We start from the raw sequence: 44,746 nt of genomic DNA, 5'->3' as shown, positions 1-44,746 counted from the left end.
GGCGATCACGGCGCCGGCGTGGCCCATGCGCCGCCGTGACGGGGCGGTAATCCCCGCGATGAAGCACACTAGCGGCTTGCCGAGATGTTCTTTCGCCCACGCGGCGGCCTCGATCTCCTGGCTGCCGCCGATCTCGCCGATCATCACCACGGCCTCGGTGTCCGGGTCGTCCTTGAAGGCGCGCATGACGGTCAGAAAATCCGTGCCGGTGACCGTATCGCCGCCGATGCCGACGCAGGTGGACTGCCCGAGCTTGTATTCGGCCATTTGCTCGACCGCTTCGTAATTGAGCGTGCCGGAGCGCGAGACCACGCCGATCTTTCCGGGTTTGTAGATATGCGCCGGCATGATACCGACCTTGCATTCATTGGGCGTGATCAGGCCCGGCGTGTTGGGGCCGACGATCACCACGTCGCGCCCGGCGGAATAACGCTTGACGCGCACCATGTCCTGCACCGGGATGCCGTCGGCAACGACGACAATCGTGCGGATGCCGGTGTCGATGGCTTCCATGATGGCGTCGGCGGCGAACGGCGGCGGCACGAAAATGCCGGCGATGTCGGCCCCGGTGCGCGCCACCGCCTCGTGCACGGTATCGAACAGGGGAATACCGAGATGCTTCGTGCCACCCTTGCCGGGCGTCACGCCGGCGACGACATTGGTGCCGATCTTGATGGATTCCTCAGCGTGGAAACTCCCGTGCTGGCCGGTCAGGCCCTGGATCACGACGCGCGAGGATTTATTAACAAAGATGCTCATGGGCGATAGCTCCGCTGGTGGCGCGCACGGCCATGGCCGCGGCATCGTCGAGATTGTTGGCAGTGAGAAATTTCAGACCGGACTGGGCCAGGACCGCGCGCCCCTGTTCCACGTTGGTGCCGGCGAGGCGCACGACCACCGGTACTTTGACGTTGAGTTCACGCATCGCGCGCACGATGCCTTCGGCCACCCAGTCGCAGCGGTTGATGCCGGCGAAGATGTTGACCAGCACCGCCTTGACGTTCTTGTCCAGCAGCACGATGCGAAAGGCGTTGGTGACTTTTTCCGGCGAGGCGCCGCCGCCGACGTCGAGAAAATTCGCCGGCCGCCCGCCGTGCAGGGCGATGGCGTCCATCGTGGCCATGGCGAGACCGGCGCCGTTGACGATGCAACCGACATTCCCCTCCAGCGCGATGTAGTTGAGGCCATGCGCGCCGGCTTCGACTTCCTTGGGGTCTTCCTCGTCGAAATCCCGCAGGTTGCTGATGTGCGGCCGACGGTAGATGGCGTTATCGTCGAACTGCATTTTGGCGTCCAACGCGAGCAGGCGGCCGTCCAGGGTGACGGCCAGCGGATTGACTTCAATCAGCACGGCATCGTTGTCGCGAAAGCAGCGGTACAGAGACTTCATCAGCTTCACCGCGGCGGGCAATTGCTTGCCGCCCAAGCTCAGATGCGCGGCGACCTTGCGGCACTGGAAGTCGAGCAATCCGACCGCGGGGTCCACCGCCTCACGCAGGATGCGCGCCGGCTCATTACGCGCGGTCTCTTCGATCTCGACGCCGCCACCATCGCAGGCGATGATCGTGATGCGCTGGCTGGCGCGATCGATGACCAGCCCGAAATAGGCTTCGCGGGCGATGTCGACAGCCTGCTCGATCAGCACGCGCTGCACGCGTTGCCCCTGCGGGGTGGTCTGGGCGGTGATAAGGGAACGGCCGATCATTTCATCGGTCGCCGCGCGCACTTCGTCAACGGTGTGCGCCAGCTTGACGCCGCCGGCCTTGCCGCGGCCACCGGCGTGGATCTGCGCCTTGATCACGAAGCGGTTGACGCCGAGTTCTTCGGCCACGGCCGCCGCCTGTTCCACGCTGTGCGCCACGCTGCCCGCGGGCACCGGCACGCCGTATTGACGCATCAAATCCTTCGCCTGGAACTCGTGAATATTCATGCTGGCTGCTCCTGACCCATTTTGATTCGTAGCATTTTCTCCATGACGACCTCGGCCTGGCGGATCGAGGCGGCATCGAGCATGCGGCCATCGAGCGTCACTGCCCCCAGGCCGCGTTTGGCGGCATCCGCCATCGCCGCCAGAATCCGCTCGGCGCGCGTGACCTCGGCATCGGTGGGCGTGAACACCTCGTTCGCGAGCGCGATCTGCGAGGGATGAATCGCCCACTTGCCTTCGATACCGAGCGCGGCCGCCGAACGCGCGGCGGAGCGATAACCCTCGGCATCCTGGATGTCGCTGAACGGCCCGTCGATCGGACGCAGGCCGTAGGCGCGGCAGGCGACCACGAGGCGCGCCTGCGCGTAGTGCCATTGATCATTCCAGTGACGTTCACGACCGCCGCCATCCGCGTGTGTGAGCACGGTATAATCCGCATTGGCTCCGCCCATGTGCGTGACACGCGCCTGGGTCGAGGCCGCGAAGTCGGCCACGCCGAAAACCAGCGCCTCCATTCTTTCGGGGCAGGTCGCGGCGATGTCCTCGATGTTGGCCATGCCGCGCGCGGTTTCGATCAGCGCATTGATGCCGATGGGTTTAAGTCCCTTGGATGCCTCGATCTGCGACAGCAAGGTGGCCACGAAGTAGATGTCCTCGGGGGTATTAACCTTGGGAACCAGCAGCGTGTCGAGATGTTTACCTGCCTGTTCCACGATATCCACGATGTCGCGGTAACAGTAGTGGGTATCGAGGGCGTTGATGCGCACGGAAACGGCGCAGCGCGACCAATCGTGATGCAGCAGGGCGTGGATAACGTTCTTGCGCGCCTGCTCCTTGTCGGCGGGTGCCACGGCGTCCTCGAGATCCATGAAAACGATATCGGCGCCGAGCGTGGGGGCCTTCTCCAGCATGCGCGGATTACTCCCGGGAACGGCAAGCTCACTTCGATGGAGACGGTCCTTGATGGGCATTAAGGTCCTTTCCTGGTGTCGGTAGTTATTCTGGTAAGACTTTCCTTGACACTACCTAAAAGCATTCAATCGTCAGGTTCGCTGGTTTGCCTAGCGAGATTTTTACGTGGTTATTTTGGGTCAGACTGAGCTAACAGGCGCGCGCCGCTTTATGATTTTTCTATGACGTCATCATGGCGTCAAGCAGCCCCACCGTCAATCTCATTCATGATACTGGTTTGATAGCGTGTCAAATTCGAGCCCTTGATCCGCTTCCGTGAGTGGTCAACGCCGTTTCAGGCTCATTTATCTAAATAAAACAGCGGTAACACAATGACCGCATAGATCAATGTATATACGAGCATAACTATACCGAGCATAAATATGCCGATGATCTGCGCCCATATTAGGGTTACGCTATTTTCCGACCCCGTTTCTTTCGTCCCTCGTTTGAAAATGTGTTTACGGGCCTTTAATCTTCTTATCGCCATGAAGAAACACCATATAGCGATGCAGAAAGAGAGAGCCGGCAGAATAAGATAGTATGCGTATGGATTCATCGCAGAGCCGTTTCACGAATCAGGACAATTAAAATTAGACGCCCTGTGGCACCTTTAATTACGCCATCGTGGCGGCATTCATACTGCGCCGTCAATCTAGTTTAAGGCACTGGCTTGGTAGCTGGCCAAATTTAAGAGGGAAGTTTGGCGCAAGCACTACCACCCGTGCACCTTGGTACTGCGACAGGAGGGGCTCATGAAAAACGGAAGTAATGAGAGCAGGGGGAATTTTGCTTGCAGGCCTTTTATTGTTTCTCCGCGACAACCCGGCCCTCGGCGTTTAAGAATACCCGGTAGCGGTTTCCGTCTTTACATGTCGCCATGTGATCGTTGTCACCTTTCGTGATAACGCTGACGACCTGACCGCAGGGCAGCCCCAGGAGCGCGATCACCGACGTCATGTCCTTGAGGAGCGCTGCGTCCTCCGCCGCCTGCAACGGTCCGGTGCAAAACGCCGCCAGCGCGATTATCAGGGTCCAAGCCTTCACATGTTTGTGCATCGGGTTTCTCCTGCTGTCAGATTAGAGAGTGGCAAACTTGGCCGGATCGGCCAGGATACCCCAGATCGCTTCGCGCGAGGCCACGATCGCGCGGGCCAGTTCCGGATCGCCGTCCTGGAGCAAAGCAAGCACCTTGAGGATTAGTGACTCGTATGGTTGCCGCAGCTCGGCGAGGGTGGTCTTGGTCCGCCCCTGGTAATACGCCCGGAATTGATTCAGCAGGTCATCGACCTGATTCTTGAGCGTGATCTTGGTGAACACGCCGATGGCCTTGGTTTCCTTGAGCCGGGTTTCCAGCGCCGTCAGGTCTAGCGGCGGCGATGTCACTTTCTTTTCAGGGCTGGGCGCGGTGCTCGGTTTCTTAACGGGTCGTTCCGTGGGTACCTTTGCCGGGGCCTTGGTTTCGGGCGGTTCGGCCTTGGCGACGCTCGGCTCGGTGGGCTGGGTCACGGACGGCTCGATTGCCGCCGCCGTCTCCGTCTCCGGCGCAGCGGTCGGCGGCGGCGCACGCTTCACGCTGGCGCATCCGGCAGTCAGAAGCAAAAGCAGGAGCCCGACCATGCGCATGGCGGACATCAACCGCTTTTCAGCACCGTTCTCCGCCGATCTGTCACTCATACGTCTTCCCTGTACGGAACCATTTAGTTCGCCATGATGGTGTCATTCATATCGTGGCGTCAATCTCGTTTAATACTGCGCCACACGCTCGCCAGCCACGGCTGCTGTGCGCGCGGCACACCGGCAGGGCGGTAATAGTGAGTCAGCTCAACGAAGCCGGCGGCGGACATATAACGGCGCCAGGTTTCCAGATCATGGTACGCGCAGTAACATCCACGGTTCCAGCCTTCCTGGTTCTGGCCGTGCGGGTTCGAGCTGAACAGCACGCCGCGCGGTTTCAGCGTGGCGTGCAATTCCCGCAACACGCGCGGCAACTCCTGGCTGGGGACATGAAACAGCGCGGCGTTGGCGAACACGCCATCGAAATGCTGATCCGGAAGATCGAGCCTGAGGAAATTCTGCTGCCACACCTCGCTGCCGCTGTGGGCGCGCGCCATGTCGGCAAAGCGCGCGGCGCCTTCCAAACCTACGGCGATGTGACCGAGTCCGGCAAACGTCTTGAGGTCGCGCCCCGGCCCGCAGCCGAAATCGAGTATCGTGAACGGCGGCTCAGCCTCGATGTATTGCAACAGCGCCGTGACGTTCTGGCTGACGTCGTGATCGTGCGTGCCTTTCCAGAAATCATCGGCGCGCTGGTCGTAATTTTCCAGGGTGAGACCGGCGATTTTCTCAAGGTCTTGCGGGTTCAGTTTCATGAAAACACTTCATTTACTCAAAAGCACGTTACCCCGTATCACACCTCCTGATCCACCGGACAAGACCAGGGTCGAGATACGGACGAAGCTCCATCGCGTGCCTATAAAAGCATGACTCACTTCAAGACCGAACGTACGGCGATCTCGCCTAGACTACACTTCCGAAACTTTTATCGGTTGACCCCGCTGGTGCCTTGAGTCCCGCAATCCGGCAACCCTGCGCCACCGGCCCGCCCGGATAAAGCTGATAGAGATACTTGATCCCGCCCTTACCGTGGAAGTGTTCATCGAGCGCATCGTGCAGTTCACGCATGCTGAGGGTGATCTCCTGATGCTTGGTGTAATACTCCTGCAGCGCGCGTACTGCTTCCCAGTGATCCGGGCCGAGCACCAGCTCTTCTTGCCGTGCGGTCTTAAGGGCCATCTCCTTCGTCCAGTCGGCCGGTGCATGAGGGAACTTGGGATCCTTATTCGATACGCTTCCAGCTGTCTTGATCGCATCTAATAAACTCATGGCTCGTCCCTCCTTTCTTCAATACCCAGAAGTACATGGTTTACATGCTTAGTTTTCCACCCTTTTAGGACATCAACTACATGATTTTGGATGGCATCAAACCCTGACTATTCCTGCCAATGAAACTTTCATAATCTCGTGAAAAATATTTCCGCACAGCCAGTGCCGCGAGTTATTTCAGTCCCTCATCACAGCATAACGAATAATTCTGGTCCGCCCCACGGCAGCATCGCCATGGCGACGGAGTAGCTATCGCTAATCCCAGCGGTCGTCGCGGATCTGGATCGCACCGTCCTGCACGCGCAGCGGAAATTTATACACCGGCTCATAGGCGGGTGGCGCCGTGACCGCGCCGCTTTTGATATTGAACCTGGCGCCATGGCGCGGGCAGACGATCTCTTCGCCTTCGACCGTACCACTGGCGAGTTCGCCGCCGTCGTGGGTACAGATGTCTTCGATCGCGTGGTATTCGCCACCAAGGTTGAATACCGCGACCTTGACGCCATCCAGATACACCAGCTTTGATCCGCCCGGTGGGATTTCACCGATCTTAGCGACATCCGCCCAGTCTGACATGGCACGGCTCCAGGTTTTGTGCTGTTCAGACCAAGCCGAGCTGAAGCTTGGCCGCTTCCGACAGGGTGTCCATGCTCCACGGCGGGTCCCACACCAACTCCACCTGCGCCTCTTTTACGCCAGGCACCTGTTTAATGGCGCATTCCACCGTGCACGGGAAAGTCTGCGCCACCGGGCAAGCGGGGCTCGTCAAGGTCATGCGGATATGCGCCTTGCCTTCGCGCTCATCCACGTCGAGAGCGTAAATCAGCCCGAGGTCGTAAATGTTGAGCGGGATCTCGGGGTCATGAATTTTGCGCAGCGCGTCGATAACCTGCTGCTTCAGACCGGTTTCGGTCCCGGCCTGTTCCCGCGCCAGCTTGATCAGATCGAGATTCATCGTTCATCACTCCGTGCTCACCGTGCCGCGCTCGTCATGCAGCGCCGCACGCAAGGTATGCCAGGGTAACGTGGCGCATTTGACGCGGGCGGGGTACTCATGCACGCCCGCCAGCACTTTGAGTTTGCCGACTTCACCGCTCTCGCCTTCTTGCGTCAGCAGGTTATGCACGTTCTTGAACAGCGTCTCCGCCTCCTGCACGGTCTTGCCTTGCAGCGCTTCGGTCATCAGCGACGCGGAAGCCGTGGAGATGGCGCAGCCGGCGCCTTCAAAACCCACGTCCTTGATAACGCCGTCCTCCACTTTGAGATGAACGGTGAAATCATCGCCGCACACCGGGTTATAGCCGTGCGCGTGATGGTTGCTGCCCGCAGGCCGCTTCTGAAAGTTCCGCGGACGGCGGTTATGGTCGAGAACCACTTCTTCGTACAAGGCGCGCAGATCCGACATCATTGAAACACCTCCTTGGCTTGGTGCAGCGCCGTCAACCTCAATTTGGCGGCAAGGTTGCGCTCCAGTTGCGACCGCACCGGCTCGAGACGCAGGCGGCTCAACACATCCCGTGCAAAGGCATAGGTCAGCAGGTCGCGCGCCGCGGCTTCATCCACGGCGCGTGACCGCAGGTAAAACAGCGCATCCGGGTCCAGTTGTCCGACCGTGGCGCCGTGGGCGCATTTCACATCGTCGGCGTAGATTTCGAGCTGCGGTTTGGTGTCGGCTTCGGCATCGCGCGACAGCAGCAGGTTGTTGTTCACCTGCTGGGCGTCGGTGTGCTGGGCATCGGGCCGCACCACGACGCGGCCGTGAAACACGGCGCGCGAGCGGCCATCGAGCACGCCCTTGTAGAATTCGCGGCTGGTGCCGCGCGGTTTGGCATGGTCGATGTGCGTGTGGTTGTCCACGTGCTGGCGGCCGCCGATCACGTACAGACCGTTCAGGTGGCATTCCGCGCCTTCGGCATCCAGCACGCTGCGCAGGTCGTTGCGCACCAGCCGCCCGCCGAGATCGATACCGTGCGCCGTGAACCGGCCGTCACGGTCGAGATGCGCGTGCATGCCGCCGATGTGGTACGCGCTGGCGCCCTCTTCCTGCAGCCGGTAGTGCTCAATCATGGCATGCGTACCGACCACCACTTCGGTCAATGCATTCGTGAAATAAGACGCCTCGCCGACGGCCACGTAGTTCTCGATCAGGACCGCCTGACTGTCCTCTTCGGCCACCACCAGGTTGCGCGGCTGGGAGAGCAGGGGGCCGCCCGCGCCGGTGGTGACGTACAACAGGTGTATCGGCTTCGCCAGACGCGCACCACGGCCGAGATGGATGTAAGCGCCGTCGGTGAACAAGGCCGTATTCAATGCGGCGAAACCGTGAATCTTTTCCGGGACGTAATGGCCGAGATAAGGCTCGAGCATGTGCGCCTGATCGTGCAGCGCTTCGGCCAGACCCATCATCGTGACACCCTTGGGCCACGCGCCCGGTGCCGACAATTTTTCGGAATAATGGCCATTCACGAAAACCAGACGATGCGACGGCAGATTTTCAAACCAGAATCCTTCAAGCTGTGCCGAGTCCACGCCATTCACGTCCCTGGCTGCCGGTTTAAAGCCGGTCTGGACAAGCGGCGTAACGTCGGTGTATTTCCACGCCTCATCCCGCGTCGTCGGAAATCCGACCTCCGCGAAACGCGAGGCACCGCCCCGGCGCAGGTCGCGCAGCCAGGACGGCGCTTTAGCGAGTCCTTTCTCCGCCGCACCCATGGCGTCGAGATAGGTTTCTTTGGGTGTGCTGTTCGGGTCCATAAAAACCTCGGTTTCAGGCGATCGCCGGCGCGACTTCCTGGGTGATCCACCCGTAGCCGTGTTTCTCGAGTTCGTAAGCCAGGGTCTTGTCGCCGGATTTGGCGATACGTCCGTCCACGAGCACATGCACCTGATCCGGCTCGATGTAGTTGAGCAGGCGCTGATAATGGGTAACCAGAATGATCGCGCGCTCCGGACTGCGCAGGACATTGACACCTCGCGCCACGACCTGCAGCGCATCGATATCGAGTCCCGAGTCGGTCTCGTCCAGAATGGCGAGTTTCGGCTCCAGCACCGCCATCTGCAGGATCTCGTTGCGTTTCTTCTCGCCGCCGGAAAAGCCTTCGTTGACCGAGCGGTACAATAATTCCTCCGGCATCTCCACAAGTTTCATACGGTCCTTGACCAGCGCGAGAAAATCCATGGCATCGAGTTCCGCCAGGCCCTGGGACTTGCGGATGGCGTTGAGCGCCGACTTGAGCAGGTAGATGTTGCTCACGCCGGGAATCTCCACCGGATACTGGAACGCGAGGAACATGCCCTGCCGTGCACGCTCCTCGGGCGGGAGTTCCAACAGGTTCCGACCTTGGTAAATCACCTCGCCCGCCGTCACCTCATAGTGTTCGTGCCCGGCCAGCACATTGGCGAGCGTGCTCTTGCCGGAGCCGTTCGGCCCCATGATGGCGTGCACTTCGCCGGCCTTCACCTCCAGGTTGACACCCTTGAGGATCGGTTTGCCGTCAACACTCGCATGCAGATTTTTGATGGATAACACGCAAAATTCCTCGCTCTAGTTTCCGGACTATCCTGCCGTCCCTGGCGCAGCTTTCTCGATCCACCTGACCCCAGCCCGCACGTCCGTGTGCGGGCGTTCGACGGCGCGGGTGAAGCGGAGAAGTCGTCGACACACTTAACGTGTGTCGACGCTGCTGAACGGGTGCAACGATTCTTGTTGCACCTTGGGCTGCAAACGTTAAGTGCATCCGCGACTTCCCCGCCTCACCCAATGGCGCCTTCCAGGCTCACGCCCAAAAGTTTCTGCGCCTCGACGGCGAACTCCATGGGCAGCTCCTTGAACACCGCCTTGCAGAAACCGTTCACGACCATGGACACGGCGTCCTCGGTGGACAGCCCCCGGCTCTGCAAGTAGAACAGCTGATCGTCGCTGATCTTGGACGTCGTTGCCTCATGCTCGACCCTGGCCGTGGGGTTTTTCACCTCGATGTACGGGAAGGTATGCGCGCTGCATTTGTCGCCCATGAGCAGCGAATCGCACTGTGTATAGTTGCGTGCGTTCTCCGCGCCCTTCAGGATTTTCACCAGCCCGCGATAGGCGTTGCTCCCGCGGCCCGCAGCAATGCCCTTAGAGATGATGGTGCTCTTCGTGTTCCTGCCGATGTGGATCATCTTGGTGCCGGTGTCGGCCTGCTGATAGTGATTGGTCACCGCCACCGAATAAAACTCGCCCACGCTGTTGTCGCCTTCGAGGATCACGCTCGGGTATTTCCAGGTGATGGCGGAGCCAGTCTCCACCTGCGTCCAGGAGATTCTGGCGTTCGGGCCGCGGCAGGCGCCGCGCTTGGTCACGAAGTTAAAAATGCCGCCGCGTCCCTGCTCATCGCCGGGATACCAATTCTGCACCGTGGAATATTTGATTCGCGCGTCCTTGAGCGCGACAAGCTCCACCACCGCCGCGTGCAGCTGGTTTTCGTCGCGCATGGGCGCGGTGCAACCTTCGAGGTAACTCACGTACGCGCCCTCGTCGGCGATGATCAGCGTGCGCTCGAACTGGCCGGTCTTGGAGGCGTTGATGCGAAAATACGTGGACAGCTCCATGGGGCAGCGCACGCCCTTGGGCACGTACACGAACGAGCCGTCGGTGAACACCGCCGAGTTCAACGTGGCGTAGAAATTATCGGTGTAGGGCACGACCGAACCGAGATATTTTTGCACCAGCTCCGGGTGGTTTTGCACCGCCTCGGAAAACGAACAGAATATGATTCCGAGACTCCCGAGCTTCTCCTTGAACGTGGTCGCCACGGACACGCTGTCGAACACCGCATCTACCGCGACGCCGGCGAGCAGTTCGCGCTCCTTGAGCGGGATGCCGAGCTTCTCGTAGGTGTCGAGCAGCTTGGGATCGACCTCTTCGAGACTCTTGGGCCCGTCCTTTCCGACCTTGGGCGCGGAGTAATAGACGATGGCCTGATAATCGATCGGAGGGTAATGCACATGGGCCCAGATCGGCGTGGCCATGGTCAGCCAGTGCCGGTAGGCCTTGAGCCGCCACTCGCGCATAAATTCCGGTTCGTTTTTCTTGGCCGAAATCAGGCGAATAATGTCCTCGCTGAGACCGGGCGGAACCGAATCCGCCTCGACGTCCGTGATGAAACCCGCCTTGTATTCCCGCTTGAGCAGGGTGTCGATCTGTTCCGTTGATCTGGACATCGTTACCTCCAAATGCCAAGCGGTAGCGCGGTCTGGAAATACCCGCGTCCCGGGTAAGGAATAACATACTAAAGTAGTCAGGTATTAAAATACTATTGTTGATTGTTTCAGTCAACTATCGACCCCTGGTAAAACAGGGGTTTACTCTTAACTAACTCAAATGGCAGTTGGGGTTCACCATAACGGTTTACTCAGATTCTCCGTGAACGAAGAGAACATGATATTGAAGCTGATGCTGATTCTCTCTTCCTCGCTCATGTTGGTGTCAACGGAGTGTTGCAGATAGGCGCGAAAAACAAGCAGGGTGCCGTTCTTCACTGTTACCACGACCTGGTCGGTATTTTCGACCGTGAGCTCCACGACCGGCGTTTCTTACATCATGCCCGAGGAGGTGCCGGCGCTCCCGCGCCTGCCCGAGCACAAGGCTTGGCACTACACGCCGCTATGCGCGGCGTCTTCGGCTCCGGAGCTGGTGCTCATGTGGATCGACGGACGGCAGGTGATGCTGATTCAGGAAGCCATGGGCAGCGCGCATTGGAAGTCCGGCAAGGGTTTGCGCACCACCGGACGGCCGGCCTGCGGTGCGCTGGCGCTCGCTTACCATCACGCCGAAGCGGTGTTGTCATTCGGCTGCGCCGGCATGCGTACCTTCACCGAGATACCCGACCATTACATGCTGCTGGTCGTGCCGGGCGAATCGGTGGAAGGGCTATGCCGTGGCCTCGAGCAGACCGCCCAATCCAATGCGGCGGTGCAGTGCGTGTACGATAAACAAAAGACCTCGTTCGCCTGAACAACGCTTTTCCAGGTTCGTGCAAGAGCAGCACGAACCCTGAAATGCAAGCGGACACTAAACGGAGCAAACGGGGAGAATGGTGGCCGGGGTCGGAATCGAACCAACGACACGCGGATTTTCAATCCGCTGCTCTACCAACTGAGCTACCCGGCCTTAAAAGAGCGCCGCATTATAGTGAACTTGACGGGGGTTGTACAAACCGCCGAATTCATGCGCTTGACTCGCCAAAAAAACCACCGTCGTTGCGCGCCAACAGCCATGATTTTTAACAGGTTGAACAATTCGTGGCCAGGATTTAAGGTCTGGCCTCGCCGCTACCCGCACTCGCTCGCATGAAAGTCGTCCTGATCAATCCCTACGAAATCGGCCGCCAGCCGTTCGGTCTGGCCGAACCGGCCGCCTGGCTCAGACGCGCCGGTTGCGAGGTGCATTGTCTCGATCTCACGCTGCAACGTCTAGAGCCCGAGGTGTTGCGCGATGCCCATGTCGTGGCGATCTATGTCGCCATGCACACCGCCACACGCATCGCGGTGGAAGCGATACCGCGCATCCAGACGCTCGCGCCCCGGGCGCATCTGTGCGTGTACGGCCTGTACGCGCCGATGAATGAAAAGCGGCTGCGCGAGCTGGGCGTTCACACCGTGCTGGGCGGCGAGGTCGAGCCGGCCCTTGTGTCGCTGGTGGAACGCCTGCGCGCCGGCGACGGCCAGGTGCAAACCGAGCCGGTGGTGAATCTTTCTAAAATTGAATTTCTCACGCCGGACCGACACGCGTTGCCGCCGCTGGCGCGTTACGCCCATTTGCAATTGCCGGATGGCGGCCGCAAGACCGTTGGCTTCGTCGAGGGCAGCCGCGGTTGCAAGCATCTGTGCCGCCATTGCCCGGTGGTGCCGGTGTATCACGGCATATTCCGAGTCATACCGGTGGATGTCGCGATGGCCGACTTGCGCCAGCAAGTGGCGGCCGGCGCGCAACATATTTCCTTCGGCGATCCGGATTTTCTGAACGGCCCGACGCATGCACTCAAGCTCGTGCAGGCCTTGCACGCCGAATTTCCGGATATTACCTATGATGCCACCATCAAGGTCCAGCATCTCATCGACCATGCCGAGCTGCTGCCGGTATTAACAGCCACCGGCTGTCTTTTCATCACCGCCGCGGTGGAATCGGTCGACGATCGCGTGCTCGAACTGCTCGCCAAGAACCATACGAATGAGGATTTCGCGCGCGCCGTGGCGCTGTGCCGCGCGTCCGGTATCGCGCTTGCGCCGACGTTCGTGGCGTTCACGCCCTGGACCACGTTGGGGGGTTATATCGAACTGCTCAAACGCCTGCTCGAACTCGATCTGGTCGAAAGCGTGCCACCGATTCAATTGGCGATCCGCCTGCTGATCCCGCAGGGGTCGTTGCTGTTAGCGCTGCCGGGTTTTCAGGCGGACATCGGCGAGTTCGACCCCAAACTCCTGGGCTTCCCCTGGAAAAATCCCGACACGCGCGTCGATCGCTTGCAGCGCTCGGTACAGGAACTGGTGGCGCAGGCCGAGGCCCGAGGCTTGAGCCGGCGTGAGATATTCGCGCGCATCTGGGGATTGGCGCATGTGGAGCTGGGCGTGGATGCTCCCGTGCTGGCGGATACCGGTATGGGCGCGCCTATCCCGCGCCTGTCCGAACCGTGGTATTGCTGCGCCGAACCGACCGACCAGCAGTTGCAGAGTTTTTAAAACAGAACGCGGAGCGCCGAGATCAAACTGCTGACAAGAGGTGTTACTTGCTGGCCGGCGGCACGTAACCGGCCGGCAACTGCGAGCCCTCGCCGAAAAAAAATTTTTCCATTTCACCCTCGAGCATCTTGCGCGCCTTGGGGTCCATGGGACTCAGGCGATACTCGTTCATCAGCATGGTCTGGTGGCCAAGCCACATCTTCCACGCCTCCTTCGAGACGCTCTCCCAGATACGCTTGCCGAGCTCACCGGGGTAGGTCGGGTAATCCAGTCCTTCGGCCTCTTTGCCGAGTTTGATGCACTTCACCATGCGGGCCATTAGTTCGACTCCATGCTTCTCAATTGTTCGAGCAGACGTTTTACCGGCGCGCTGAATCCGCGCTGATCCGGCCGGCGCACGTTATACCAGACTGTTTCGGCATTCTCCATCGCCTGGTCCGTTCCCCCCACCACATGCGCGGGTATCGGCGTGATGTCGAGATGAAAGTGGCTGAAGGAATGACGCAGCACCGGCCACGGTGCATCGGTCTGGATGTTCAAGCCGAGTTGCTGGCGGCACCAGCGTCGCGCGTTGCCGTCGGCGCATTCGGGAAACCCCCACAGGCCGCCCCACAGTCCCGCCGGCGGGCGCCGTTGCAGCAAAACGCGTCCGCGTTGGTCACGAATCATGAGCATGCGGGTGGCCTTGACCGGCGCGCTGCGTTTAGCCGCGCGTACTGGATAGTCCTGCGGTGCGCCGAGCCGACAGGCATGGCAGTCGGTACGCAGCGGACAGGCCGTGCATCGGGGTTTGGTGCGAGTACACACGGTCGCGCCCAGATCCATGATCGCCTGCGTGTAGTCGGCCACGCGCGTTCGTGGCGTGTGTTTTTCGGCCAGTTGCCACAGGCGGTCTTCCGTCTCGCGTTTGTTGAGCAGCGTATCAACGGCGTGATAGCGTGCCAGCACTCGTTTGACGTTGCCGTCGAGTATCGGATGTCGCTGGCCGAAGGCCAGCGCCAGAATCGCGCCGGCGGTGGAACGGCCGATGCCCGGCAAATCCGCCACCGCTTCGAAGCGGCGCGGGAATACACTGGCGTGCACCTCCACAATGTGCCGTGCCGCTTTGTGCAGGTTGCGTGCGCGGGCGTAGTACCCGAGACCGGTCCAGAGATGCAGCACCTCGTCCAGATTCGCGCGCGCGAGCGCCTTAATATCAGGAAACCGCGCAATGAAACGATTGAAATAAGGGATGACGGTGGTCACCTGCGTCTGCTGCAGCATGATTTCCGACACCCAAATGCGGTACGGATCGCGCCTGCGTTTCCACGGCAGGGTCTTGCGTCCGTGGCGGTCGTACCACGCGAGCAGCCGCCGGCTGAGGGAAGCGCTACTCATGACCGGCCAGAGCCTCTACCTGGATCGCGGTGGCCTGGATTTCCTTCTGCAGAAAAGATTTCATCAGCCACGGGCCGATCAGCGGCGGGATAAAAAAATCCGGCACCATTTCCGCCGAATAATATAGCCGCGTTTTCGCGCCCTCCGCGACGACTCGCCAGCGTTCAACCGAATAGCTGAAGTCGCTGAGGGCCGGGTCGCCGATCACAACAATGTCATTCCGCGGCCAGGCCTGGATGTCGACGACCTTTTTCATGGTTTTGCAGAAAATCAGGACACAGGCGTGTAAGGTGACGCCCACGCGATGCCGGTTCTCGTCCTCCTGCTTCAGAATACGGCTCTCGACAATGATCTTGGAGACCCGCGTCAGGCGATCGTAGTCGGTCATGATCCGCCAGACCTTGTCGCGAGTGGCGTCGAGAACTACTTCGAAGGACACTGTGTAACGGCCATCGTCATGTGCGGCTTCGGTGCGCAGAATGTTGGCGGGGGCCGCAAGGACCGGAAACAGCAGGCCGGTGGCCAGCAGGATCGCTGAGTGGCGCCGCGCGTTCGACATGCCCGTTAACGAAGTTTAAATTTGTCTTTCAACTTTTCCTGCAGTTTTTGTTTTATTTCCGATTTCCTTTCTTCCAGTTTTTCCTTGAGTATGGCGTTCCAGTCAGGTTTGAATCGGGGTTTCGAGAAGGTGCCGTCAATCAGAATCGGATATGAACCGAGTGTGACGGTATAGTCCAGGGTTTCTCTAGGCAGATTGGCTGAACCCTTGCCGCCGATGTTCAGCAGATTTGGGCTCTGGATTTTCAGGTCGTTGTTCTGAACGATTCCATTTTTGATCTGTGCCGTTCCGCCCAGCTGGGAAAAGCGGGTTTCATCGCCGGGCTGGGGCGAGAGCTCGGTCAGCTTCTGATAGGTTTTATCACGCTTGGCGGCCTCGATGGTGTCGGTCATTTTCTTCAGGTCAATGCCCTTGATGGCGCCGTTTTGCACGGCGAAGCTGGCCGCACCGTTGAGCGTTTCCTTGATCTGATTGGCATCCAGTCCCTGGGCCGTGACCTTGGCGCTTAAATTCGCCGTGCCGGTAAATTTGTCGAACTGCAGGGCGTCCTTGAGCATCGGCGCCAGCGCCACGCCGCTGACCGATTCATCGATGGCGAGCATCGGGGTCTTGCCGCGCACGTCGAGCGTGGTGCGGCCCGCGTATTTGCCGCTGTAGAGCTTGGCCTGATTGGGGCCGAGCGCGATCAGGCCGTTGTCCGCCGTAACCTGTATCAGCGCGTCGCTCGAATGCAGATTCATCGCCTTGAGTTGCAGGATGCGGAACTTGCCCTGCACGGCGAGCGCGCGCAGCGCCGACAACGGGACTTCCACCGGCGCTGCCGTTGCGGCCGTGCCCGGCTTGGAGGCGGACGTGGCGGTCGGTGCCGGCGGCGGGAGATAAGCATCCAGGTCGATCTGGTCGAGTGTGAGATCGAATTGATAGGAAGGTTTGGTGAAATGACGCACCGCCAGTGAGCCGTTCAAGCGGCTGTCATCAAGATTGATTGCCAGGTCTTTCAGCTCGACACTGTCGGCCGTCGCGGAAAACTTTGTTTTGAGCGAAAGCCTGGTGAGCGCCGTCTTGCCGGCCGTTTCGATTTTCACGCCCAGTTTGTCCATGAGCGCGCGCGGGTTGAAAGGACTGATTTCGAGCGCACCGGTGACAGCCGGCGCGTCGAAAATATGCGTACCTTTGAAACTGGTTTGCAGCGCGAGATCCCCCAACGCCAGCGTGAGGCTGTCGACGTTCAGTGTCTGGGCCTCGAGGTCGAGATTCATCCGGGACTTCAGATCCACGCGCGTACGCAGCGGCGGCTGGCCGCTTTCCAGATCGAACGAAAGCTGGACATCGACCGGCTGGCTCGTGACGATCTTGCCGGTCTTGAAGTCGAGGTTGTGCACGGCGTAATGCGCGCCGTTCTTCTGATCATTCCAGGCGATGTCCGCCTTGCGGATATCGATCTTGTTGACGCTGACGCCGCCGATGCCGGGCTCCTTGCCCGGGATGGATTTCTCGGGAGCTTGTTCCGCCGTGGACGGCTTGACCAAGTCGTCCCAGTTGGTTTTGCCCGCGGCGTCGCGCGCGAGATTGAGTTTCAGGCCGTCGAGAAAAACGGTGTCGACAACCACTTGCTTACGCAGCAGCGGCAGCAGTTCCACTTTGGCACCGGCGGCGTCGATGTGCGCCATGGGTTCGGCACCGAAGCCGGGTGCGTTGCCCAGTTCGAGCTTGCCGGTCTCGATTCCGATCCAGGGGAAAAACGACCAGCCGAGCTTTCCGTCGATACGCAGTTCCCGGCCGGTCTTGTCCTTGACCGCCTTGATGATTTCTCCCTTGTACTCGTTGGGGTCGAAAACCAGCGTCAAGATGACGGCGAGTATTGCCAGCAGGGCCAACAACCCACCCAGCAGGATAGCTAGGATTTTTAAGGGTTTTTTCATGGCTATACTCCGTGCGGATAGGGGGGGGTGGAGCGGGTGATGGGAATCGAACCCACGCTACTTGCTTGGGAAGCAAGAGTTCTACCATTGAACTACACCCGCGGTTGGCCCAGCTTATGCATATATAAAGCATCATACCAGCCGAATCGACTGGTAGGAGAGATTCTACCTTGACAGCCCGAGACATCAAGCCGTGCCCGCAAAACGACGCTGATCCGTTATTGATCAGCTATCTCGATGCGATTGTGGCATTGACATGCCAGCGCGAGGCGCTGGGATTGACCACGTCCCTGATCGATTCTTTGTGCCAGCACGTGCGCGCAGAGCGCTTCCGGCTGTTGGCGGTTTCAAACCTCGACAGAAATGACGAATTGGACGGAAGCAACCTCCAGGGCGCCGTCGTGCGCGACTGGCTCGAGCCTTTGTCCGTCCCGGTGCCCATACGGTATGACCAGGATCTGCTGGCCTGCGCGCGCACGAAGAATCGCATCAGCCGCAAGCTGCCAGGCATGAAGGGCCGTCGACTGATATTGCCCATCATGGGTGTGGGTCATGTCACGGCGATGCTGGTGATCGAAGGCATGCGGGCGGTGGGCGGTGAAGACGAGGTGCTCGCGCGACTTCTCCAGATTTTCAGCAACCAGCTGTACCTGCTCTCGCGCAACGAACTGGACGGACTGACCGGCCTGCATAACCGTCAATCTTTCGACGAACGCATCAAGCATTTGGTCCTCAGCGCCGGTCATCGGGACCGGCGCGCGCAATCGTATGTGGCTGCGCAGCAGAACTGCCTGGCGTTGTTTGATATTGATCACTTCAAAATGGTCAATGACAAGTTCGGTCATCTGTATGGCGACGAGGTGCTGGTGCAGTTCGCGCGACTCATGAGTCGCGCGTTTCGTCATCAGGACATGATGTTCCGTTATGGTGGCGAAGAGTTTGCCGTGGTGCTGATCGGCATCGCCCCCGAGGCTTCCGTGCCGGTGCTGGACTCTTTTCGGCGGTCATTGGAGGCTTACGAGTTTCCGCAGATAGGCTGCAAGACCGTGAGTATCGGTGTGGCGTGTATTACCCCCGGTGAGAGCGTGGACACGACCATCAACCGGGCCGACAAGGCGTTGTACCACGCCAAACTTAATGGCCGCAATCAGGTATGTTGCTACGAGGCGCTGGTGGCGGAAGGAAAGCTTGCCCCGGTGACGGTAGCCACGGGCGACATCGAGCTTTTTTGATCGCGCGCCGTGCCGGCGTGCGTTATTCCATAACCGGGATTACAATAACCGTGCCGACAGCACGGATATACCTGTTTTTCGAATGTTTATTCACAGTCATGAAGATCATGCTCAACGGACAGGAAAAGAGTTTCAAGACGCCGCTGACGGTTTCGGTGCTGTTGCAGGACATGGGACTTGGCGAACGGCGCGTGGCGGTTGAGGTCAACCGGGAAATCGTGCCGCGCAGCCAACATGAGGGTTTTCAGTTGCAGGACAATGACCGCGTTGAGGTGGTATTTGCAATCGGAGGCGGCGTATATGGCAGTAACCGCTGAAACAGTCCGTTCCAGAACGAGCGATCCGCTGGTGATCGCGGGCCGGACCTACACGTCGCGACTGCTGGTGGGTACCGGCAAGTACAAGGATCTCGAGGAAACCCGGCGCGCCGTGGAAGCGAGCGGTGCGCAGATCATCACCATCGCGGTGCGGCGCACCAATATCGGCCAGAATCCGAACGAGCCGAGTCTGCTCGATGTATTGCCGCCGTTGAAATATACCTATCTTCCGAATACCGCGGGTTGCTACAGCGCCGAAGACGCGGTGCGTACCTGCCGGCTCGCGCGTGAACTGCTCGACGGGCACGATCTTGTGAAGCTCGAGGTGCTGGGCAGTGAAAAAACCTTGTACCCGGATATTCCCCAGACCCTGGCCGCTGCCGAGACGCTGATCAAGGACGGTTTCAAAGTCATGGTGTACACCAATGACGATCCGATTGTGGCGCGGCGCTTTGCCGAGATGGGTTGTGTTGCGGTGATGCCGCTGGCGGCGCCGATCGGTTCGGGGCTGGGCATCCGCAATCCGTACAATATCCGTTTCATCGTCGAGGAGGCTACGGTGCCGGTCCTGGTGGACGCGGGTGTGGGCACGGCAAGCGATGCCGCCATTGCGATGGAGCTGGGTTGCGACGGCGTGCTCATGAACACCGCGATTGCCGCGGCGCAGAACCCGGTGCTCATGGCACAGGCGATGCGAAAGGCGATCGAAGCCGGGCGCGAGGCCTACCTCGCCGGGCGCATGCCGCGCAAGCAGTACGGTTCGCCATCCTCGCCGCTCGGCGGGACGTTTTTCTAAAAAGATTTCTCACCGCAAAGACGCGAAGTACGCAAAGAAAAAAGAATGGCGCTGCGCGCCAAAGAACCAAGGATTTTCTTATCTGATATTTTTGCCTTCGCGCCCTTTGTGTCTTTGCAGTGAACAGTCTTATGACCGAAGTTGTTAAACCGCACCGTTCCATCCGCAGTTTCGTGCGTCGCGAAGGACGCATCACGCCGGCGCAACAGCGTGCGCTTAAAGATTTGTGGCCGCGCTACGGTTTTGAGATGAGTGAAGCGCTGCTCGACTTCGCTGTTATTTTTGACCGCCACGCGCCGGTGATACTCGAGATCGGTTTTGGCAACGGCGATGCGCTGGTTGCCGAGGCAGCGGCGCATCCGGAACATAATTATATTGGTATTGAGGTACATCGCCCCGGTATCGGCAATCTGCTGCGCAAGATCGAGTCATCGGATTTAAACAACCTGCGGGTGATGCTCGCCGACGCCAAGGAAGTTCTGGTCGCGCAAATTCCGGAGGAATCGCTTTCCGGCGTGCGTCTTTTTTTCCCCGACCCCTGGCCGAAGCGGCGGCACCACAAGCGTCGCCTGGTACAGCCCGATTTTGCCGCGCTGGTGACGTGCAAGCTCGTAACGGGCGGCTATATCCATCTTGCCACTGATTGTAGGGATTACGCCGAACACATGGCGTCAGTCCTGTCGCGCACGCCGGGGTTGGTCGAGGTGAGCGGACGGGATCAATTCACGACGATGATTGCGTCACGGGGACAGACACGTTTTGAGCAGCGTGGACGCGAACTGGGTAACCAGATCTGGGATCTGGTGTTTCAGCGAGCAAGTTAGCGGAATTCGATCCCGGCGTGCTTACCGCCCGCGCTTGACGAGCTCCTCTTTTTCCTTGCGTGAGAGCAGTCGCAGCGAGCATTCGCGGATCAGCGCCTGGGATCGGCTGCCGCAGAGTTCCTGGTAGCGAAGAATGACCGGACGGCGGCTGCGGGTGTAGCGCGAGGCCGTACCGTCGTTGTGTTGATGCTGGCGGCGCTCGAGATTGTTGGTGGTGCCGGTGTAGAACGAGCCGTCGCGGCATTCCAGGATATAGACAAACCAGGGCGGTTCCGCAGCGGCAGCGCCATCCCGGGCAGGTTCGGGTCGGTCATCCATGAGGCGTGGCAATCAGTTTAGGTTGGCGACGATTTGCTTGAGTTCGGCGATGCGTCGATGCGCGTCGGGCGCATCGCCGGCGCCGGGTCGCAGCATGAGGTAGGATTGATAGTCCTCCAGCGCCGCGCGGAAGCATTCCAGGTGCTCGTAGATGCGGCCGCGATCGCGGATCTCGTCCGGTTGATCGGGCTGAATCAATAGAATCCGGTCGATGACAGTGAGTGCCTTTTCGTATCGCTCACGCCGCAAATACGCGCCTTTGAGGTTGCGCAGCATGCGCACCAGAATTTCTTTCTTGCCGGCCGCGGTGAGCAGACGCTCAAGCGGTGCGCTCGTACTGTCGGTCGATGCTCCGTAGGTTTCCTCGAGCATTTCCACCAGGTCTTCCTTACTCATCAGGCTGCCGCCGGAGAATGGGTCCAGCACCACCTCGCCTTCACGGGTGGAAAACTTGACCAGAAAATGTCCAGGGAAAGACACGCCCTTGAGCGGCAAGCCCAGGCGCCGGCCGACTTCCATGTAAATGATGGAGAGCGTGATCGGGATACCACGCTTGCGGTCAAGTACTTCGTTGAGAAAGCTGTTGCGCGGATCGTCGTAATCGTCGGTATCCCCGGAGAAGCCCTGTTCCACGAACAGGAACTGATTGAGGGTCACCAGGGTATCCTCGAGGCCGGCCTGCGCGGGCAGCCGCTGCTGCACGCTCGTGGCCAGTTCATCGATTTGCCGCAGGTAGGCGTCCACGTCCAGCCCGGGGTATTCATCCATGGCAATAAGCAGGGCTGCTTCCGCCAGGTTCATCTCCTGTTCGGAGGTTTTGGCGAGTTTGGCCAGACGTTCGTGCATTCGTGATTCCATTATCGGCCGTTCCGTGACGGCGTGATTGTTTTGACACTAATGCTAAGAGTAGCAGACACATGCAATAGTAAACGGCGCACTGGCCGGTGGTGAAACGCACAACCATTCATATAGTTGAATGTGTTTTCTGGAGTGAAACTGAAATAGCGGGGTGACGGAAACGTTTATCCGGGACGCGCCGGGACGATTGCAATTTCCGCGCTATTGTCTATCGAGGTTTCCGGCGCGGCGAACTGGCGATTGACGGTTACTCGTACCATGGGTTCCGTTAGCGCCGTTTCCCAGTTCCCCTCGCGTGTACGCAGCCAGGCGAGCAGCGCACGCACGTCAGTAACCGATGCGGGCAGGCTTACCTCCTCGGAGGAAGATCCGAGTTTGTCCACGAGATTAGCGAAGTAAAGAATTTTTGCCATGGAGATGTTTCAGGACCGCATCAGTTCAGCGTTTGTTGTGCCGCAATTTTGTCAGAATTTCCGCCAAATAGTGTCGCGATACGGCAATTTTTACCGGCAGTCCGCGGAATTTTTCAGCTTGAAACAAGGACCTGCGGTTTGGCACATAAAATGCACGCCTAATCAAGCAATTATAATCAAAAACTACCGGGACGGCGCCGAAATCTCTGACAAGACGGCGAATCCCGCGGCATGTTGTGGGGCACCTGGCGGCATTCAAGCGGCCGGGCGATTCGTTTTTCAATCAGGACAGGGAAGTTCCGAGGTAAGAATGAAGTGCACCCTGTTCTGATCATCGAGATGTCCGCGACGTTACAGCACGCCGTGCATCGGCTGCTGAAGGCGAGCGGGCATGCCGTCACCACGGCGAACACCTACGAAGAAGGCCTGGAGCAGCTGAAAGACCGGAATGCCGTGCGCCGGTACGCGGCGGTGATTTTCGGTCATTCTGTTGAACCCAACCGGCACGCCAACGAACTACTGATGCGCCTGCGTCTGCCGGATTGCCGCGATCTCCCCGTGCTCGTGCTGACACACGTCACCGATGCTTCCCTGCTCGACTGGACGACCCGACGCGCACGCACGGCGTTGCTGTTATGGGACGACCATGCCGATTGCGTCGATTGTCTGTCGAAGCTGCTGACTGCCTCCGCGAAGCGCGAGCAACTGGTATCCGATAAACAGCATATTCGTGTGCTGTTTGTAGATGACTCGCCCACGGTGCGGGCCTCATTCAAACGGCTGATGATGCAGCACGGTTATGAAGTCGACACGGCCGCGTCCGCCGCCGAGGCTATGGAGAAGGCGAAACAGCATCCGTACGATATTGCCATCGCCGATTACTCTCTGCCCGACAGGAAAGGTGACGACCTGTGCCGGCAATTGCGCGAGCATCCCCTGACGGCGGATATCACCATCGCCATTATCACCGGCAGTTATCGGGAGGAAGTGATTCGGGACTCGCTCGATGCTGGGGCCATGGAGTGCATGTTCAAGAACGAAGCCAGCGCCCTGTTTCTGGCGCGCCTTGCCGCCATGAGCCGGGCGGTGAGTGTGCGCAAGCGGATGGCGGCGGAACATCAGCGGCTGGCGGGCATCCTGGGTTCCGTGGGCGACGGGGTCTACGGCGTCAACCGCTCCGGGCAGGTTACTTTCATCAATCCCGCCGCACGCAACATTCTGGGCTATGGCGACCAAGACCATCTCATCGGTCGCTCGGCGCACAAGTTGTTTCATCACACACATGAAGACAGGACCGCCAATCCTCCGGAGGACTGTCTGCTGCAGCAGGCCTACAGTGCCGGTAATGAACTGCGCGCCTGGTCCACGGTGTTCTGGCACAAGTCCGGCATGCCGATCCCGGTGGAATGCACGGTGTATCCGATGCAGATCAAGGGGCAGCTCGAGGGTTCGGTAGTGGCGTTCCGCGATATCACCGAGCGACGCATCCTTGAGCGTGAGCTGCTGTGGCAAGCCAACCACGACCCGCTGACCAAGCTGTACAATCGCAGCTGTTTCGAGAAGCAGCTGGAAAGCGAGGTCAGCCGGTTGAAACGCAGCGAGGAGGTGAGCACGCTCGTCTATCTCGACCTCGACCGTTTTAAGTATATCAACGACACCGCCGGACACGCGGCCGGAGACCGGCTGCTCGTGGAGATCAGCCAGCAGCTGCAATCGCGCATACGCGATTGCGACATGCTTGCGCGCCTCGGTGGTGACGAGTTCGCCATCCTGATGCACAACGTGGACCGGGAAAGGATTTTTGCCACCGCGGAGAGCTTCCGCGAGATTCTCGACCAGTACACCTTCATGTACGGCAACCGCAACTACAAGGTCAATGGCAGCGTCGGGGTGGCGCTGATCGACAGGAACACACCCTCACCCGGTGATGCCCTGGCCAACGCCGACATCGCCTGTTACATCGCCAAGGGGAAGGGCCGAAACCAGACGCACCTGTACTGCGCGGAGAACGACCAGAAAGTAGCGATGAACCTCGAGCTCGGCTGGTCGGTGCGACTGCAGGAAGCCCTGCGTGACGACAACTTCGTCCTGCACTATCAGCCGATCCTGGCGCTTGCCGGTCTGGACAGGGGGGATGTCACGGACCAGACTGGCAATCTCTGGCGGCAGATGTCGCGGACTTCCCCGCATGCCGCGCCGCACTACGAAGTGCTGGTCCGGCTGGTGAACCCGCGCGGCGAGATCGTCTATCCGGGCGCGTTTTTGCCGACCGCGGAGCGGTTCGGTCTCATGCATCAGATCGACACCTGGGTGCTGACGCATGCCGTGAAAAAGCTTTCGGAACTGAACAAGCTCGGCGGCGGCGCGACCTTCACCATCAACATCTCCGGACATTCGCTGGACGCTGAAAACCTGGCACCGCTGTTGCGCAGCCTGCTCGAGAAGTATCAACTCGCGGCCGGTTCCCTGGTGTTCGAGATCACCGAGGCCAGCGCCATCGCCAACATCGACGCGGCCAAGAGATTGATCAATGAATTGCGCGGTTTCGGCTGCCGCTTCGCGCTCGACGATTTCGGCAGCGGATTCAGCTCCTTCTTCCACCTCAAGCACCTGCCGGTGGATTTCGTGAAGATCGACGGCCAGTTCGTGCAGGGCATGGGCACCAATCCCGCCGACCGCGCGATTGTCGCCTCGATCAACGATATCGCGCACTCTTTCGGCAAGCGCACCGTCGCTGAATTCGTCGAGAGCGCCGGCGTCTTGAAGATGTTGCAGGACTCCGGTGTTGATTACGTGCAGGGCTACTATATTTCACCGCCGTCGAGTGACTTGCCGACGATCGACCTGCGCCGTCCGGACGCCATCGGCCACGCCTGAAAACGCCTGGTTAGGGCGTGAAACAATCGAGATCGTTGGCGAACGCCACGGGCCCCATGTAGTGCTTTTTGATCGATTCCAGCGTTTCGGTTTCACGCCCCAGCGTGCGGCGCATGCGGTGCGACAGTACCAGCTGTTTTACGCCGGCATCATGGGCGATGCGACCGATGACTGACGGCGGCATATGCAGGCGGCGCTCGACGCCGCCGGCGCCCTCAGGCACCGCGTTGTGGGCAAGCAGAAGGTTGGCCTGCCGGGCGAGCTGTTGCAGATGATCGCCCTGGCCGTTCGTGTCACCACTGAAGACAATGCTTTTGCCACCGGCTTCGATGCGCCAGGCGAGCGCCGGTACCGATCCATGTTCCACGGCGGTGGCCGAGATCCGCAGACGGTCGTTGGAAAATACGGCCCAGATTTTTTCGCCCGTCTTGCGCGGCACGCGGATTTTATCGTGTAATTCGCCGACATCCTGGGGCTGCAGCTTGTAGGTGTTGCGGCTCATCGGGCTTAGGAAATCGCCCAAGTATCGGTAAGCGCCGCGCGTGCTGTCAAACAAGGTGCGTACAAACGCCACGGTTGAGGGCATGAACTTGTTGCCCGCGGGACCGTAGACCGGCAACGGCCTGGCGCGATCCTCGAAGAAAGACGCCTTGATCAGTGCCGGCAGGTCGGCGGTATGGTCGACATGCAGATGGGTGAGCAGGATCACGTCGAGATCGGAAACAGTGGCTCCGGATTCGCCGAAGCGCAGCGCCGCGCCGCCGCCGATGTCGACCAGCACGCGCGGTTTGCCGCCGATCCAGACGAGGTAGCTGCTCGAGGCGCGCTTGTCCGCCAGTTCCGGGCCGCCCGAGCCCAGCACCTGGACTGCGACCTCCACTGTGCCGCAATCGGCGACGGCGATGGCGGGCATCCACATGACGCTCAGCAGGACAATGACGAAGCGCGCGATCAAGCCGGCTCCATGCGCTGGATGTGGTCGAGGCGGATGGTTTGGGCTTCGCCCGATGCCGTGCGGCAGACGAGAAATTCTTCATGATTGACCGTTTTGAGATCGAGCGGCAATACCACCTGATCGTAGTGCACGTTGGCGTCGTGCCAGCGCAGGTGCAGTTTCTGCCGGTGCATAATGGCGGTCTCGTATTCCGAGTAGCGCGCGCAGGCGATGGGCGCGTATGGGTCTTGATCGCCGGGCTCAGTCATTGTCGCGTTGTGTCTCCAGGCCCGTCAGTTCGCCGTCCGCGCCGACCTCGATCCGGAACACGATCGGGCGGCAGCAGATATAGCAGTCCTCGATGTATTCCTGGCTGCCACCCGAGACATCGATTTCGGTCTCGAACGTCTCGCCGCAGTACGGGCATTGCACGCTTTGCTGATTGTTCACCGCACGAGTTTATCAGTGTTTGCCCGGCCCCCGGGCAGGTCCCCGCGCCCGCTTGCTTCGGGCCGGTGGAGGGCTTATGCTGGATGAGAACAAAATGAGAACATCTTATGACAGGACGAACGAAGTAGGGCTTCCTGTTATATGGCAAGACGAACGAGCACAAGCGAGTAGGGCTTTCTTTATGACGACCGACCGTTCCCGCCAGGTGTATGACTTCGTCCGCGCCTACACCGCGCGCCACGGCTATGCGCCCAAGCTGCGGGAGATCGCCGAGCATCTCGGCATCGCCTCGCGCGGCGTCGTGCACCGCCACCTGCGCGCGCTGGAGGATGAAGGGCTCATCCATATCGAGCCGGACCGCGCGCGCGGTATCCGTCTGTCCAAGGGCCGGACGGCCGTGATGCGGCCGTTGACGCTGCCCCTGCTCGGGCGCATTGCCGCCGGACGGCCGATCGAGGCCATTCCTGGCGAAGATGAAATCGATCTGTCCGAATTCTTCGTCAACCGCGACCGCTTCGTGTTGCGGGTGCAGGGCGATTCCATGATCGAGGACGGCATTCTCGACGGCGACATGGTGATCGTGGAAAAGCGCGAGACGGCGGAAAACGGCGAAATCGTCGTGGCGCTCATCGACGGTATCGAAGCCACGCTCAAGCGCCTGCAGAAGAACCGCGACGGCAGCGTGACCCTGCGACCGGCGAACGGCCAGATGCCGCCCATGCGTTACCCCGCGGCACGTGTGCGCATTCAAGGAATCGTAGTAGGTCAGTTTCGCTCTTACCGATGAACCATGGTTCCGTTTACCTGTTACTGGCCGCGGGCCATCCTTCACATCGACATGAATGCCTTCTTCGCGTCGGTCGAGCAGCGCGATTTTCCGGAACTGCGTGGCAAACCCATCGGCGTCACCAACGGCGAGGTCGGCACCACGTTGATTACCTGTTCGCATGAAGCGCGTGCCTGGGGCGTGAAAACCGGCATGCGCGTGTACGACGCGCGTCGGCTGTGCCCCGGCCTGATCCAGCGTCCGGCACGGCCGAAGGTTTATGCCGGGATTTCCACGCGCATCATGCACGCGCTCCAGGACATCAGCCCCGACGTGGAAGTGTTCAGCGTGGACGAGGCGTTCATCGACGTCACGCACTGTCAGCGCCTGCACGGCAGCCCCGAGCATATCGCGTATCTCACGCGACAACGTGTCCACGAGATCAGCGGCGGACTGCCCTGTTCCATCGGCGTGGCCGGAACCAAATCCACCGCCAAGATCGCCTCGGACATGAAGAAGCCCAACGGCCTGACCATGATTCCGCCGTGGGAGGCGCGTGAGCGTCTGGCCGAAGTCCCGATGAAAAAAGTATGTGGTCTCGGCCCGAACATCGCCGAATTTCTGTCGTTGTACGGCGCGCGCACCTGCGGCGACGTTGCGCGCCTGCCCATGACCGTGCTCGCGCGTCGTTACGGCGTGACCGGAAAATATCTGTGGCTGGCGTGTCAGGGGAAGGATACGGAGCCGGTGGCACCCGATGTCGCGCCACCCCAGTCTGTCGGCCACGGCAAGGTATTGCCGCCGCACACGGCCTCGGCGCGCGTCATCGAGATCTACCTGCGGCACATGTGCGAGAAAGTGGCCGCGCGCCTGCGTCGCTACGACATGCAGGCGGGCCGGTTGTATCTCGGCCTGCGGCTCGAGGCGCCGGGTGAGGATATTGCGCAACTATTTACCCTGCCGTACGGGCCACCCGATGGCCGGCACCTGTTCGAACTGACGCAGAAATTTCTCAGGCACCGCTGGCACGGCGCGGCCGTGACCCACGTCCAGGTGACGGCGCTGCATCTGCGTTCCACTTCCGGCCAACTCGAGCTTTTTTCCGACGCCGATACGCGCGCACTCAACCGTTTCAGCACCATCGACCGCATCAACGCGCGTTACGGCGAGTTCACCGTCGCCCCGGCCACTTTGCTCGAACGTTCCACCATGCCTAACGTCATCGCCCCCGCCTGGCGCCCGGATGGACACCGGCAGCACATCCCGGAATAAGTCCGCGAAGGGCCGCGGTGCCGTATCGAATCCCGAGGGCCGGTTCGAGCGGCTGAACCGTGATCCGTACGACGATGGTTGGACGACAGAAGAGGAGATCGCGCCGCTCCGGACCACGGTGCGTATCGAGCAGTGCCGCACGATCATCGCGCACAACGATTCGCCCGATATTCCCTTCGACCAGTCCATCAATCCCTATCGAGGCTGTGAACATGGCTGTGTCTACTGCTACGCCCGCCCCAGCCATGCCTACCTCGGGCTCTCGCCCGGGCTCGATTTTGAGGCCAAGTTGTTCGCCAAAACCAACGCCGCGGAACGGCTGCGCGCCGAGTTGGCCAGGCCCGGTTATGAGTGCCAAACCCTGGCGCTCGGCACCAATACCGATCCCTATCAGCCAATCGAACGGCGTTACCGCATCATGCGCCAGATCGTCGAAGTGTTGTCCGAATGCGAGCACCCGCTGTCCATCGTCACCAAGTCGGCGCTGATCGAGCGCGATCTTGACCTGCTGGCACCGATGGCGCACAAAGGTCTGGTGCATGCCTTCGTCTCCATCACCACGCTCGACCGGACGCTGGCACGCCGTCTGGAGCCGCGCGCCGCCGCGCCCGCGCGGCGGCTCGAAACCCTGCAGCGGCTGGCTGCGGCTGGAATCCCGGTCGGAGTGATGGTCGCGCCAGTCATACCGGCACTGAACGATAAAGACATCGAAAATATTCTGGAGCAGGCGCGCGCCGCCGGCGCCCTTTGGGCGGGGTATGTATTATTGCGCCTGCCGCACGAGGTCAAGGATTTGTTCCGCGAATGGCTGGCTCGGTATGAGCCGCTCAGGGCGGAACACGTCATGAGTCTGGTACGGGGAGCACGCGGCGGGCGTGACAACGATCCCCGCTTCGGCGCGCGCATGCGTGGCACGGGTGTTGTCGCCGATCTCATCGAAAATCGTTTTGCCGTGGCCTGTCGGCGTCTCGGCTTCAATCAAGATGAGTGTTCACTGGACCATGCGCGTTTTCGTCCACCCGCGAACAGCCCCCAGCTTGCGTTATTCTGACGTCAAAAAAGAGCCGGCATTTTGCCGGCTCTTTTTTTTGAAGCAGGAGCTATTATTTCTTGATATAGAAACGGTACACGCCGCGTGAATCTTCGGTCATGGCGAGCAGTTTGTGGCCCGTGGTCTTGATCCAGGTATTGACCTCGAGCGGCGCTGCCCGGCAGTCGCTGATCAGCTTGATATTCTGGCCGGCACGGATTTGGACCAGGGTCTTGCTCGCTTCCAGTACCGGCGTGGGGCAATGACTTCCAACAACGTCCACCGACCTTTCCACCGGCCAGAGGTCGCCTTTCAGAATAAAGAAGCCGAAGCCCTTGGGACGTGTCCGGTCGATGAACAGGAGCTGGTTGTTCGTCTGTTTTGCCCAGACGTGGAGATCGTTTTCAATGCCCGGGTAATCGCTAATGAGCAGGAGAACTTGTCCTTCCTCCACGGTGCGCAGTGCCCGGCGCAGCGACGGCAAGGGTCCGGGGGAGGCCAGCCCGTTCAGATCGAGCGTGGCCTGCGGCTTGATGTCGGGCATGGCGTGGATATTGGTGTTCGCGGTCATGGCTTTTTCCTCTGTAATGTCCTTGGAGACTTTCCCTGGTCGTTCATATCTGCAAGGTGCATGCCAGGGCCGTGAAAGCGTTTTTTTGAGGCATTTCCAGGGTTTCCTCGTACCGGGTCGGCAGGCTAATGGGACTTACGATGCCATTGGAGCGGACAGGACTGACAAAAATGGCCGTGTATACGGTTATTGCGATGACCAGGCTTCCGCACTGGCATGGAACTTGAAGCATCTGTACGCATAACAAGCCAACGGGGTGCCTGCATGAATCCGACTGTTCTCCTATTGGACGACAGCAAGGAGAATCTGGAAATACTGCAACGGATGCTCAAGGGATTGCCGGGGATGGAAACCATCGCCACGCTGTGTTTCAGCGCGGGTGAACAAGCGCTGGCCTGGTGCCGCGCCAACGAACCTGACATTTGCGTGGTGGATTACAACATGCCGGGCATGGACGGCATCGAGTTCCTCATGGAAGTTCGCAAGCTGCCCCGATTCAAGGGTATCCCCATGATCATGGTCACCGGTTCCAGCGAAAGCGACATCCGGCAACGCGCGTTGGCGAACGGGGCCAATGATTTTCTGACACGGCCGGTCGATCCGGAGGAGTTCCGCGCGCGCCTCGGCAATCTGCTGACGCTGCGCATGAGCCTCATCAGCCCGCTCGACCGGGTGGAGCGATTGGCGCACGACGTGGAACTTCTGGCGCGTCAGGCGCTCGAGCGCGAGCACGAACAGATCATCTACAAGCTCTCCCAGATCAGCACCTCGCGTGACGAGGAGACGGGCAACCACATGCATCGCGTGGCGCACATCTCGCGCCTGATCGCGCAGGAACTTGGCCACGACGCCCAGTTTTGCGACATGATTTACCTGGCGGCGCCCATGCACGACATCGGCAAGGTCGGGATACCTGACAAGGTCCTGCTCAAGCCCGGCAAGCTCACTCCCGAGGAATGGGAGGTCATGAAGACGCATACCACCATCGGTTACGATGTGCTCAAGGATTCGAGCTCATCGCTGCTGCGCATGGGCGCGGACATTGCCCACTCGCATCACGAGAAATACAACGGTCAGGGTTACCCTCTGGGACTGACGGGCGAGAAAATTCCGGTGGTGGGGCGGATCGTCGCCGTGGCGGACGAACTGGATGCCTTGCTATCCGTGCGTCCGTACAAGCAGGCGTGGAATTTCAAGGATGCCCTGGAACATCTGCGTCACGAGCGCGGCCGGCATTTCGATCCCGATTGCATCGACGTCATGCTGCGGCACATCGACACCATTCTGGACATCCAGAAGAAATTTGCCGACGAGCCCGCCGTGCCTGTTTCCGACATGCACCCGCTTCGCCGCGGGGCGGCCTAGAACTACCTTCGAAAGGCCTAATGTGCCGGTGCAGGCAAAGCACCCGCCGCCGGTTCCGGCTTGTCGTATTTTTGCCTGTACCACATTAGCCCCAGGCGTTCGCGCAGCGCGCTGCTGCTCAGCTGCAGGCCATGGGCGGAAGGGAAATATCCCAGCGTTTTGCGTTCTGCCTTGTTGAGAGTGGTGAATCCCATGGGTGCGGGAATGGTGTCGACGCCGAGGTTCTCGAATACCCATACCGCGCGCGGCATGTGTGCGGCATGGGTGACGAGATAGACGCGGTGTATTCCGGCCGCCACCAGGAGCGCTTTGGAATATTTGGCGTTTTCATAGGTGTTGGCCGATTTGTCTTCGACCCATCTGGTTTCCACCTGGAAATCGCGTGCCAGCGCTGTCTGCATGAGTACCGCTTCCGCGACATGTTCGCCGTAGGGTACGCCGCCGCTCACCAGAATCGGCAGCCCAGTGAGGCGGTGCAAGTGCGCGCCATAGCGCAGGCGCTCCAGCGTATGCCGGTTCACGCTGTCACCTTCGCCAAATTCCACGGCATCGGTGTAACGGCCGCCCCCCAGAATGACGATAGCCCCCGGCGGCGGTCCGGCGTCGGCGGCAGTGGTGAGCCGCAACGGCGGGAACCGCGTCTCGATACCTCGCATCAGCTCGTAGCCAGTGAGTGGCAGGCTCAGTATCAGCAGCGCCGTCAGGCTTAGCGCAACAATCAGGCTCCCCGCGAGCATCCAGCGTATCTGGATGAGAAATCCCAGCAGCGCCAAGACAATAATCACACCCGGAGGCAGTAGTAACAGCGCCTGGATTTTGGGGGCAATTTCTACCATGAACGACAAGACGCACGACGCTGGGTTACGTTTATCAATAACAAGTCGAAGGCAGCGAGGTTTCGGTCATGAATGACCGGACGAGCGATGCGGAGTAGGGCTTCATTTTCGTTCGTCAGGGGGAAAGACCGGCAGCCTGCTGTTCGGCGTGATAGGAAGATCGCACCATGGGACCGCTCGCGACATTGCGGAAACCCATTTCCCGGGCGGCGCGCGCGAACTGTTCGAATTCCTCCGGCGTCACGAAGCGCAGCACCGGCAGGTGGTGCCGGCTCGGCTGCAGGTACTGGCCGATGGTGAGCAGTTCGCAGCCGTGCGCGCGCAGGTCGCGCATGACTTCCGTGATTTCCTCGTTCGTTTCCCCGAGCCCGACCATCAGGCCGGACTTGGTCGGGACGCCGGGATGACGCTCGTTGAAGCTCCGCAGCAGTTTCAGTGAATGTTGATAATCGGCGCCCGGGCGCGCGGCCTGGTACAGGCGCGGCACGGTTTCGAGATTGTGATTGAAAATGTCGGGCAGTGCTTCGCCCAGTATTTCAAGCGCCGCGTCCAGGCGTCCACGAAAATCCGGCACCAGGATTTCCACCGAGGTGGCGGGCGTGTGCCGGCGCACCGCGCCGATGCAGGCCGTGAAATGCGCCGCGCCACCGTCGCGCAGGTCGTCGCGATCCACCGAGGTGATCACCACGAATTTCAGCTTCATGGCGGCAATGGCGCGCGCGAGATTTTCCGGCTCGTCGGCGTCGAGCGGCAACGGCCGGCCGTGCGCGACGTCACAGAACGGGCAGCGGCGCGTGCACAGCCGGCCCATGATCATGAACGTGGCGGTGCCGTGGCTGAAACACTCGCCGAGATTCGGGCACGAGGCCTCTTCGCATACCGTGTGCAGCGCATGCGCGCGCAGCAGATTTTTCAGCCGCCCGACTTCCGGGTGCGTCGGACTTTTCGCGCGAATCCACGACGGCTTGCGCGTTGGTGTCTGTTCGACGACCTTGATGGGTATGCGCGCCACCTTGGCCGCGCCCTTCTGGTCGATGGCGGCGGTCATGCGGGGTTTGTCGTCATTCATGTTGTTCAAAAATGTAGTCCTGCTTCGCTCGTCTGGTCAGAAATGTAGCCCTACTTCGCTTCGCTCCGTTCGGCTTGTCATTCTACTAGACCGGGGAGACGGCTTTCTGATGGGGTAATGAAGCCAGTATAACCCAGCTCGCTGAGCAGCTGCTCAAGCCAGTCCTGCCCGGCCAGGGCCATGTCCCGGCGGATGCCAAGGTCTATCAGACGTGTGACCGGCTGTGCCGGATAGCCACAGGGATCGATATAGGAGAAAGGCGTCAGGTCCAGGCCCAGGTTGAGCGCGATGCCGTGATAGCTCGCGCCCCGACGCACGCGCAAGCCCAGCGAGGCGATTTTGGCTCCGGCGACGTATACGCCGGGCGCTCCCGCGCGCCGCGCGGCCTGGATCTGCGAGGCTGCCAGCAGATTGATGACCGACTGTTCCATCGCGTTGACGAGACGTTTCGCGCCCCAGCCGCGGCGGCGCAGATCCATGAGGATGTAGGCCACGAGCTGACCCGGCCCGTGATAGGTCATGTCGCCGCCACGATCGCTGTAAACCACGGGAATGCCGTGTATGTGCGTGCGCGCGCCCCCGCGTCCCTTGAGCCCCATGGTGAAGACCGGTGGGTGTTCGAGCAGCCAGATTTCATCCGGCGTTTCCGGCGTGCGCGCATCGGTGAAATCCTGCATGCCGCGAAACGCCGTGGAATAATCCACGCGCCCGGGCCAGCGCAGCACCACTTCATCGCCCGGCGTGGTATCGGGCACCGGAGGCATCACTCCACCTTGCCCTGGATAAAGGCCTGTTTGTATTCCTTGTACAGGGCGAACATCCGCGCGTGCATCGATCCCGGTTTGCCCGTGCCCACCGGACGACCGTCAATGCGCGTGATCGGCAGGATCTCCTTGGTCGAGCTCGTCAGCCATACTTCGTCGGCGGAGGACAGCGTTTCAATTTTCACCGGCAGCTCATCGCAGGGGACGCCCTTGGTGCGCGCGATCTCGACCACCAGATCGCGCGTGATCCCCGGCAGAATGAAAGGCCCCTTCGGCGGCGTGATGAGACGGCCGTTTTTGACGACAAAAATGTTGCTGGCCGCGCCTTCCGTGACCACACCGTCGCGCACCAGGATGGCCTCGACCGCGCCCTGCTCGATGGCCTGTTGGCGCAGCAGCGCGTTGGCCAGCAGCGCGATGGCCTTGATATCGCAGCGCTGCCAGCGGATATCCGTGGTCGTGACTGCCGTCACGCCCTGCGTCAGCTGTTCCGCCGGTGGATATTTGAGCGGCTGGGCGTATGCAAAAACCGTGGGGACGGGATACGGCGGGAACGCATGATCGCGCGGCGCCACCCCGCGGGTGATTTGCAGGTAGATCGACTGATCGCTGGTTCCATGCTCCGCCATCAAGCGTGTGAAAATGGTTTTCCATTCCTCGGTTGTGTGTGGATTGCGCAGGCGGATGGCGGCCAGGCTCGCATCCAGTCGCGCGAGATGATGCGGCAGGCGGAACAGACGTCCGCCGAAAACCGGGATGACCTCGTAGACGCCATCGCCGAAAATAAAACCGCGATCGAAAACGGATACCCTGGCCTGTTCGGGCGGGAGAAATTTCCCGTCGAGATACACCTGTGAAATGGTTGGCATCATAAAAAAATAAGCAATGGAAAACCGGCAGAATCCCTGCAGCTATCCTCGTGTTGTATTCAAACCGTTACTGTAACCAGAGTTGAATCTTGTCGATAGTACGCTGAAACAGATTGCCTTCCCCGACCTGCTTGAGCGCCACCAAGGGAAATTCCGCGAGCGGCTCCCGGTCAAGATCGAGCGCAATCGTACCCACGGCCTGACCTCGCTGGACGGGGGCGTTCAGCGACTCCCTGACTGTCACTCGTGCGTGCAGTTTTTCATGCCAGCCGCGAGGAAGCGTCAGGTACAGATTCCGGCCCACACCGAGCGGGATCGTGGACTGATCGCCCATCCATATCCGCGGACGGACGGCGGGGATATCCGCCGCATAAAGCAGGCGCGTCTCGAAACGGCGGAATCCGTGTTCAAGCAGGCGTTGCCCGTCTTCCACGCGCGCATTTTCATCCTGGGCGCCGAGCACCACGGCGATGAGACGCATGCCGTCGCGGTGCGCCGAAGCAATGAGACAGAAACCCGCGGAATGCGACTGCCCGGTTTTCACGCCATCGACGGTTAGATCCCGCCACAGCAGCGCGTTGTGATTATACTGGGTAATCCTGCCGTCGCTGAATTCCTTCAGCGAAAACCAGCGGTAATATTCCGGAAATTCCCGGATCAACGCCGCCGCCAGCCGCGCGAGATCGCGTGCCGTGGCGGCGTGACCTTTTTCATCATGACCCGTGGCATTCATGAAAACGGTATGGTCGAGGCCGATCCTGTGTGCCACGGCATTCATTTCGGCCACGAAATTGATTTCGCTGCCCGCCACCCGTTCCGCCAGGGCGATGGCAGCGTCGTTGGCGGAAAGCACGATGAGCCCCTTGAGCAGGTCCTCGGCGCGGACACTGGATCCCGGTCGCAGGAACAGGCGCGCGCCTTTGGCGTTCCAGGCCTGCTGGCTGATGTCGATACGGTCATCGAGTTTCAGGTTTCCGGATTTCAGTTTCCCGAACAGCACGTAGGCAGTCATCAGCTTGGTGAGACTCGCGGGCGGGAGCGATTTGTCGGCGTTGTGTTCCGCCAACACCTGTCCGCTGTCGTGATCCATGAGCACCCAGGCGGGAGCAGCGATATACGGTGGTGGAACCTCGGGTGGCGCCGCCGCAAGCGCTTGGCTGTCGAGCAGCGCGGCGAACAGCAGGCCGGAAAATATTCGCAGCGGTATTCGGCGGAGCGATCCCCGGGTCACGATCACTCGACCACGATCCGGGCATCGGGCACGCCGAGTTGCGCTGCGCGCTCCGTCAGCCGGTCACCTTCCTCCACATTGGTCAGCGGCCCGACACGCACGCGGTAGACGCGCGTGGCTTCCGGCCCGTTCCCCTTGGCCGCCTGTGACGGCTGGATGGAAATCGGACGCAGTGCCTCGCGTTCGAGACGGTTGCGCAGATTGGCGGCGTTGTCCCACTGCGTGAACGCCCCTACCTGAAGATACAGTTTCGGACTCGTCGCGTTCGCCGGCGCCGAAGAAGGCAACTCCTCGGCAGCCACGGCAGGCGCGATGACTTGAAGCGGGTAAGTCTTGGCCTGCGCCACCTGTGTCGCCGGCTCATCCGGGCTGACGGCCTCGACTTCCACCACGCCGGTGCCGGTGCCGAGAATGCCGAGCCGGGCGGCTGCGGCATAGGACAGATCGATCAAGCGGTTGTGCAGGAACGGTCCGCGGTCGTTGACGCGAACGACAACGGACCGGCCGTTCTGCAGGTTGCGCACCCGCACGTACGAGGGCAGGGGCAGGGTCTTGTGTGCCGCCGTCATGGCGTACATGTCGTAAGGCTCGCCGCTCGAGGTGCGCTTGCTGTGAAATTTCTTGCCGTACCAGGAGGCGATGCCGCGCTCGCGGTAACCGCGGGAGTCCGTCAGGGGCAAATAGGTCACGCCGTAGACCACGTACGATTTATTGCCCGTGGCGGAACGGGGTTCGGTTTTGGGCACCGCGTCCGGAATATTGGCGACGTCCGCGGGCGGGTTGGTCTCGGGACCATCGTCCTCAAAATAGCCGCCGCTGCGCGACAGTGTGCCGCATGCGGACAACAACGCGAGCAGCGGCGCGAACCAGATCCAGCGCGGCATCATGGCAACGGCTTTGGCTCCATGTGTTGGCGTATCCTTTCTCCCAGCTCGTACACAGCCATGGCGTAACGTTTGTTGTGATTATAGCGTGTGATGACGTAGAAGTTGTTATACCCGAGACGGTAGAAAGGTCCGTACTCGCCTTCGAGCGAGATCAGCGCGGCGCGCCTCTCGGCGTTCTCGTGCCGGCGCGGGAAGATCCCGTAGCTGGCGAGCTGACGCAGCGGCAGCGTCGGCTTGATCCCGAATTTCTCGACCCAGAAATAACGCGTGCCTTCCAGGTTCGCTTCGTCGGCCACGGGCGCGCCGGCCTCCCAGCCATGCTGCTTGAGATAAAGCGCGACGCTGCCGATGGCGTCCTCGGGGTCGTCGAGGATGTCGCGAGTGCCGTTGGCGTCGAAGTCCACCGCGAACCGGCGGTAGTTGCTGGGCATGAACTGCGGCAAACCCATGGCCCCGGCGTAGGAGCCCTTGATGCCGCAGGCGTCGACGTCGAGCTCGCGCGCGAGCAGCAGGAACTCGGTCAGCTCGCGGCGGAAGAATGCCGCGCGCGCCGGATATTCGAGCGTCAGCGTGGTGAGTGCGTCGAGAATGGGGATATTTCCCTTGTTGCGTCCGAACTGGGTTTCCACGCCAATGATGGCCACGACGGTTTCCGGGGGCACGCCGTATTCCTCGCCTGCCCGCGCCAGTGCCGCCGCGTGTTTCTTCCAGAACTGGGCTCCGCGCTGCACGTTTTCCTCGGTCAGAAAGATTTTGCTGTATTCGTACCACGGCAGCAATTCCTTGGGACGCTCCATGGCCTCGATGATCTCGGGCCGTATCCGCGCGCAGCGGAACGTCTTGCGCAGTTTTTGCGGCGCGTAACCGTACTGCTCGGCCATTTCATCGATCAGGCTTTGCAGCGCCGGGTACTTGTCGACATTGAGGGCGTGGGCGCGCGGAATGACCGCGACCAGCAGGCCGGCGAGCAAGAACGCTCCCAGGTTGATAAAACGTGTGGACATTATTCCGCGATCTTGCGGTGGGTATGGATGCTCATGAGAATGCCGAACGCGGCCATGACCGTCACGATCGACGTTCCGCCATAACTCATCATCGGCAGCGGTATACCCACGATCGGCAAGATGCCGGTGACCATGCCCATGTTCACGAAGAAATAGAGGAAGAACGTCAGGCTCAGACTGCCGGCAAGCAGGCGCGTGTAGCTGTCCTTCGCCAGATACGCGATCAGCATTCCGCGCGCCACGATGAACACGTAGATTGCCACCAGCAGCAGGCTGCCGATGAGCCCGAATTCCTCCGCGAAAACGGCGAAGATGAAGTCGGTGGACGACTCCGGCAGGTAATCGAGATGCGCCTGCGACGAATTGAGCCAGCCCTTGCCGTAGATGCCACCCGAGCCCACCGCGATCATGGACTGGATGGTGTGATAGCCGGTGCCGAGCGGGTCGGCCTCCGGATCGAACAGGGTGAAAATGCGTTGCCGCTGGTAATCGTGCAGATGATTCCAGGCGAACGGCGCGGCCACGGCGACAATGGCGAGCAGGGTCAGGATCACGCGCCACTGCATGCCACTGAGGAACAGCACGAAGACGCCGGCGCCGAACACGAGCAGCGCGGTGCCGAGGTCCGGTTGCTTGATGATCATTAACGCCGGGACCGCCATCATGAGAAACGCGATGCCGAGCCGCGGCAGGCTGGGAGGGAGATTTTTTCGCGCCAGATACCAGGCGAGCATCATCGGTACCGAGATTTTCATGATCTCGGCCGGCTGGAACCGCAGAAATCCGAGACTCAGCCAGCGCTGCGCGCCCTTGCCGATCACGCCCAGCGCCAGCACGGCAATGAGCAGCAGCATGCCGGCGATGAAGATGTACGGCGACCAGCGTTCGTAAAACTCCGGGCGTATCTGCGCCACTACGAGCAACACGGTAAAGCCGAGGAGCAGCCGCAACAGGTGCCCCAGGGTGGCGTCCATGTCCCGGGCGCTCGCGCTGTACACCACGAACAGACTGATGGTGGCCAGGGCGAGCAGCGCATAGAGCAGGGTCTTATCGAGATGGAGTCGTTCCAGATTCATGTCAGTGACTATTTAACCGCAGATTAAATTATACGTCCCGGTTTATTCATCGTTCTCCGTCGCTGGCTTCGCTTCGAGCGGAGGCGCGGAGGTTTTGCCGAGAAGCAGATAATCCATGACCTTGCGCGCGATCGGCGCGGCGGTGGAACTGCCGTGGCCGCCGTTTTCCACGATCACCGACACCGCCACTTTCGGATCGCCGACCGGTGCGAAGGAGACGAACAGGGCGTGGTCGCGGTAACGCTCGGGCGTGGCCTTTTCGCTGTACGACTGGCCCTGGGCGACGCTTTTCACTTGCGCGGTGCCGGTTTTGCCGGCGATTTTATAGGGCGAGTTATAGCCGATGCCATAAGCGGTTCCGCGGTTGGTGTGCACCACGTCGGTCAGGTTCTGGATCTGGATCTCGAGGTTGTGCCGGTCCTTGAGCGGTATCTGCGCCGTGACCACGGGTTCGGTTTCGCGCCGGGCCTGGGTCTTTGCGTCCACGATGGCGCGCACCAGTTGCGGCTTCATGCGCACGCCCTGGTTCGCCAGCCCCGACATGGCGTCGGCGAGCTGAAGCGGTGTCACCAGGATCGAACCCTGGCCGATGCCGGTGATCACGGTCTCGCCCGGATACCACGTCTGTTTACGCGCCGCCTTCCATTCCGGCGAGGGCAGGATGCCCTCGGATTCGTTGAACAGATCGACGCCGGTCTTCTTGCCGAAGCCGAACGGCGCCAGGAATTTCTTCATGCCGTCGATATTCATGGCCACCGCCAGCTTGTAGAAATAGACGTCGCAGGACTGCACCACGGCATCGTGCAGGTTCACCGCGCCGTGACCGCCCTTTTTCCAGTCACGGAACTGGTGCGAGCTTCCCGGCAGCGTGAACCAGCCGGGACAGACCACCGGCCTGTCGGGGTCGAATCCGTCCTGCTCCAGCGCCGCCAGCCCGAGAAAGGCCTTGATGGTCGAGCCCGGCGCATACTGGCCGTTGAGCGCGCGGTTGATCAGCGGCTTGTCCGGATCGTCGAGCAGGCCCTGGTAGGAATCCGGGTCGATGCCCTGTACGAAGGGATTGGGGTCGTAGGTCGGCATGCTGACAAACGCGAGAATGGCGCCGGTCGCGGGTTCCATGGCGATGATGGCGCCGCGCCGCTTGCCCAGCGTCTGCTCGGCCAGGGCCTGGAGCTTGGCATCGATGCTCAGGTAGAGGTTCTTGCCGGCCACCGGCGCAATGCGCTCGAGGATGCGCAGCGAACGTCCGTGTGCGTTGGTCTCGACCTTCTCGAACCCGACCTGGCCGAGCAGGGTTTTTTCGTAGCTCGCCTCGAGTCCCAGTTTTCCGATGTACTCCATGCCGCGATAGGCCGCCTTGTCGATCTGCTCCTGTTCCTGCTCGTTGATGCGTCCGACGTAACCGAGAAAATGCACCCCGAGGCCCGCGAGCGGGTAGTGTCGCCGCAGACGTGCTTCGAGTTCCACGCCGCTGAAATACGTCCGCTTGACCGCGAGCCGCGCCGCTTCCTCCTCGGTGAGGTGCGAACGCAGCACGAGATTTTCGAATCGCGGACGTTCGCGCAACTGCTTGCGAAAATTCTTGAGGTCTGCTTCGTTCAGATTCACGATCTGGCCCAGTTCCTCGAGCAGCGTGTTCATGTCGTCGACCTGCTCGGGGATGATCTCCAGCGTGTACACCGGATAGTTCTGCGCCAGAATTACCCCGTTGCGATCAAGGATCAGTCCACGCGGAGGCTGGATCGGAATCGGCTTGATGCGGTTGGCCTGCGAAAGTGTTTCGTAGTGGCGATGCGCGAACACCTGCAGGTAGGCCAGACGCAGGATCAGCGCGAAGATCAGCGTGACGACGATGACGCCGATTATCGACAGCCGCGCGTTATACAGCCGGGTTTCCCGGAAGTGATCCTTGATCAGGATGTTGAGCATGAAGCTCCAGGAACCTCTAACGAATTGTCTGGGATACTAGGTGATGCTACCGCGTCGCCGCAGATCGCGCAGGATCACGAACAGCCACGGCCACAGCAGGGCACCGACGATGCTCGGCGTCCAGTAGATGAATGTCTCCGGCGCCTGGCCGATCGCGCCACGTATCCACAATACCAGCAGCTGGTTGGCGATAAGCAGGCCGAATATCGATACCGCCTGCTGCCAGCGCGGGAACATGCGCAGCTGCAGGTGCAGGCGGACGGTCAGGAACGCCACCAGCGTTTTGCCGAGGGCATTGCTGCCGAGCAGCGAGCCATAGAGCACGTCCTGGATAAAACCGAGCAGCCAGCCGGTACCGACCGAAAAGCGTTCCGGCATGGCGAGGCACCAGTAGATGAGTACCAGCCCCACCCAGTCGGGCCGGAACGGTTCGGCCCACGTGGGAAACGGCATGATCGCCAGTATCACGGCCACGGCGCACGTGACGAACAGTGTGAGCCGGCGGTGCGCGTCCAGGCCCAGTCTCATTTGGCGTTGCCTCCGCTCTTGGGCGGCGCGCCGCGCCAGATGAGCATCACCTGTTTGCCGTGATTGAGTTGCGCCGCTGGCTTGGCGGTGATGGCGAGAAAAGCTTCGTTCGGATCGTTGACGATCTTGATCACCTGCGCCACGGGATAACCTGGCGGGAAGGTGCCACCCATGCCGGAGCTGACCAGCAGATCGCCTTCCTTGATGTCGGAGGCGGAGGTGAGGTAGGGGACCTTCAGGGCATCCGGATCGCCGGTGCCGAAAACCAGCATGCGCAGACCGCTGCGGTTGTCGAGCACGGGAATCGCATGACCGGCGTCCGTGATCAGCGTTACGCGGCTGACCTCACTGGCGACCTGCGTGACCTGCCCCATGATACCGTGCGCGTCGATGACCGACTGCCCGACGTACACGCCATCGCGGCTGCCCTTGGCTACCACGATCTTGCGCGTGAACGGTTCGGAGCTGACCTCGACCAGTTCCGCCGCGAGCGCCTTGTCGGCCACCTGCGCGGCGCTGCCGAGCATGCGCCGCAGGCGGGCGTTTTCCTCTTCCAGCGCATCGAACTGTTGCACCTTGGCGTTCAACACCTGCCGTTCGGCGAGCAGTTTTTCATTGTCCTGGCGCAGGGTGCCACGGGTAGTGAAAAAATCGCTGATGCTCCCGCCCACGTAGGCCGGGACGGCGGCGATCAGCAGGACGGGGTAGGCCAGCACGTTCAGACCGGCGCGGATTTTTTCCAGGTGATGTCCGCGGTGATCGAGAATCATCAGCGCCACCGACAGGGCAGACAACAGGATCAACCGGGTGAGATGGGAAGGTGCCCGGAGAGGCCAGCCGAAGACGTTTATCATAAATCACACGCGCCGCGGGGGCGCACAGGGATGTGCCAGTGTCGCGTGAGACAGGATGTCGAGAGCGACCTAATACGTCCTTCGGTCCGTAAGCGGTGCTTTCGCCCTTCGCTTTCCTGCTTCGGGCGAAAGTCCAGGGCGCACATGCGTGTGCGCCCGTTCGCGGCTTCGCCGCTCACCCATGCACCACTACTCGTACACAAAAACATCGCCCAGCGTTTCAGCCTCCATGAGCGCCCGCCCGCAGCCGCGCACCACGCAGGTGAGGGGATCTTCGGTGATGATGATCGGCAGCCCGGTCTGCTCCGCGAGCATGCGGTCGATGTCGCGCAGCAGCGCGCCGCCGCCCGAGACCACGAGTCCCTTTTCGGCGATGTCGGCGCCGAGCTCCGGCGGTGTTTGTTCGAGTGCGATCTTGATGGCGCCGATGATGCCGGCAAGACATTCCGACAGCGCCGCGTGGATTTCCTGGCTGTTCAGCAATTGTGCGCGCGGCACGCCGTCCGCGATGTGCCGGCCCTTGACCTCCACTTGCCTGACCTCGCTGCCTTCCCACGCCGTACCGATTTCCTTTTTCACGTTTTCCGCGCTGGCCTCGCCGATCAGCAAGCCGTATTTGCGGCGGACGTAGTTCACGATGGCTTCATCCATCTTGTCGCCGGCGACGCGCAGCGAATGCGAGTACACGATGCCGCCGAGCGAGATCACGCCGACTTCGCTGGTGCCGCCGCCGATGTCGAGCACCATCGAGCCGGTCGCCTCCATGATCGGGAGATCGGCGCCGATCGCGGCGGCCATCGGTTCTTCAATCAGAAACACCTCGCGTGCGCCGGTGCTCATCGCGGCCTCGCGGATCGCGCGCCGCTCCACCTGCGTCGAGCCGCAGGGCACGCAGATCACGATGCGCGGGCTCGGCTGGAACAAACGATTCTCGTGCACCTTGCGGATGAAATACTTGAGCATCTCGCCGGTGACGGTGAAGTCGGCGATGACGCCTTCCTTCATCGGCCGTATTGCCTGGATCGATCCCGGCGTGCGGCCGAGCATCTTCTTGGCCTCGACACCGACGGCCAGGATGGAACGATTGTTGCGGCTGGCATAATCCTGACGTATGGCGACGACCGAAGGCTCGTTCAGCACGATGCCCTTGTCGCGCACAAAAATCAGAGTGTTGGCAGTGCCCAGATCGATGGCGATATCGCTGGAGAAGAAACCACGAAAGCTTTTGAACATGAAAGAATTCTATCCTTGAAGGCGTCCTATTGACCCGGCGCGATTGTACTTGAATACAGGCAAACCGTCACAGACACCTTGTGGTTTTGGTGATGGCTTAAGAAGTGCCGGGTCAATAAAAAAATCATATGACTTTTCGATTATTGAGGCGGCAAGACGACTTCGCTTCAAGGCCTGAACAGCCCCGACCGATCGGGCACATTCAAGCTCTTGCGTACCGCCTCAATAATCTCGCTAACTGTATCAACCGCAGTCGGGCGGTTCAACCGGCGGGATGAATGTGGTAATTTGCGACTCCATTCCATCCCTTGAATGAAACCGCATGTCTTTAGACCGTGAACAGGTACGCAGGATTGCGCATCTTGCGCGACTGCACATCACCGAGCAAGAGGCCGATGCCTACGCCGAGACGCTGTCCCGCATCCTCGGTCTGATCGAACAGATGAACGCCGTGGATACCTCGGGCGTCGAGCCCATGGCCCATCCCAACGACGCGGGTCTGCGGTTGCGCGAGGATGCGGTGGCGGAAACCAACCAGCGCGAAAAATTCCAGAAAATCGCGCCGGCCGTCGAAGCTGGACTGTATCTCGTTCCTAAGGTTATAGAGTAGTTTCCTCCGCCCGGGCGTTCAAGAAAAAACCAGCCATGTTTGAAAAAACCGTCGCCGAACTCTCCGCCGCCCTGCGCCGCAAGGAAATCTCCAGCGTTGAACTGACCCGGAGCTTGCTCGAGCGGATTGGCAAGTACCGCGAGCTGAATGCCTTTATTACCGTGCAGCCGGAGCGTTCCCTGACTCAGGCCAAGGCGGCCGATGAACGGATCGCCCGAGGCGAGGCCGGCGCCCTGACCGGCATCCCCATCGCCCAGAAGGACATCTTCTGCGCCGACGGCTGGCTGACCACCTGCGGTTCGAAGATTTTGTCGAATTTCATCGCCCCCTACGACGCCACGACCATCGATAAATTCAACCAGGCCGGGGCGGTTTGCCTTGGCAAGACCAATATGGATGAATTCGCCATGGGGTCATCGAACGAGACTTCCTATTATGGTGTCGTGAAGAACCCGTGGAATACCGCCATGGTTCCCGGCGGCAGCTCTGGCG

General features: G+C 60.6%; 50 protein-coding genes and 2 tRNA genes. 13 read left to right on the top strand and 39 right to left on the bottom strand.

Annotated elements, in window-relative coordinates; genetic code table 11:
* The 14 genes from sucD to WB402_RS00715 form a co-directional block, all read right to left on the bottom strand.
* Window positions 1-759: succinate--CoA ligase subunit alpha (gene sucD, locus WB402_RS00780; protein ID WP_424204794.1), on the bottom strand; the 759-nt coding region annotated here is incomplete at its 3' end.
* Window positions 743-1,930 (bottom strand): ADP-forming succinate--CoA ligase subunit beta, encoded by a 1,188-nt coding sequence (sucC, locus tag WB402_RS00775; RefSeq protein ID WP_424204792.1) that lies wholly within the window; start codon window positions 1,928-1,930, stop codon window positions 743-745. The genes sucC and sucD, both read right to left, overlap by 17 nt.
* Window positions 1,927-2,898 carry an HpcH/HpaI aldolase/citrate lyase family protein gene (locus tag WB402_RS00770; RefSeq protein ID WP_424204790.1) on the bottom strand — a complete coding sequence of 324 codons (972 nt, stop codon included), beginning with the start codon at window positions 2,896-2,898 and terminating at the stop codon, window positions 1,927-1,929. Before WB402_RS00770 ends, sucC begins: the two co-directional genes overlap by 4 nt.
* A 784-nt stretch (window positions 2,899-3,682) precedes the next feature.
* Window positions 3,683-3,937 (bottom strand): hypothetical protein, encoded by a 255-nt coding sequence (locus WB402_RS00765; protein ID WP_424204788.1) that lies wholly within the window; start codon window positions 3,935-3,937, stop codon window positions 3,683-3,685.
* 21 nt (window positions 3,938-3,958) lie between these two features.
* Window positions 3,959-4,555: a hypothetical protein gene (locus WB402_RS00760; protein ID WP_424204787.1), complete on the bottom strand. Its 597-nt coding sequence runs from the start codon at window positions 4,553-4,555 to the stop codon at window positions 3,959-3,961.
* Window positions 4,556-4,614: 59 nt separating this feature from the next.
* Window positions 4,615-5,250 carry a class I SAM-dependent methyltransferase gene (locus tag WB402_RS00755; RefSeq protein ID WP_424204786.1) on the bottom strand — a complete coding sequence of 212 codons (636 nt, stop codon included), beginning with the start codon at window positions 5,248-5,250 and terminating at the stop codon, window positions 4,615-4,617.
* A 148-nt stretch (window positions 5,251-5,398) separates the two neighbouring features.
* Window positions 5,399-5,764, bottom strand: coding sequence for a TusE/DsrC/DsvC family sulfur relay protein (locus WB402_RS00750; RefSeq protein ID WP_424204784.1), 366 nt, complete (start codon window positions 5,762-5,764; stop codon window positions 5,399-5,401).
* A 255-nt stretch (window positions 5,765-6,019) separates the two neighbouring features.
* Window positions 6,020-6,340 (bottom strand): Rieske (2Fe-2S) protein, encoded by a 321-nt coding sequence (locus WB402_RS00745; RefSeq protein ID WP_424204782.1) that lies wholly within the window; start codon window positions 6,338-6,340, stop codon window positions 6,020-6,022.
* Window positions 6,341-6,365: 25 nt separating this feature from the next.
* The gene (locus WB402_RS00740) at window positions 6,366-6,719 is read right to left on the bottom strand and encodes a DUF59 domain-containing protein (protein WP_424204781.1); all 354 of its coding nucleotides are present in this window, start codon (window positions 6,717-6,719) and stop codon (window positions 6,366-6,368) included.
* Window positions 6,720-6,725: 6 nt separating this feature from the next.
* Window positions 6,726-7,169, bottom strand: a complete 444-nt coding sequence (gene sufU, locus WB402_RS00735; RefSeq protein ID WP_424204797.1) for a Fe-S cluster assembly sulfur transfer protein SufU — start codon at window positions 7,167-7,169, stop codon at window positions 6,726-6,728.
* Entirely contained in the window at window positions 7,169-8,518 is a 1,350-nt protein-coding gene (gene sufD / locus WB402_RS00730) for a Fe-S cluster assembly protein SufD (RefSeq protein ID WP_424204779.1), read from the bottom strand. Before sufD ends, sufU begins: the two co-directional genes overlap by 1 nt.
* Before the next feature lie 13 nt (window positions 8,519-8,531).
* On the bottom strand, window positions 8,532-9,293 hold the full coding sequence (gene sufC / locus WB402_RS00725) for a Fe-S cluster assembly ATPase SufC (RefSeq protein ID WP_424204777.1): 762 nt from the start codon (window positions 9,291-9,293) through the stop codon (window positions 8,532-8,534).
* Window positions 9,294-9,517: 224 nt separating this feature from the next.
* The gene (gene sufB, locus WB402_RS00720; protein ID WP_424204776.1) at window positions 9,518-10,966 is read right to left on the bottom strand and encodes a Fe-S cluster assembly protein SufB; all 1,449 of its coding nucleotides are present in this window, start codon (window positions 10,964-10,966) and stop codon (window positions 9,518-9,520) included.
* 174 nt (window positions 10,967-11,140) lie between these two features.
* Window positions 11,141-11,326: a putative 2OG-Fe(II) oxygenase gene (locus WB402_RS00715; RefSeq protein ID WP_424204774.1), complete on the bottom strand. Its 186-nt coding sequence runs from the start codon at window positions 11,324-11,326 to the stop codon at window positions 11,141-11,143.
* On the opposite strand from WB402_RS00715, the gene WB402_RS00710 reads away from it, so the two are divergent.
* Window positions 11,316-11,759, top strand: a complete 444-nt coding sequence (locus tag WB402_RS00710; protein ID WP_424204772.1) for a DUF169 domain-containing protein — start codon at window positions 11,316-11,318, stop codon at window positions 11,757-11,759. The genes WB402_RS00715 and WB402_RS00710 overlap by 11 nt on opposite strands.
* Before the next feature lie 80 nt (window positions 11,760-11,839).
* Here WB402_RS00710 and WB402_RS00705 read toward each other — a convergent pair.
* Window positions 11,840-11,915 (bottom strand) — tRNA-Phe (locus tag WB402_RS00705).
* Window positions 11,916-12,094: 179 nt separating this feature from the next.
* On the opposite strand from WB402_RS00705, the gene WB402_RS00700 reads away from it, so the two are divergent.
* Window positions 12,095-13,483, top strand: coding sequence for a CUAEP/CCAEP-tail radical SAM (seleno)protein (locus WB402_RS00700; protein WP_424204770.1), 1,389 nt, complete (start codon window positions 12,095-12,097; stop codon window positions 13,481-13,483).
* Window positions 13,484-13,526: 43 nt separating this feature from the next.
* Here the strand turns inward: WB402_RS00700 and WB402_RS00695 are convergent, their stop codons facing one another.
* The 5 genes from WB402_RS00695 to WB402_RS00675 form a co-directional block, all read right to left on the bottom strand.
* Window positions 13,527-13,802 carry an oxidative damage protection protein gene (locus WB402_RS00695; RefSeq protein WP_424204768.1) on the bottom strand — a complete coding sequence of 92 codons (276 nt, stop codon included), beginning with the start codon at window positions 13,800-13,802 and terminating at the stop codon, window positions 13,527-13,529.
* Window positions 13,802-14,860 (bottom strand): A/G-specific adenine glycosylase, encoded by a 1,059-nt coding sequence (mutY, locus tag WB402_RS00690; RefSeq protein ID WP_424204766.1) that lies wholly within the window; start codon window positions 14,858-14,860, stop codon window positions 13,802-13,804. Before mutY ends, WB402_RS00695 begins: the two co-directional genes overlap by 1 nt.
* The gene (locus WB402_RS00685) at window positions 14,853-15,419 is read right to left on the bottom strand and encodes an SRPBCC family protein (protein ID WP_424204764.1); all 567 of its coding nucleotides are present in this window, start codon (window positions 15,417-15,419) and stop codon (window positions 14,853-14,855) included. The genes mutY and WB402_RS00685 overlap by 8 nt, the downstream gene beginning before the upstream one ends.
* Before the next feature lie 5 nt (window positions 15,420-15,424).
* Entirely contained in the window at window positions 15,425-17,341 is a 1,917-nt protein-coding gene (locus WB402_RS00680; protein WP_424204763.1) for an AsmA family protein, read from the bottom strand.
* 28 nt (window positions 17,342-17,369) lie between these two features.
* Window positions 17,370-17,443, bottom strand: a tRNA-Gly gene (locus tag WB402_RS00675).
* 68 nt (window positions 17,444-17,511) lie between these two features.
* Between WB402_RS00675 and WB402_RS00670 the strand changes: the two genes are divergently transcribed.
* The 4 genes from WB402_RS00670 to trmB all read left to right on the top strand — a co-directional run bounded on the left by WB402_RS00670 (window position 17,512) and on the right by trmB (window position 20,510).
* Window positions 17,512-18,573, top strand: coding sequence for a GGDEF domain-containing protein (locus WB402_RS00670; protein WP_424204761.1), 1,062 nt, complete (start codon window positions 17,512-17,514; stop codon window positions 18,571-18,573).
* A gap of 98 nt (window positions 18,574-18,671) precedes the next feature.
* On the top strand, window positions 18,672-18,890 hold the full coding sequence (gene thiS, locus WB402_RS00665) for a sulfur carrier protein ThiS (protein WP_424204759.1): 219 nt from the start codon (window positions 18,672-18,674) through the stop codon (window positions 18,888-18,890).
* Window positions 18,874-19,686 carry a thiazole synthase gene (locus WB402_RS00660; RefSeq protein WP_424204757.1) on the top strand — a complete coding sequence of 271 codons (813 nt, stop codon included), beginning with the start codon at window positions 18,874-18,876 and terminating at the stop codon, window positions 19,684-19,686. The genes thiS and WB402_RS00660 overlap by 17 nt, the downstream gene beginning before the upstream one ends.
* Window positions 19,687-19,817: 131 nt before the next feature.
* On the top strand, window positions 19,818-20,510 hold the full coding sequence (gene trmB, locus WB402_RS00655; protein WP_424204755.1) for a tRNA (guanosine(46)-N7)-methyltransferase TrmB: 693 nt from the start codon (window positions 19,818-19,820) through the stop codon (window positions 20,508-20,510).
* 21 nt (window positions 20,511-20,531) lie between these two features.
* Here trmB and WB402_RS00650 read toward each other — a convergent pair whose 3' ends face one another.
* The 3 genes from WB402_RS00650 to WB402_RS00640 form a co-directional block, all read right to left on the bottom strand.
* Entirely contained in the window at window positions 20,532-20,828 is a 297-nt protein-coding gene (locus WB402_RS00650; protein ID WP_424204753.1) for a GIY-YIG nuclease family protein, read from the bottom strand.
* Window positions 20,829-20,840: 12 nt separating this feature from the next.
* Window positions 20,841-21,674 carry a SirB1 family protein gene (locus WB402_RS00645; protein ID WP_424204751.1) on the bottom strand — a complete coding sequence of 278 codons (834 nt, stop codon included), beginning with the start codon at window positions 21,672-21,674 and terminating at the stop codon, window positions 20,841-20,843.
* 176 nt (window positions 21,675-21,850) lie between these two features.
* Window positions 21,851-22,099, bottom strand: a complete 249-nt coding sequence (locus WB402_RS00640) for a MoaD/ThiS family protein (protein WP_424204749.1) — start codon at window positions 22,097-22,099, stop codon at window positions 21,851-21,853.
* 315 nt (window positions 22,100-22,414) lie between these two features.
* On the opposite strand from WB402_RS00640, the gene WB402_RS00635 reads away from it, so the two are divergent.
* Window positions 22,415-24,976 carry an EAL domain-containing protein gene (locus tag WB402_RS00635; RefSeq protein WP_424204748.1) on the top strand — a complete coding sequence of 854 codons (2,562 nt, stop codon included), beginning with the start codon at window positions 22,415-22,417 and terminating at the stop codon, window positions 24,974-24,976.
* 10 nt (window positions 24,977-24,986) lie between these two features.
* Here WB402_RS00635 and WB402_RS00630 read toward each other — a convergent pair whose 3' ends face one another.
* From WB402_RS00630 to WB402_RS00620, 3 genes are read right to left on the bottom strand one after another with little or no spacing between them, the layout of a single operon-like run.
* Window positions 24,987-25,931: an MBL fold metallo-hydrolase gene (locus WB402_RS00630; RefSeq protein ID WP_424204746.1), complete on the bottom strand. Its 945-nt coding sequence runs from the start codon at window positions 25,929-25,931 to the stop codon at window positions 24,987-24,989.
* The gene (locus tag WB402_RS00625; RefSeq protein WP_424204744.1) at window positions 25,928-26,179 is read right to left on the bottom strand and encodes a Rho-binding antiterminator; all 252 of its coding nucleotides are present in this window, start codon (window positions 26,177-26,179) and stop codon (window positions 25,928-25,930) included. Before WB402_RS00625 ends, WB402_RS00630 begins: the two co-directional genes overlap by 4 nt.
* Complete coding sequence (locus tag WB402_RS00620) at window positions 26,172-26,360, bottom strand: CPXCG motif-containing cysteine-rich protein (RefSeq protein WP_424204742.1); 189 nt, start codon at window positions 26,358-26,360, stop codon at window positions 26,172-26,174. The genes WB402_RS00625 and WB402_RS00620 overlap by 8 nt, the downstream gene beginning before the upstream one ends.
* Before the next feature lie 181 nt (window positions 26,361-26,541).
* On the opposite strand from WB402_RS00620, the gene lexA reads away from it, so the two are divergent.
* From lexA to WB402_RS00605, 3 genes are read left to right on the top strand one after another with little or no spacing between them, the layout of a single operon-like run.
* Window positions 26,542-27,147 (top strand): transcriptional repressor LexA, encoded by a 606-nt coding sequence (gene lexA / locus WB402_RS00615; protein WP_424204740.1) that lies wholly within the window; start codon window positions 26,542-26,544, stop codon window positions 27,145-27,147.
* A 3-nt stretch (window positions 27,148-27,150) separates the two neighbouring features.
* The gene (locus WB402_RS00610) at window positions 27,151-28,398 is read left to right on the top strand and encodes a DNA polymerase Y family protein (protein WP_424204738.1); all 1,248 of its coding nucleotides are present in this window, start codon (window positions 27,151-27,153) and stop codon (window positions 28,396-28,398) included.
* On the top strand, window positions 28,370-29,449 hold the full coding sequence (locus WB402_RS00605; protein ID WP_424204736.1) for a PA0069 family radical SAM protein: 1,080 nt from the start codon (window positions 28,370-28,372) through the stop codon (window positions 29,447-29,449). The genes WB402_RS00610 and WB402_RS00605 overlap by 29 nt, the downstream gene beginning before the upstream one ends.
* Window positions 29,450-29,501: 52 nt before the next feature.
* On the opposite strand, the gene WB402_RS00600 is transcribed toward WB402_RS00605, so the two are convergent.
* A complete protein-coding gene (locus tag WB402_RS00600; RefSeq protein ID WP_424204734.1) occupies window positions 29,502-29,999 on the bottom strand; it encodes a sulfurtransferase TusA family protein in 498 nt (165 codons plus the stop codon).
* A gap of 264 nt (window positions 30,000-30,263) precedes the next feature.
* Between WB402_RS00600 and WB402_RS00595 the strand changes: the two genes are divergently transcribed.
* Window positions 30,264-31,364, top strand: a complete 1,101-nt coding sequence (locus tag WB402_RS00595) for an HD domain-containing phosphohydrolase (RefSeq protein ID WP_424204732.1) — start codon at window positions 30,264-30,266, stop codon at window positions 31,362-31,364.
* Between the two features lie 17 nt (window positions 31,365-31,381).
* Here WB402_RS00595 and WB402_RS00590 read toward each other — a convergent pair whose 3' ends face one another.
* The 12 genes from WB402_RS00590 to WB402_RS00535 all read right to left on the bottom strand — a co-directional run bounded on the left by WB402_RS00590 (window position 31,382) and on the right by WB402_RS00535 (window position 43,644).
* Complete coding sequence (locus WB402_RS00590; protein ID WP_424204730.1) at window positions 31,382-32,200, bottom strand: YdcF family protein; 819 nt, start codon at window positions 32,198-32,200, stop codon at window positions 31,382-31,384.
* A gap of 115 nt (window positions 32,201-32,315) precedes the next feature.
* Window positions 32,316-33,248 carry a lipoyl synthase gene (gene lipA, locus WB402_RS00585; RefSeq protein WP_424204796.1) on the bottom strand — a complete coding sequence of 311 codons (933 nt, stop codon included), beginning with the start codon at window positions 33,246-33,248 and terminating at the stop codon, window positions 32,316-32,318.
* Between the two features lie 98 nt (window positions 33,249-33,346).
* The gene (gene lipB, locus WB402_RS00580; protein ID WP_424204728.1) at window positions 33,347-34,033 is read right to left on the bottom strand and encodes a lipoyl(octanoyl) transferase LipB; all 687 of its coding nucleotides are present in this window, start codon (window positions 34,031-34,033) and stop codon (window positions 33,347-33,349) included.
* Window positions 34,033-34,905 (bottom strand): D-amino acid aminotransferase, encoded by an 873-nt coding sequence (locus WB402_RS00575; RefSeq protein WP_424204726.1) that lies wholly within the window; start codon window positions 34,903-34,905, stop codon window positions 34,033-34,035. Before WB402_RS00575 ends, lipB begins: the two co-directional genes overlap by 1 nt.
* A 64-nt stretch (window positions 34,906-34,969) precedes the next feature.
* Entirely contained in the window at window positions 34,970-36,133 is a 1,164-nt protein-coding gene (locus WB402_RS00570; protein WP_424204724.1) for a D-alanyl-D-alanine carboxypeptidase family protein, read from the bottom strand.
* Window positions 36,134-36,135: 2 nt separating this feature from the next.
* Window positions 36,136-37,020, bottom strand: coding sequence for a septal ring lytic transglycosylase RlpA family protein (locus tag WB402_RS00565; protein ID WP_424204722.1), 885 nt, complete (start codon window positions 37,018-37,020; stop codon window positions 36,136-36,138).
* Entirely contained in the window at window positions 37,017-38,024 is a 1,008-nt protein-coding gene (gene mltB / locus WB402_RS00560) for a lytic murein transglycosylase B (RefSeq protein ID WP_424204720.1), read from the bottom strand. The genes WB402_RS00565 and mltB overlap by 4 nt, the downstream gene beginning before the upstream one ends.
* Window positions 38,024-39,100, bottom strand: coding sequence for a rod shape-determining protein RodA (gene rodA, locus WB402_RS00555; protein WP_424204718.1), 1,077 nt, complete (start codon window positions 39,098-39,100; stop codon window positions 38,024-38,026). The genes mltB and rodA overlap by 1 nt, the downstream gene beginning before the upstream one ends.
* Before the next feature lie 42 nt (window positions 39,101-39,142).
* Window positions 39,143-41,029: a penicillin-binding protein 2 gene (gene mrdA / locus WB402_RS00550; RefSeq protein ID WP_424204716.1), complete on the bottom strand. Its 1,887-nt coding sequence runs from the start codon at window positions 41,027-41,029 to the stop codon at window positions 39,143-39,145.
* 36 nt (window positions 41,030-41,065) lie between these two features.
* Window positions 41,066-41,557 (bottom strand): rod shape-determining protein MreD, encoded by a 492-nt coding sequence (gene mreD / locus WB402_RS00545; RefSeq protein ID WP_424204714.1) that lies wholly within the window; start codon window positions 41,555-41,557, stop codon window positions 41,066-41,068.
* The gene (gene mreC, locus WB402_RS00540) at window positions 41,554-42,411 is read right to left on the bottom strand and encodes a rod shape-determining protein MreC (RefSeq protein WP_424204713.1); all 858 of its coding nucleotides are present in this window, start codon (window positions 42,409-42,411) and stop codon (window positions 41,554-41,556) included. The genes mreD and mreC overlap by 4 nt, the downstream gene beginning before the upstream one ends.
* Window positions 42,412-42,600: 189 nt before the next feature.
* Entirely contained in the window at window positions 42,601-43,644 is a 1,044-nt protein-coding gene (locus WB402_RS00535) for a rod shape-determining protein (protein ID WP_424204711.1), read from the bottom strand.
* 322 nt (window positions 43,645-43,966) lie between these two features.
* Between WB402_RS00535 and gatC the strand changes: the two genes are divergently transcribed.
* Together gatC and WB402_RS00525 are read left to right on the top strand one after the other, a co-directional pair.
* Window positions 43,967-44,254, top strand: coding sequence for an Asp-tRNA(Asn)/Glu-tRNA(Gln) amidotransferase subunit GatC (gene gatC / locus WB402_RS00530; RefSeq protein ID WP_424204709.1), 288 nt, complete (start codon window positions 43,967-43,969; stop codon window positions 44,252-44,254).
* Window positions 44,255-44,289: 35 nt separating this feature from the next.
* The coding region (locus WB402_RS00525) for an amidase (RefSeq protein WP_424204707.1) at window positions 44,290-44,746 on the top strand (457 nt) is incomplete at its 3' end.

The sequence above is a fragment of the Sulfuricaulis sp. genome (genome assembly GCF_049587675.1).
Taxonomy (GTDB): Bacteria; Pseudomonadota; Gammaproteobacteria; order Acidiferrobacterales; family Sulfurifustaceae; genus Sulfuricaulis.
The sequence above is the reverse complement of the archived record's forward strand: the minus strand, read 5'-3'. Positions and strand labels throughout refer to the sequence as shown.

Coding starts and splice junctions, on each gene's coding strand:
- sucC (WP_424204792.1), bottom strand. CDS start 1,930: ATGAATATTCACGAGTTCCAGGCGAAGGATTTGATGCGTCAATACGGC.
- WB402_RS00770 (WP_424204790.1), bottom strand. CDS start 2,898: ATGCCCATCAAGGACCGTCTCCATCGAAGTGAGCTTGCCGTTCCCGGG.
- WB402_RS00765 (WP_424204788.1), bottom strand. CDS start 3,937: ATGCACAAACATGTGAAGGCTTGGACCCTGATAATCGCGCTGGCGGCG.
- WB402_RS00760 (WP_424204787.1), bottom strand. CDS start 4,555: ATGAGTGACAGATCGGCGGAGAACGGTGCTGAAAAGCGGTTGATGTCC.
- WB402_RS00755 (WP_424204786.1), bottom strand. CDS start 5,250: ATGAAACTGAACCCGCAAGACCTTGAGAAAATCGCCGGTCTCACCCTG.
- WB402_RS00750 (WP_424204784.1), bottom strand. CDS start 5,764: ATGAGTTTATTAGATGCGATCAAGACAGCTGGAAGCGTATCGAATAAG.
- WB402_RS00745 (WP_424204782.1), bottom strand. CDS start 6,340: ATGTCAGACTGGGCGGATGTCGCTAAGATCGGTGAAATCCCACCGGGC.
- WB402_RS00740 (WP_424204781.1), bottom strand. CDS start 6,719: ATGAATCTCGATCTGATCAAGCTGGCGCGGGAACAGGCCGGGACCGAA.
- sufU (WP_424204797.1), bottom strand. CDS start 7,169: ATGTCGGATCTGCGCGCCTTGTACGAAGAAGTGGTTCTCGACCATAAC.
- sufD (WP_424204779.1), bottom strand. CDS start 8,518: ATGGACCCGAACAGCACACCCAAAGAAACCTATCTCGACGCCATGGGT.
- sufB (WP_424204776.1), bottom strand. CDS start 10,966: ATGTCCAGATCAACGGAACAGATCGACACCCTGCTCAAGCGGGAATAC.
- WB402_RS00700 (WP_424204770.1), top strand. CDS start 12,095: ATGAAAGTCGTCCTGATCAATCCCTACGAAATCGGCCGCCAGCCGTTC.
- WB402_RS00695 (WP_424204768.1), bottom strand. CDS start 13,802: ATGGCCCGCATGGTGAAGTGCATCAAACTCGGCAAAGAGGCCGAAGGA.
- mutY (WP_424204766.1), bottom strand. CDS start 14,860: ATGAGTAGCGCTTCCCTCAGCCGGCGGCTGCTCGCGTGGTACGACCGC.
- WB402_RS00685 (WP_424204764.1), bottom strand. CDS start 15,419: ATGTCGAACGCGCGGCGCCACTCAGCGATCCTGCTGGCCACCGGCCTG.
- WB402_RS00680 (WP_424204763.1), bottom strand. CDS start 17,341: ATGAAAAAACCCTTAAAAATCCTAGCTATCCTGCTGGGTGGGTTGTTG.
- thiS (WP_424204759.1), top strand. CDS start 18,672: ATGAAGATCATGCTCAACGGACAGGAAAAGAGTTTCAAGACGCCGCTG.
- WB402_RS00660 (WP_424204757.1), top strand. CDS start 18,874: ATGGCAGTAACCGCTGAAACAGTCCGTTCCAGAACGAGCGATCCGCTG.
- trmB (WP_424204755.1), top strand. CDS start 19,818: ATGACCGAAGTTGTTAAACCGCACCGTTCCATCCGCAGTTTCGTGCGT.
- WB402_RS00650 (WP_424204753.1), bottom strand. CDS start 20,828: ATGGATGACCGACCCGAACCTGCCCGGGATGGCGCTGCCGCTGCGGAA.
- WB402_RS00645 (WP_424204751.1), bottom strand. CDS start 21,674: ATGCACGAACGTCTGGCCAAACTCGCCAAAACCTCCGAACAGGAGATG.
- WB402_RS00640 (WP_424204749.1), bottom strand. CDS start 22,099: ATGGCAAAAATTCTTTACTTCGCTAATCTCGTGGACAAACTCGGATCT.
- WB402_RS00625 (WP_424204744.1), bottom strand. CDS start 26,179: ATGACTGAGCCCGGCGATCAAGACCCATACGCGCCCATCGCCTGCGCG.
- lexA (WP_424204740.1), top strand. CDS start 26,542: ATGACGACCGACCGTTCCCGCCAGGTGTATGACTTCGTCCGCGCCTAC.
- WB402_RS00610 (WP_424204738.1), top strand. CDS start 27,151: ATGGTTCCGTTTACCTGTTACTGGCCGCGGGCCATCCTTCACATCGAC.
- WB402_RS00605 (WP_424204736.1), top strand. CDS start 28,370: ATGGACACCGGCAGCACATCCCGGAATAAGTCCGCGAAGGGCCGCGGT.
- WB402_RS00600 (WP_424204734.1), bottom strand. CDS start 29,999: ATGACCGCGAACACCAATATCCACGCCATGCCCGACATCAAGCCGCAG.
- WB402_RS00595 (WP_424204732.1), top strand. CDS start 30,264: ATGAATCCGACTGTTCTCCTATTGGACGACAGCAAGGAGAATCTGGAA.
- WB402_RS00590 (WP_424204730.1), bottom strand. CDS start 32,200: ATGGTAGAAATTGCCCCCAAAATCCAGGCGCTGTTACTACTGCCTCCG.
- lipA (WP_424204796.1), bottom strand. CDS start 33,248: ATGACCGCCGCCATCGACCAGAAGGGCGCGGCCAAGGTGGCGCGCATA.
- lipB (WP_424204728.1), bottom strand. CDS start 34,033: ATGCCTCCGGTGCCCGATACCACGCCGGGCGATGAAGTGGTGCTGCGC.
- WB402_RS00575 (WP_424204726.1), bottom strand. CDS start 34,905: ATGATGCCAACCATTTCACAGGTGTATCTCGACGGGAAATTTCTCCCG.
- WB402_RS00565 (WP_424204722.1), bottom strand. CDS start 37,020: ATGATGCCGCGCTGGATCTGGTTCGCGCCGCTGCTCGCGTTGTTGTCC.
- mltB (WP_424204720.1), bottom strand. CDS start 38,024: ATGTCCACACGTTTTATCAACCTGGGAGCGTTCTTGCTCGCCGGCCTG.
- rodA (WP_424204718.1), bottom strand. CDS start 39,100: ATGAATCTGGAACGACTCCATCTCGATAAGACCCTGCTCTATGCGCTG.
- mrdA (WP_424204716.1), bottom strand. CDS start 41,029: ATGCTCAACATCCTGATCAAGGATCACTTCCGGGAAACCCGGCTGTAT.
- mreD (WP_424204714.1), bottom strand. CDS start 41,557: ATGAGACTGGGCCTGGACGCGCACCGCCGGCTCACACTGTTCGTCACG.
- mreC (WP_424204713.1), bottom strand. CDS start 42,411: ATGATAAACGTCTTCGGCTGGCCTCTCCGGGCACCTTCCCATCTCACC.
- WB402_RS00535 (WP_424204711.1), bottom strand. CDS start 43,644: ATGTTCAAAAGCTTTCGTGGTTTCTTCTCCAGCGATATCGCCATCGAT.
- gatC (WP_424204709.1), top strand. CDS start 43,967: ATGTCTTTAGACCGTGAACAGGTACGCAGGATTGCGCATCTTGCGCGA.